Raw genomic sequence first — 49,970 nt, forward strand, 5'->3', positions numbered from 1 at the left:
GACAGCTATCTGGCCGGCCTGCACCTACGCGGGGCCGTCCTGTGGATCCAAAGCCTCCGGCCAGCCTAAAGATCCGAACTCCGTTCAGGCTCTAGGAGGCCGGATGGAGGTGTGTGCGCCTGGAGACGCGCTGCGGGCCGTCCTCCTGCAACGCGGACTCGACCATGTCCTCAACGTGCGTCCGACGCTTGCCGAAGCAGTGCGCGACCTACGGCCCGTGCTGCGTGCATTCTCTCCTGACGACGAGCCGACCGCCTGAGTCCCGGCCGTTGACCGCCAAGCTCGCGAAACGCTTGACGAGGAGCCTTCGGACGACCACGACCGGGGACCTTGGCTCAACCATCGTGCTTCAGCGCCGCCGCCAGGATGTACAACAGACACCATGGACACGCGTGACGTTTCCGCTCAGGTGACGGGCGATGATCTCGCGGCGGTCACCTCGGCCGTCCTCACCGGATCTCGGCTGCTGGTGGCCATCGCCGCCAGTTCCCTCGCCGCGGTGCAGGACCGGGTGACCTTGCCGCAGTTCCGCATGCTGGTCGTGCTGTCGGGGCACGGGCAGGCCAAGCTCGTCACGCTGGCCGAACTACTCGGCGTCAACAGTTCGACCGCGATGCGGATGGCCGACCGGCTCATGGTCGCGGGCCTCATCGTCAAGGAGGTCAACCCGCACAACCGCCGCGAGAGCCTGATGCGGCTCACCCCGGAGGGTCGTCGCATCGTCGACGAGGTTACCGCGCGCCGCCACAAGGAGATCGCCGCGATCGTCAGCCGCATGACGCCCGAGCAGTGCCAGGCGCTCATCTCGGCCATGACCGCCTTCAACGAGGCCGGCGGCGAGCCTCCCGCGCACCCGCAGTACCCCTTGGGCTGGCCTGACGCCTGACCTCACCTCTACGGCACCTGCTCTTCCCGCAGGCCAAGTGCGCCGGTATCGCTCCCGCGGCTCAGTCTCCTCAGTAAGGCAACGACGGCACGGCTGCCGGCCCTTTGCGGCAGTGAGAAGGCGAAGGGCGCCATTGGCCAGCACGAAGTTACCTATCTGGCCCAGCTCGCACCTCATCCGCCATACGTGCCAGTCGAGAGGCGGGGTTACCGGGCACAGGTGCCGAACACATCGTTGGCCGGTTGCACGACCAAAACCCAGAGCAGCAGCGCGCTGACGGTCAGGAGTCCAGACCTCAGCACAGGTCCGAATCGGTTCGTCCTGCGCTCGGCGATGGCCAACGGGACGGTGACGACGACGGTCGGCAGTTCCACCACGCCGCCCGCATACGACGGATGAGGATAGGCGGCCTCATCGAGCGTACGTACATGAGCGTGTCGTAACCCAGTTCGACCGGCATCGCCAGGAGACGCACGAGAGTCAACCCCGAAGTGAGCGCGACCAGCGCGATCGCGGCACTCCACAGCAAGCGCGTCAGCGCAGACACCGCCACGCCGTCATCCTGCGCCTATGCGCCAGCTCAGCGAGCGCGTCCTCGATGGACGCGCGCCCTTCCAGGGCGCTGTCGGCCAGTACGGGCGGCATGCCGTCACCCGTGACGATCATGCGTCCGCCGGACACCTTGGCATGGCGGTCGGCCGCCGGCAGGATGTCGCGACCGTACAAGTCGGCCACCACGAGACCTGCCAGATCCACGACGAGGAGCGTCGGGATCGCGGTGGCGAGGCGAGCACGTCATGCGACTGCTCCTTCTGATCGACATGACTCGACAGCGCCGACCAGACTTTCCGGCTCACCTCGTCCAGGTCACCAGTTCTCTTGTCTTGTGCAATGATCCGGTGTGTAAGGATGCTCGCTTGGATGTCCCCGCCGATCGCGACGACGGCACGGTAAGACTCAGGCACGCCGAGCTGCCGCAGGACTGCCATGTTGGTCGTGTCCGCGGTGGCGATGTGAGTGATCTCCCCGGCCAGCACCTCGGTGCCGCGCCGGGTCAGTTCGAGGGCCAGCGAGCTGCCGAACCGTCCCAGACCGATCACCACGACCGGATCGCGGTTCTTGTCAGCCAACGATGACCCTCTCTTCGGGCAGCTGGTAGTTGCGGACGCGGTCCTTCAGCGCGAGGGCGGAGCCGAGGGTGAGCGGGCCGGTCCTGCCGATGAACATGAGCAGCGTCAGCAGTACCTGCCCGGCCGGGGTGACGTCCGCGGTGATGCCGGTCGACAGGCCGGCGGTGCCGAAGGCCGAGACGACCTCGAACAACACCCGGTCCAGGCTGTGCGGCGTCAACGCCAGCAACACGTACGTCGACACCGCGACCAGCGCGATGCTGACGAGGCTGATCGAGACGGCCTGACGCTGGGCCGCTTCCGTGAGGCGGCGATGACCGACGTGGACCTCGCGCTCGCCGCGCATCTCCGCCCAGATGACGAAGGCCAGCAGGCCGAAGGTGGTGACCTTGATGCCGCCCGCGGTGCCGGCGCTGCCGCCGCCGATGAACATCAGCAGGTCGGTGGCCAGCCAGCTGGTGGGGTACATCGCGGCGAGGTCGAGACTGTTGAAGCCCGCGGTACGCGGCATGACCGCGGTGAAGAACCCGGCCAGCAGCTTGCCCGAGTCGTCGAGCGCGCCGAGCGTCCTCGGGTTGCGCCATTCGGTGGCCAGGAACACCAGCGTGCCGCCGGCCAGCAGGACCACGGTGACGCCGACGGTGATCCTGGTCAGCACCGACCAGCGTCCGGGCCTGCGCCAGCTGCGCAGCAGCTCGAACGCCACCGGGAAGCCGAGCCCGCCCACGATCACGGCGATCGCGATGGTCAGGCAGATCCACGGGTCGGTGACGTAGCGCATCAGGCTGTCGGGCCACAGAGCGAACCCGGCGTTGTTGAACGCCGAGATCGCGTGGAAGACGCCCAGGTAGAGGGCGCGGCCGAACGGCTCGCCGTAGCCGAGCAGGAACCGGCCGGTCAGGACCAGCGCCGCGACGGCCTCGCAGACCAGGCTGAAGACCACCACCTTGCGGACCACGTGCCGGACGTCGGTCATGTGCAGGGTCTTGGTCTCGGCCTGCGCGAACATCCTGGCGCGAAGGCCGAGGCGTCCGGTCACCAGGACGGTGAACAGCGTGGCCAGGGTCATGATGCCCAGCCCGCCGACCTGGATCAGTCCGGCGATCACCCACTCCCCGAAGGCCGACCAGTGGGTGGCGGTGTCCACGACCACCAGACCGGTCACACACACCGCGGACGTCGCGGTGAACAAGGCTGTCAGCCAGCCCGCCGACTCGCCCGACTCGGTGGCGATCGGCGAGGCGAGCAGGGCGGTGCCGATCAGGGCCACGGCGGCGAACCCGGTGACGATCACCTGGGCCGGGTGCTGGAAGCGGCCCAGGAGTCCGTACGACCGTCTCACGGGGTCTGGTCGCGTTTGCGCAGCCGTCCGAACCAGGCGGGGACGTCGTGCTCGTCGTCGAAGCCGCGGGCCACCACGATGTCGGTGGAGGAGTGGAGCAGGATCGAGGCCACGATGGTGACGGCGACGATCTGGAACACCTGCTGCGCGGCGGCGATCCCGGAGGCGAGCACGAGCAGCCCGTACACCACCGAGGCGAACCCCTTCGGGCCGAACCAGGCCACCGCCGCCTGCTCGCGCACCGTCAGCCCGGAACGCAGGAACGACAGCCAGATCGCCACCGGCCGCGCCACCACCAGCGCCAGGATCGCGAACAGCCATCCCTGCCAGCCCACCGAGCCCAGCAGCGACGGCGTGATGAGCGCCCCGAACACCAGCAGCGCCGCCAGCTTGAAGATCTCCGCGATGAGCTCGCCGAAGTGCTCGAACGATTCCCGCTGCCGCTGCCCGAAGGTCGCCACCGTGATCCCGGCCGAGAACGCGGCCAGGAACAGGTTGCCGTGCGTGGCCTTGCCCACGGCCAGCACCAGCAGCCCGATGGCCAGGGCGTTGAGCGGCTCGTAGGCGGTGGAGGCGGCGAACCAGCGGGTCTGCTCCAGCTTGATCGCCGCCCACGGGATCGCCACGCCGATGAGCACGCCCAGGCCGAGCTCCAGCCCCAGCGCGCCGAGGTGCAGGTCGGCCGAGCCCGACGCGATCGCCAGGAACAGGATGACGAACGGCAGCGCGAGCCCGTCGTTGACGCCGGACTCGACGTTGAGCAGCTGCCGCAGCCGTGGCGGCACCTTCTCGTTGCCGACCAGGGCGGCGGCGAACACGGGGTCGGTCGGGGCCAGGATCGCGCCGATCAGCAGCGACTCGACCCAGCCCAGCCCGAGCAGGTAGTGCGCGCCGGCGGCGGTGATGACGAGGGTGAGCGGCAGGCCCCAGCCGAGTGCCCGTCCCGGCAGCCGCCAGGCGCTGCGCAGCTCGGCCCAGCCCACCCGCATGCCGTCGGTGAACAGCACCGCGAACAGGGCCAGCTCGGCCAGCGTGGCCACCAGGTCGTCGCCGGGCCTGAGCGATACGACGCCGAGCACGCCGTCGCCGAGCACGAACCCGGCCACCAGGAACAGCGCCGCCGTGGACAGGACGGTGCGGTGGGCCAGGCTGGACAGCAGCACCGCCAGCAGCAGCAGGCCCGCGAACGCGGTCAGCAGGGCGCCCGTCACGCGGGCCGCGCAGAAGTGATCATGGAAAGGGGCTCCGGTCGTCGTCGTACACGTTGCCGACCAGACTTCCCGGCGCACCGGCGATTACCTTAACAGCGGCGTTGGCGACGCGCACATACGAGTTCTTGACGGCGGCATCGCGCAGCAGACCACCGGGACCAGACACGACACCGTCTTGTTCGATGGCTTCCCGATCCGGGGTCCTGACCGCAGGTGAGAGGAGGCGCCGGCGCCACGACGAAGCGTCTGGAAGACGCTGCCGCTGATCGACCGGCGGCTGCCTGTCCTGTGCGCGCCGGCTGTGATCGGGCAGGTCCTGATACCTTGTGTGCAGGTGCGCCGGGAAGTCTGGTCGGCAGGTCCTTGTCCCGTTGACACAAAGGATGTGCTGGTGCGCGCCCGAGACCTGCTTGCCGACTTCCCCGTGGTCGCGCTCGATTCCCCGGTGATCGACGCGGCCCGCCTGCTCGCCGACCAGGATCTGCCAGGCCTCATCGTCGTCGGAGACGGCGGCACACCGTTCACGATCCTCCCCGGTACCCAGGTGTTGCGCCTGGCGGTGCCCGGCTACTGCATGGAGGATCCCGCGCTGGCCCGGGTGGTGGACGAGGCCCATGCCGACGCGTTCCTGCGCGGACTGGACGGCCGCACCGTGCGCGAGGCGCTGCCGGAGCGGCCGCGCGAGCTGCCGGTCACCGATCCCGACGCCACCGTGCTGGAGCTCGCCTCCTTGATGGCACGCACCCGCAGCCCGCTGGTGGCGGTGGTGGACGACGGGCGGTTGCTGGGCGCGGTGACGCTGCAGGCGCTGCTGGACCGGGTGCTCCCCGCGTGAGCGTGCTCGCCTGGGTGAGCGTGGCGGCGTTCCTGGCCGCCTACGCGCTGATCGCCACCGAGAAGGTCCACCGGGTCGCTGCGGCGCTGGGCGGCGCCGGGATCATGCTCCTGATCCACGCCACCAATGCCAAGGCCGCGTTCTTCTCCGAGCACACCGGCATCGACTGGAACGTCATCTTCCTGCTGCTCGGCATGATGGTCATCGTCGGAGTGCTCAAGGAGACCGGCGTCTTCGAGTACCTGGCGATCTGGGCCGCCAAACGCGCCCGTGGCCGGCCGTTCCGGCTGATGGTGCTGCTGGTGCTGATCACCGCGGTGGCCTCGGCGCTGCTGGACAACGTCACCACGGTGCTGCTGATCGCGCCCGTGACGTTCCTGGTGTGCGAGCGGCTGGCGGTCAGCCCGGTGCCGTTCCTGATCGCCGAGGCGATGGCGTCCAACATCGGCGGGGCGGCCACGCTGGTCGGCGATCCGCCCAACATCATCATCGCCAGCCGCGGCGGCCTGACCTTCAACGACTTCCTCGTCCACATGGCGCCGATGATCATCGTCTTGATGGTGGTGTTCGTCGCCTTGTGCTGGCTGCTGTTCGGCCGGTCGTTCCGCTACGACCCCGAGCGCGCCGGACAGGTCATGGCGCTGGACGAGCGTGAGGCGATCGCCGACCGGCGGCTGCTGTGGCAGTCGCTGGCCGTGCTGGCCCTGGTGATGGCCGCGTTCGTGCTGCACCCGGTGCTGCACTACGAGCCGTCGGTGGTCGCGCTGCTCGGCGCCGGCGTGCTGGTGGCCGCCACCAAGGTACGCACCGAGCAGGCCATCGCCGAGGTGGAATGGCCGACGCTGGTGTTCTTCGCCGGACTGTTCGTCATGGTCGGCGCGCTGGTCGAGACCGGCGTCATCGGACAGCTGTCGCAGGCCGCGGTCGCGGCCACCGCCGGTCGGCCCGAGCTGACCACCATGGGGCTGCTGGGCGGTTCGGCGGTGGTGTCGGCCATCGTGGACAACATCCCCTACGTCGCCACGATGAGCCCGATCGTGGAACAACTGGTGCAGGCCGAAGGCGGCAACGGGCCCGGGCAGGTGCTGTGGTGGGCGCTGGCCTTCGGCGCCGACCTCGGCGGCAACGCCACCGCCGTCGGCGCCGCCGCCAACGTCGTGGTGCTGGGCATCGCCGCCCGCAACGGCACCCCGATCAGCTTCTGGCAGTTCACCAAGTACGGCCTGATCGTCACCGGCGTCACCGTCACCCTGGTGGCGCCCTATCTGTGGCTGCGCTACCTGATGTGACGGGGCCGCGGTCTCGTCCGTCTGCCTCGTCACCCAGGAGAAAGCCCCCATGTCCAACACCGACTTTGCCCGTCCCGAGGCCGAGGACTTCTCCATCAGAGTCCGCAACCAGGGCGCCGTCCTGCTGATCCAGCTGGGCGGCCCCCTGTCCGGCGCGTCCGTGGACATCGTGCGGATGTACGTCAACAGTGCTCTGGTCACGCATTCGCCTCCCGAGATCGTTCTGGATGTCGAGGCGCTCACGTACTGTGACCAGGCCGGTTACGGGATCATGCATGCGGCTGCCGATCGGGCTCGCACTCTCGGCGGTCGCCTGATCATCACGGGAGGCTCCCGCGTGCTCCCCGACGATCCTGACGACCTGGACAGGCTCCCCACCATCAGTCGGGCTCTTCACGAACTCGGCCACTCTCGTACGCACGAACACGGCGACACGTGAGGCGGCCAACAAGACGGCTGCCCGCGAGGCCCGGGCTCAGAGTCACCGTCGCCTGACCAAGAATCGTCATCGCCTGGCTGGCCTGCGGGGGTTCGGCCACGCTGCTCTGGCCGACGATGATTGTGGTAGGCGCGGGGCTGGCCCTGCTCGCATGGGTCATCCGCCATGCCCGTGACAGCAACGGTGACGGCCCCTTCTGGCCGAGGCGGCCGGCCGACTCCTCCATCGATCAACGGCTGCTCTGGACAGGACGGTCCTTCGAGAGCAGTATTTATTTTACGATACCGACTCGTAAATAAAAGGTGGGGCGATGGACACCGATGTCCTCGTGGTCGGAGCCGGTCCCGTGGGCCTGGCGCTGGCCTGTGCGCTGCTGCAACATGGCCTGACCGTACGAGTGGTCGACAAGGCCGCCCGGCCGGCCACCACCTCGCGGGCGAACTTCGTACACGCCCGCGGTTCCGAGGTCCTCGACCGCCTGGACGCCTTGGGCGACCTGCCACAGGAGTCGGTGCGGGCCATGACGATCACCACCTACGCCGGCAACCGCCCCATGATGAAGATCCGGTTCGGCGACCCCGGCCTGGGCACTGCCGCACCCCCGATGGTGATCTCCCAGGCCCGCGTCGAGGCGACGCTGCGCGAGCGGCTGGCAGAGCTGGGCGGCCGACCGGAGTGGGGATCGGCGCTGGTCGAAGTGGAACAGGACGCCGACGGAGTCACCGCGACGCTCGGCGACGGCCGTACCGTCCGCGCGAGCTGGCTGGTGGGCTGCGACGGCACCGGCAGCACCGTGCGCAAGCTGGCCGGCATCGGCTTCCCCGGTGTCAAGATCAGCGAACGCTTCCTGCTCGTCGACGGACGCCTCGACGGCGATCCACCGCTCGGCCGATCGGGCACCAGCGGCTGGGCGCACCCCGACGGCGTGCTGGGCGCCATGCCGATGCCGGGCGATCAGTGGCGGCTGCTCGCCTACGACGCCACCTTCCGCGACGACAAGCCCAGCCAGGAGGAGATCGCCGACCGCATGCGGCGCATCCTGCCCGCCCGCACCGGCCTGACCGGTCTGCGCCTGCACGATGTCACCTGGGCGTCGTTGTTCAGCGTGCACCGCAGGCTCGCCGACACCTACCGCGCCGGGCGCATCCTGCTGGCAGGGGACGCCGCGCATGTGCACGCCCCCTTCGGTGGGCAGGGCATGCTGACCGGGCTCGGCGACGCCGAGAACCTTGCCTGGAAGCTCGCCCTGGTCACCCGCGGTCTGGCCGCGGAGCGGCTGCTCGACACCTATCAGGCCGAACGCCGCCCGCTGGCGACCGCGGTGTTGCGCGGCAGCAGCGCGGCCACCAAGGTCAACATCGCCGGCAGTCCGTTCGGCCGGTTCTTGCGGGACCAGGTGCTGATGCGGGTGTTCAGCCGGCCGTGGATTCAGCGGTGGACCACGTACACGACCTCCCAGCTGTGGGTGAGCTATCGGCGTGGCCCACTGGGCGGCCGGGGCGGCAAGCCACGCCCCGGCGACCGCGTCGGCGACCTGACGTGCGAGCGCCTCGACGGCAGCCGTACCCGCTTGCACGCCGAGCTGCGCGGCACGTGGGCCGTGCTGGGCGATGACACCGAGGACCACTTCGAGGTGGCGCGGCGGCGGCTCGGCGACCGGGTCGTCCGGCTCCGCACCGCCGGGCCGACCCTGCTCGTCCGCCCGGACGGGCATCTGGCCTGCAAGGGCAGCCCCGCCGACCTCGCTCACTGGCTGGGCGGAGCGCTGGGATGACCGCCACCCGAGGGCGAGGCCGCCCGCGTGACCCCGAGACCGACGCCTCCATCTTGTCCGCCGCGCTGGAGCTGTTCGTCGAGCGCGGCGTCGAGGGCACCAGCATCGAACAGGTCGCCAAGCGCGCCGGGGTGGGGAAACTGACCGTCTACCGCCGCTGGAGCAGCAAGGAAGAGCTGCTCGCCCAGGCCATCGAGCAGTGGGTGAGCGCTGAGGTGACCCCTTCTGCGGCCGACGTCTACGCCCTGCCGCCGCAGGCCGTCGTCGAACGCGTTCTGCCCGCGGCGGCCGAGATGGCCGCCAGCCCCGGCTTCCGCGCGCTGGTCGCCCGCATCATGGGATCAGCGGTGAGCCATCCCGCGCTGATGGAGATCTACTGGAAGCACTACATCCTTCCCCGTCGTGAACTGGCCGCCGCGATGCTCCGCCGCGCCCAGCAGGACGGGATGGTAGCCGCCGACGCCGACCTGGACGTGCTCATCGACATGATGGCCGGCGCGGTGACCTACCGCGTGCTGCAGCCGGACCCGCCGGACGCCACCGAGATGCTGCGCTACCTCACGGCCGTCTACCGCCAGGCCGGCCTCTGCCCGCCCGCGGCAGACGGCTGAGCGGCACCTGCCCGGGGATCGCGCTCTGACTGGCTCACGGCGCCTGGCCGATCCCCAGATTGATGTCCTCAACGCGTTGCCAGCCGCCGGATGTTCAGGATGTCGGCTATGTGCGCTTATGGCCCGTCGATGGATCGCCCTCCCGGCAACGCAGCAGGAGCATCGCCGCATCGTCGTGCAACGGCCCGTCGACATGCGCGATGAGATCAAGGCGCAGCTTCTCCAACGCCTCCTCCGGATCGTCACCCACCAGCAGGAACATCCGTTCGGCCAGCGGATAGAACCGGCCTGACGGATCCCTGGCCTCGATGACACCGTCGGTGTAGAGCAGGATCTGATCCCCGGGTTGGAAGGAGATCTGATACGGCTGCGGCGCCTCCACCTGCAGCACCGACAGGCCCAACGGCGGGGCGTGCGTCTCCGGCTCGGCCGCCACGACGGTCCCGTCGGCGTGCAGCAGCAGCGGGCCGGGATGGCCGTAGTTGAGGAGCGTCAGCATGCCGCCGGCATCGGCCTCGATGAGGATCGCGGTCACGAACTCCTCCCCGGACAGCCGCCGGTTGAGTGCTCTCTCCAGCCGCGCGCTGACCGAGAGCAGATCGGCTTCATCGTGGGCGGCCTCGCGGAAGGCGCCGAGCACGGTCGCGGCGCTCTCCACCGCCTCCAGCCCCTTGCCCTGCACATCCCCGACGATCACGCGGACACCGGTGGGCCCTGTCACAACCTCGTACAGGTCACCGCCGATCCTGGCCTCGGCGTTGGCTGAGGTGTAGGAAACCGCGGCACGCAGGTGCCCGGCGCGGCGCGGCACCGGCCGCAACAACACCCGCTGCGCCACCTCCGCGACGGATCGCACCTCGGCCAGTTCCCGCTCGCGTCGCTGACGCCCGATCGCCGCCAGGGCGCTGGCCGCCGTCACCCCGGTGATGGACACGAGGCTCAGGGCGCTTTGCCGCGTTCCGATCAGCCCGTCGTACAAGCCGAGCAGCAGCGACAGCACCAGGGCCAGCAGGCCGATGGCCAGCGTCCGCCGGACACCGCCGGCCAGGCTCGCGAACGTCGGCCCCAGCGCGAGCAGGGACAGATACCCGTACTCCGGACCGGCCAGAAGATCTACGGCCGACACGACGCCCATCATGACGAACGGCCACGCCGCCATCAGAGGTTGCGCGAGCCGAGCCGTGCTTGCCCGCCACGCCCGAAGGCGCTTCCTCACGCGGTCCTCCAGGGGTCGACAGCATCACCTGCCGACCAGACTTCCCGGCGCACCGCGGCCACTGTAACAAGGCGCCGCACTCCCCGACAGTCCACCAGCTGGAGCTGCGCGGTGCGGGCGGCAGCAACGACGTGAGTTCATCAGTGGGGTGCAGCCATGGGCCGCCTCCCATCGCAGCGGTTAGCCTGCCGACTTGGAAGCGTGCCCCCTCCCTTTCACCTCTCGGCTGGGGCGACAGGAAGCGAGAATCAGCCGTCGCCAGCCAGATTGCTCCGAGCGATCGTCCATCAGGTGGGCCGGGTGAGCCTCCAGATCGTAGCGTCGGCCGGTCGGACTGCTGACCGGCCGGCGCAGATCCCAGATGGCAAGGCTGAGCAGGTGTTCCTGATCAGGACAAGGATTCGAGGATGGTGACCGCGCGGTCGAGGCCGTTCTCTGCTCGTATGCGCTTTCCGAGGTCCTGGGCGGCGGTCGCCATCCTCGGGTCGGTGGCGGCCAGGCGGATTGCGACGGCCAGGGCGTCGGCGGTGAGCCGGCGCTGGGGCTGGGGCGGCACGGCGACCCTCGCCGCGTGCGCGCGGGCGGCCCAGAACGGCTGGTCGGCGACGAACGGGCAGATCACCTGCGGCCGTCCGGCGAGCAGGGCGGCGGCGGTGGTGCCGCTGCCGCCGTGGTGCACGACCGCAGCCATCCGGGGCAGCAGCCAGTCGTGCGGGGCCTGGTCCAGCAGATGTACGTCGGCGGGCAGGTCGTCGGCCTGGATGCCGCCCCAGCCGGAGGCGAGTACGGCCCGTACCCCGGCCATGCGAACGGCTTCGGTGACGATGCGGCCGAGCCGCTGCGGGTCGGTGCCGGCCATGCTGCCGAACCCGACGTACACCGGTGGCGGCCCGCCGGCCAGGAACGCGGCCAGGTCCGGCGAGGGCGTCCAGTTCGGCGGGGCGGGCAGGAACCAGAAGCCGGTGGTGTGCACCCAGGCGGGGTAGTCCAGTTCGCGGGGCAGCAGGTGGCGGCTGAAGCCATGCAGGACGGTCGCCGGACGACCGTCGGGGCGCCGTAGGATGTCGTGCCGGCCGCGCCGCCGGGGCAGGTCGAGTCGTCCGCGCAGGTCGTCGGTGATGCCGGCGAAGGAGCGCAGCATCAGCTTTATAGGCAGGTAGGAGGCCCGGTTCAGGGCGTTGGGCAAGGGAAGCGGCAGCATCGGGTTGCGGAAGGCGGCGGTGGGCACCCACACCGGCTGCAGCGCCGCGAGGACGGCGGGCACGCCGAGCCGTTCGGCCACGTGCCCGCCCGGCATGCTGGGCGCGTGCACAACCAGGTCGGCGCCTTGCTCAGCCACCTCCGTCATGCTGGCGAAGACCTCGGCCATGAGCGGCTTGCTGCGGCGCATCACCTGCAGGGCGACCTTCTTGCCGCGCAGGCCGCGGTAGTTGGTCTCGACGGCCTGGCGGATGTCCGGGTCGTCGGTGAGTGTGTTCGGGCCGTCGTGCAGGGGCGCGTAGGCGATGCCGTGCGGCTCCGCCAGGCTCGCCATCGCCGAGGGGGCCGCCAGGACCGCCTGGTGGCCGGCCCGGTCGAGGGCGAGCGCGAGGGCGGCGTACGGCTGGACGTCGCCGCGCGTGCCGTGGGTGAGGATGAGGACCTTCATCGGCGCTCCTTGTCCGAAAGGTGGACTTCTTCGCTCGCCGACCAGGCTTCCCGGCACACCGTCGCCCCGCGGTGCGGGCCGAATGCCGACAACATAGCCTAATTTCAGAAATTTCTGAACTCTCGCAATTCTGAGTAGGCTCCTCCGTGGGAGGTGGCTGGTTTGAGCGAGCACGAGCGATGGCAGGCGGCCGAACGGCTGGCGCTGGCGCTGACCGAAGGCGGCCTGCAGCGCATGTCGGCGCGGGCCCTGGCGGTGTTCCTGTTCACCGGTGCGCAAACAGTCACCATGGGCGAGATCGGCGACCGGCTCGGCGCCAGTGCGGGCTCGGTGTCCGGCGCGGTCAAGTCCCTGCTGTCCACCGGCCTGATCGAACGCCTGCCCGCGCCCGGCAGTCGCCGCGAGCACTACCGGCTGCGCGAGGACGCCTGGCCCACGCTGTTCTCCACACAGAACACCGTCGTGCAAGTCATGCTGCGGGCCGCCGAGGACGGCATCGCCGCCACCGCATCCGGCGACCCCGCCCACGAACGGCTGAGGCAGATGCACGATTTCTACGAATTCCTGCTCGGCGAACTACCCGGCCTGCTGCATCGCTGGCGGGAGCGGAACCCGTCCGGCTGATCTCACGTCTTCCCCCCGCCGCACGAGCCCTGTCCGGAGCGGGCCGTCAGGCGTAACCTGAACCCAGGTGAGCCGGGAAGCCTGGTCGGCACGTCCAGTCCGCATCGAGACAGGGATGTGCCCATGCGCCCCCGAGACGCCGTCTCACCAGACACGACGCGCCGCACCACGGCGACCCCAGGCATCGAGATCACCCACCTGAGCAAGCGCTTTCGCGATGTGACGGCGGTCGACGACATCAGCCTGCGAGTAGAACAAGGGGAAATCTACGCGCTGCTGGGCCTCAACGGCGCCGGCAAGACGACCCTGATCCGCATGCTGCTGGCCATGATCGCGCCCACCGCCGGAACCGTGAGTGTCCTGGGTGCCGACGTGTCCGCCGGTGACCGCTCCGCGTGGGCGCGGGTGGGCTACCTGGTGGAGGCTGCCGCCGCCTACCCCGAGCTCACCGTACGCGAGAACCTGACCGTGGTACGCCGCCTCCGCCGCCTGCCCGGCAGCGCCGACGACATCATCGAACGCCTCGCGCTCACCCCCTACGCCGACCGCCGCGCCCGCACCCTCTCGCTCGGCAACCTCCAGCGCCTGGCCCTGGCCAGAGCCCTCATCCACGCCCCCGACCTGCTCATCCTCGACGAACCCGGCAACGCCCTCGACCCCGCCGGCGTCGCCGAGATCCGCGCCCTGCTCGCCGACCTGGCCCGCCGGCACGGCACCACCGTGCTGCTGTCCAGCCACCTGCTGGCCGAGGTCGCCCGCCTGGCCACCCGCATCGGCATCCTGCACCACGGCCGCCTGCTCGGCGAACACGACGCCGACCGACTGGACCGTCACCGCCGCCGCCACCTGCGCCTGGCCACCCGTGACGACCAAGCCGCCCGAGCACTGCTCCGCGCACACGGCTACCGTCCCGAACCCGCCACGCCGACCGGTCTGCTGCTCGCCGACCCGCGTGCCTTGGCCGAGCCGGAACAGGTCGCCGCCGTCCTGGTGCACGGCGGGGTGCCGCCCACCGAGCTCCACCTGGAGGAAGAGGACCTGGAGGCGTTCTTCCTGCGCACGGTGGCGCCAGAGGGAGGAAGCGAACATGCGTGAGGCACTGTGGGCGGAATTTCTGAAGGTACGGCGCAGCCGCCTGCCCTGGATCACCGCGCTGGCCTTCACCATCGCCGCGCTGGTGTGCGGGATGTTCATGTTCATCCTGGCCGACCCCGCCCGCGCCCGGGCGTTCGGCCTGCTCGGCGGCAAGGCCCAACTGTCGGGCGCCACCGCCGACTGGCCAGGCTACCTCGCCCTGCTCGCCCAAGCCGTAGCGGTCGGCGGCCTTGGCATTTACGGACTGATCACCATCTGGCTGTTCGGCCGCGAGTTCAGCGACCGCACCGCCACCGACCTGCTCGCCCTTCCCACCCCCCGAACCGCCGTCGTGGCCGCCAAGTTCACCGTCGCCGCCATCTGGGCGCTGCTGCTGGCCCTGCTGCTCGCCGGGCTGGGCCTGCTGATCGGCGCGGTGCTCGCCCTTCCCGGCTGGTCGACGCCGATCGTGGCCGCCGGGGTCGCACACCTCGTGGCTGCGGCGGGGCTGGCCGCGCTGACCACCACGCCGCTGGCCCTGGCCGCCAGCGCCGGACGCGGCTACCTCGCCGCCGTCGGCGTGCTGTTCGGCATCATCTTCGCCGCCCAGATCATCGCCGCGCTCGGCTACGGCGCCGTCTTCCCCTGGTCGGTGCCCGGCCTGTTCGCCGGCCTCGCCGGGACCGGCCAGGATCCGCCAGGTCTGCCGGGCCTACTGCTGGTGGTGCTCACCGGAGTGGCAGGCGCTACAGCGACCGCCGCCTGGTGGAACCGGGCCGACCACACTCGCTGACCGAGCCTGCCGCCCTCTGGACTCGACGGGCCTTCGGGAGCAGTCTCCAGCCTCGCCGAGCCAGATCGGTCCGGCGACGACCAAGATGTCGCTGGCCGGCATCCGCTGGTAGACGTCTGGCCACCGCGTCGCTCGGCCACCCGTGTGCGGCATGTCCGGCCCTACGTCGGTGGCCGGGCACGACCTGCTGGACCCGCACGTGCGTTCTTTGGCGCGGAACCTACTCGGTCCAGACGGCCTGGGCTCCGCTGTGGCCCGCCCGTACGATCGCGACAGTTCCTCCCACGCCGCCGATCAGGGCCAGGATCGCCAGGACGATCACCGCGGCGGCGTGCCACCGCGGTCGCGGGCCGGTGCTTTGGAAGATCGAGCGCGTGCGGTGGATGAATCGGGTGGCCAGGGAGAGGCCCAGCGCGGCGAGCCAGAGCACGATGACGAACGGCAGCACTTGCTCGCCCTGCTCCTCGTGGGCTTCGATGAGTTCGTTCTCCCCGACGGTGTGGGCCAGCGTCTCGCCGCTGGTGATCGACAGTGGCACGGCGACCAGTGCGATGGTGGCGACGAACAGCACCGCCGGCCACAGGCGGCGCGCCGCGGCGGGCCAGAAGGCCATCAAGATGGTGCCGAGCGCCGCGAGCGGCAGGCACACGACGGCGGCGTGCACGACCAGCGGGTGCAGGGGCAGGCCGAAGAACATGTCCGTCTCCTGTCTGGCGCGACGCCGGAGGCCGGATCGCGGGCTGGCAACGGCGCCGATGGCCGCGGGCGGTGCCGGCGGCCATGGCGTCTGGCATGGGTCGGAGGTGGGTCAGCTTTCCGTGGAGTTCTGCTTGGGTAGCTGGTCCAGGGCCTGCTGGAAGGCGCGGGCGTGGCCGGCTTCGTCCTCGGCGTTGTTGGCGAAGCGTTCGGCCGCCCGGGTGTCGCCCGCGGCCTCGGCGCGCTTGGCGAAGTCCGGGTACATGGTCCGGGACTCGTACTGTTCGCCGGTGATGGCCTTGGTCAGGTTGGCGTGCGTGCTGCCGACCAGCCCGGCCAGCTTGGCCTCTCCGGCGAAGTGCTCGTGGAGTTCGACGTCGGAGGTGCCGCGGAACAGCTCGGCCACGGCCGGGTTCTTGGCGTGCTCGGCGTACTGCCGGTATTTGGCGTAGGCGAGTGCCTCGCCGTGCATGGCCTCGTCCAGGTCGGTTTTGGTCTGCCGGGCGTGGACCTCGGGCTTCCCCTGCGGTACCTGGACCGTGTCGGCCTTCGGCGGTTTGGGCACGGTGCCCTGGCCGGATTCGACGGCGCTCAGTGCGGTGCCGAACGCTCGCGCGTGTTTGCGTTCGTCGCGGGCGGCCTCGGAGAAGCGGGCGGCGGCGCGGTCGTCGCCGTCGGCCTTGGCCTGGCGGGCGAAGCCGGGATACATCTGCCGCGACTCGTAGGTCTCCCCGGCCACCGCGGCCCGCAGGTTCTCGGCGTCGCCGCCGACCAGGCCGCTCAGTTCGGCGGCCTCCCTGAAGTGTTCGCCCAGTTCGACGTCGGCGGTGCGCTCGAACAGGCGGGCCACCGCGGGCAGGTTCTCCCTCTGGGCCTGGGCTGCGTACAGGCGGTAGGTGGCGTTGGCGTACGCCTCACCGCGCATCGACTGCTGGAGATCCTTCTGGGTCTGTGGGCTGGGTGGGTCCGGCGGCGTGGCGGAAGCGGCGAGCGCGCCCCCGACGGGCGTGCTCAGTGCGATGGTGAACGCGCCCGTGACGAGGGCGCGTGCGGACAAGGCGATCATGGAGACCTCCCCGCGTGGTGCGGATGCCTGCGGCCATCACCAGAGGACTTACCTGCTCACGGTGGTGGATAACGGTCCTTCCGGCAAAGCGGGGTGAAGCGTGCGGGCCGAACGCAAAAGTTGGTTCAAGCGCGGGACCATGCACGTCCAGGAGGGGGGTACGTCAGCATTTGGCCCTCGGGCAGGACGGTCATCCCTTGAGCCTTCCCATGGGCCAGGTCGCCGGCTGCGGGGCCGGTCGGTCGATCTCGCCTGATCTCCGTTCTGGCCTACTCGCGGCCCGCTAGGCCAGAGCCGAGACGGATGCCGGTGCCTGGCGCCGTGGTAGCGCTGAGGCGTGAGTGGCCGGCCCGTCCACGCCTTCGTCGCATCGGGGGGCACGAAATTCCTGCCTCTGATCACCGCTGTCTCACTCATGACCCGACGGCCACCACGGCGATGCCCGGTGCCCGGTCGGCCAGAGCGCTGTGACAGCTCTCAAACCGGGCACGGGCACCACCTGTGCTCATTGCACGCCGACGACCCGGTGCGTGCCATTCGCCGCGACACCGAGCGAGCACTTCTTGATCAGCCCGCGCCAGTCACTCTGCCTCGTCACCACCCCGCCCGGGAGGGGCCTCTCGGATGAATCTTCGCTGCCGGGCCTGGCAACTTGCCGGGGCGTCGCTTGGATGAGTCGTCTCTGGGAGACTGAAAAGGTGCTCCCAGGGGCATGTCCGGCTCCCTGAACCCCGATGGGCGTGACGATCACGAGTGTGGAACTGGAGCTGAGCTCTTCCGTCTTCGCCAACCTGAGCATGGTGCGTGACGTAGTGCGCATGGTCGGCTGGAACGGACGTGAGCACGCGGATGGTGGCCGACCGGGCGTGCGCCGGGGACCGAGGCGGGGGACCGCACTGCTGTGCGCCGCCGTTGACGGCCTGGTGCTGCCGCACCACCTCGACCCCAGCTGCGCCTGGCCGCCCTGGCCGAGTTGCTGAAGGCGATGGTGCAAGGCATGTATTCCGATGCGTGCCCTTATGTGTGGTGCCGGAGAGCTACAAGCTCTAGCGGTTCTCGGATGGAGGAACGACAGTGCGAACAGTGATCTGCGGGGCGGGCATCAGCGGCCTTGCCCTGGCGCACCAGCTCGCCGCCCCGGGGGGCGAGGTCGTGGTGGTCGAGCGGGCCTCCGGGCCTCGCCCCCAGGGATACATGATCGACTTCTTCGGTCCGGGGCTGGAGGCGGTCGAGGCCATGGGGCTGCTGCCCGCGTTCGAACGGGTGGCCTATCACTATGACGAGGGGCATCTCGTCGATCGTGACGGCCACCCCCGCGCCACGCTCCGGACCAAGAGCTTCTCGCGAGGCATGCTCATGAGCCTCCTCCGCCCGGACATCGAGGCGGTACTGCGGGAGAGCCTTCCGCCCGAGGTCGAGCTGCGCTATGGCGCGGCCCTGACCGGCGTGGCCAACCGCGCCGGCGGCGTGACGGTGACCCTCCAGGACGGCACTGTTCTGGACGCCGATCTGCTCGTGGGCGCCGACGGGATCCATTCGACCGTCCGCCGGCTGGTCTTCGGGCCGGAGAAGCGCTACCTACGCTACCTGGGCCTGCACACGGCGGCGTTCACCTTCGACGCGCCGGACGTGCATGCTGCCACAAGGCACGCGTTCTGCCTCACCGACTCGGTCGACCGGCAGATGGCCTTCTACGCTCTGCGTGACGGCCGTGTTGCCGCGTTCGCGGTTCACCGTAGCACCGACCCCACGCTCCCGGACGATCCGCGGGAGGCGATCCAGCGGGCCTACACCGGCCTCGGCTGGGTGACGCCACGTGCGCTGGAGCAGTGCCCGCCGGCTGGGGAGATTTACTACGACCAGGTCGCGCAGATCGAGCTTCCCGAGTGGAGCGTCGGCCGCGTCGTCCTGCTGGGAGATGCCGCCTACGCCGTGTCGCTGATCGCCGGGCAGGGCGCGTCGCTCGGCATCGCCGGTGCCTTCCTGCTCGGCGAGAGGGTGGCGCACGTACCGACCATCGAGCGGGCCACCGCCGACTTCGAGCGCCTGTGGCGGCCCGTGGTCGAGGACAAGCAACGCAACGCCCGGTCGATGGCCCGCTGGTTCCTGCCCTCCTCGCCGATGGATCTGCGCGTCCGGCGCATCATGCTCGGCTTCACCCGAGTGCCCTTCGTCTCCGGCTACGTGACGTCCATCCTCGCCGGCAAGGACATCAAGCTCGCCGATGTCATGCGCCAGGCGTCCGGCACCCCGACCAAACCGGTGGTCGCGTAGCGCCGCCGGGCGGTTCATGACCTTTCCCGTCTTCCGGTTCTTGCTTGGCGTCCGAACTCTGCCTGCCGGGTGACGGTCCCAGGAATCCGCCTGCATTGTGTCGCTGCTGACACCTGTGTCCTTGCGCGTGCCGGGACTGCGAGATCCTGTCCCTGACATCAGGAAGGACGGGGCACGTGAGAGAAGAGCCTGTCGAGCGGACCCGGCTCGGTCCGCGTGGCCGGATGCTGGCCATGACGGCAGCGGCAGCGGTGGTGCTGGGTGTGCTGGCGGTCGCCGCACTGGATCGGCCTCCGGACTCCGGTTCCGGCGTCGGCCCGGTAGCCGCCACTGAGTCGGCGCCGACCATCACCGAGCCGCCGGGCGCGGGCGCGACGCACACCGTCGAGCCGTCGGAGGAGACCGCGCAACCGACGCCGACCTGGGAGGGGCCGACGGTCCCGCCGATCGATGACTCCCTGGCCCGCGGGGTGGCGTCGGCGCCCGTCACGATCGTCGAGTTCGGCGACTTCAAGTGCGTGAACTGCGGAAGGTTCGCCCGCGAGATCGAGCCCGAGCTGCGCCGCCGCTACATCGACACGGGTGTGGTACGGCTGTTCTGGCGCGACTTCCCCGCCCAGGGCCGCCAGTCCATGCGGGCCGCGATCGCCGGACGCGCGGCGGCTCGGCAAGGCAAGTTCTGGGCCTTCCACGACGCGGTCTACGCTGACCAGTCCGGTGGCCTCGGCGAGGAGAAGCTGCGCTCGCTGGCAGCCAGGATCGGCCTCGACATGGCCGCCTTCGACGCCGACCGCCGTGATCCGGCCCTGCGCGAGGCGGTGGAGCAGGATTTCGCCTTCGGCGCCCAGCTCGGCATGCCCGGCACCCCGGGGTTCCTGATCAACGGCACGTTCTTCTTCGGAGCCCAGCCGCTGTCGGAGTTCGTCAAGCAGATCGAGAAGGCCCGCCATGAGTGAGGTCGGGTATGCCGCCGCCTTCCTGGGCGGGCTGTTCGCCCTCCTCAGCCCGTGCAGTGCGTTGCTGCTGCCCGCCTTCTTCGCCTATGCCTTCCCCGGGCATGCCGCTCTGGTCGGCCGCACGCTTCTGTTCTACCTGGGCTTGTGCGCGGTGCTGGTCCCGCTGGGGATGGGCTCCGCGCTGGTCACCGGGTTCTTCTACGGCCACCAAGACGTGTTGATCACGGCAGCGGGAGCGATGCTGATCCTGCTCGGTGTGCTGCAGCTGACGGGGAAGGGCTGGGCGATCGGTCCGCTGGAACGGCTGCGTGGCCATGTCAGCGGGGACTCGCCCGGTGCCGTGCTGGCGCTGGGCGCCGTCTCGGGGTTGGCTGGATTCTGCGCCGGGCCGGTGCTCGGCGCGGTGCTCACCATCGCCGCCGCGTCCGGCAGCACGCTGCGCGGCGCCGTGCTGCTGGCTCTGTACGCGGCGGGCATGGCCGCCCCCTTGCTGGCGCTGGCCCTCGTGTGGCAGCGCTTCGACCTCGGCCGCCGGCGCTGGCTGCGCGGCCGCCCCCTGCGGATCGGCCGGTTGCGGCTGCACACCACCACCTTCGCCTCCGGGCTCACCTTCATCGGCCTCGGCGTGCTCTTCCTGGCCTTCGACGGCACCCGCACCCTGACGGTGCCGATCCCCGAGGCGTGGGAGGTCGGCCTGCAGCAGGCGGCGGCAGCCGTATCGGTGCCGGATCTGCTGGTGGTAGCGGGCGTAGGAGTCGCTCTGGCCGTACTCATTGTTCGGCGGCTGCGAAAAGTAGGGAAATGATCACGCGGACCCTGCCTGGCCGCAAGTCGGTAAGCTCGGCGTCCTCGTCGGGTGTCGCCTGCCGAGGGGCCGCGCGAGACCTGGACGCTTCATACGGCTGGCGGACGTCAGCTTCGTGGAAACCGCCGCCTGAAATAGGGGGAGCCCGAGCGCATCCAACGTCGTAGCGTGCCGGATGCGCTCGGGACCCGTCCTCCGCATCGCCGGCTGATGCCCATGAGAGTCAGCAAGCCCAATTTATTGCATAGTGCAACCGTTGTCTGTCGCCCACGCTGTCGGCGCAGAGCAGACCGAGCCCGGCGTATCCAGGGGGGCAGCTGCCGCTCAGGATGGGGGCTCAGGACGGCGAGACCATCGCTGTTCGGGACGCCCTTGACCGTCGTCGCCGTGCAGTCCGGCGCGTAGTAGCTCGGCCAGGTGCATCCCGCACCGCCCGCCCGCCCGCCTGGCTCTGGTCGAGCTGGATACGGCAGCTGAAGCCGTCGGCCAGGATCACGTCGGCCTCGGCGGTTGCACGGACGGCAGGTAGCAGCACTCGCTCGGCGCATGCCTCCTACACCTCGTAGTGGCCCTGCTCGAAGCCGAAGTTGCCGGCCAGCCCGCAACAGCCCGACTCCAGCACGTCGGCGTTCACCCCGGCGGCGGTCAGCACCGCCAGATCCGGCTTGAACCCCATGATCGCGTGCTGGTGGCAGTGGGTCTGGACACGGGCGGTGCGTCTCACCTGAGGCGGCCGCCAGCCAGGGATGTGCTCGTGCAGGAGCTCGGCCAGGGTGACGGTCTGGCGGCGCAGCCGGTCGACGTCCTCGTCGTGCGGGAACAGCTCCGGGGCGTCGCCGCGGAAGACAGCGGTGCAGCTCGGCTCCAGGCCGACCACGTAGGCGTTCTGCTGGTCAGCCAAATGCGTTGGATGTTCGGCGGATGCTACGAAGACCCCCATCACCAGGGATGGCGCAGGAGACCACAAGCTCACTTGCGACCGTGCGGACCGTGTCAGTGGCGCGGTCCTTGTCGAGGCCAAGTATGCGCACCAGGAGCGAGGTGGCCCCAAGGGCAGCGGTGCTCGTTCCGAGGGCCTTCACCGCGCGCCAGCGGAGTTCTGCCAGGTCAGTGAACCCCTGCCGTCGAGGTCTTCTGGACGTCGTCAACGCGGCATTCCGTTCGGCCGCCCAGTGTCACGCACGTCTACCTCCTTGAAGATCACCGTTCCATACGGCTGCCCTACCCAGCGCATCCGCTGGGTGGCACGCCTGGGATCAGGCGGCGAGGCCGAGGGCTTGGGCCACGGCCGAGGTGGCCGAACTGGTTTCCGTCGCGGAATAGCCGCCGCGCAGGGAGGCGTCCTGGTCTTTCAGGCCGTTGCCGCTCAGCGTGATCACGATCCGCTGGCCCGGCGCGAGGTTGCCCCGGGCGTGCTGGTCGAGGAGGCCGGCGAGCCCGGCGGCCGAGGCGGGCTCGGCGAAGACGCCGTCGCGCCGCGCGACCAGCTCGTACGCCTCGAAGATCTGCGCGTCGGTCACCGCGGCGATCAGCCCGCCGGACCGGTCGCGGGCGTCGAGCGCGCCGTCCCAGGTGGCCGGGCTGCCGATGCGGATCGCGCTCGCCGCGGTTTCCGGATCGGCGACCGGCGTGCCGTGGACGAGCGGCGCGGCCCCCGCCGCCTGGAAGCCCCACATGCGCGGCGACCGGCCAGACTGCCCCTCCTGCTCGTAGGCCCGATAGCCGCCCCAGGTGGCGGTGATGTTGCCGCCGTTGCCGACCGGCAGACAGTGGATGTCCGGCGCGTCGCCGAGCGCGTCCACGATCTCGTAGGCGACCGTGCGCTGCCCCGCGAGCCGCAGCTCGTTGCCGACCGAGTTGACCAGCGCGATCGGGTGGTGGTCGGCGAGCTCGCGGGCGACGCGCAGGCAGTCGTCGAACGTGCCGTCGATCTCGACGATCCGCGCGCCGTAACGGACCGCCTGCCCCAGCTTGGCGAGCGCGACCCGCCCCTTCGGCACGAGCACGGCGGCCGTCAGCCCGGCGCGCGCGGCGTAGGCGGCGGCCGAGGCGCTGGTGTTGCCGGTGGAGGCGCACACGGCGAGCTCGGCCCCGGCCTCGGCGGCCCTGCTGATCGCCACGGTCATCCCGCGGTCCTTGAACGACCCCGTGGGGTTGGCGCCCTCGACCTTCAGCCAGACCTCGCAGCCGGTCACCGCGGACAGGTGCGCCGAGCGCAGCAGCGGGGTGTTGCCCTCGTTGAGCGAGACGGCGGGTGTGTCGGGGGTCACCGGGAGCCAGCGCCGGTAGCCGCTGTCGATCAGTCCGTTCCAGGTACTCATACCGGCGACCGTAACATTCGTTTCATGCCCTCCGCCACGTGTAACATTTGTCAGCATGGATGAGGATCCGGTGACGAACCGGCTCAGCGCGGTCTACTCCGAGCTGCCACCGGGCGAGCGGGCCGTCGTGCGGGCGCTGCTCGACGACCACCCCTTCGCCGCGCTCGGCTCGCTGCGCGCGCTCGCCGAGCGTGCCGGGGTCAGCCCGCCGACCGCCTCCCGCCTGTTCGACCGGCTCGGGTACGCGGGATTCGCCGGGTTCCAGGCGGCCGTGCGCGACGGCGTCCGCGACCGGTCGCGCCTACGCGAGTTCGTCGCCCGTCCGCCCGGCACCCAGCGAGCCGCCGAAGACCTGCGTGCCGGGCTCGACAGCACCCTCGCCGCCGTCACCGAGCCCCTGCTCGACGCCGTCGGCGACCTGCTGGCCGGAGCCGCGTCGGTCTGGGCGCTCGGCGGGCCGCTCAGCGAGCTGGCCGCCGAATACCTGATCAGGCAGCTCGCCGGCCTGCGTCCGGGGGCGCATCGGGTGCCCGACTCGGCGTCCGCGCGTGCCCGTACGCTGCTTGACCTGGGCGGTTCTGCAGCCGTGGTCGCGTACGACTTCCGGCGCTACTCTCCCGCCACGGCCCGCTTCACCGAGGCCGCGTGCGCCCGCGGGGCGCGGCTGGCGCTGATCACCGACGCCTGGGAGTCGCCGCTCGCGGCGCGGGCAGAGGTGCTGATCAGGCTGCCGCGCGAGGCCGCCGGGCCGATCGCGCCGCTCGCGCACCAGATCGCCGTCACCGAGCTGCTGCTGGTCGCCGTGGCGGCCCGTCTCGACCCGGCCGGACGCCTGGCCGACCTCGACGCGCTCACCGAGATGTTGTGAACCGCTTGTAGAAGAAGCTGCAGTCCAGCAGTGTGCCGTCGGGCGCGCCCGCGTAGGCCGGGCACGGTGCCGATATGGCGGCGGCGTGGATCACTGCACTGCCGATGTGGATCGCTGACGTAGGTCCGGGTGACGCGGCGTTTCTCCTGATCAGCGTGGGCACCATGCTGACACCTTCACTCGGGGCGTTCGTGACCTCGCGGATCTTCCGTCCCGCGTGCGGCATGGCGCGCTCCACCGGGCTCGTCCCGCCGTCGTGGCGGCAGATGTGGGGCTACAGCCCCCTGGGCCTGGCCTATCCGATCGTCGCGGCGTCTCTCGCGCTCCCGCTGCGCCTCATCACCGGGATCAATGACCTCGACCTGACCCGGATGTCCGGGGTCCGCTCCCTGGTGGCGCCGTGGATCGAACTCGCCTCGGCCGACCCGGCACAGATCATGCTGAGCGGCGTCCTGGCGATGGCGGTCAGCTTCCTGATCGGGCTGATCCCCTGCTTCGGGGAGGAGTGGGGCTGGCGGGGCTACCTGCTGCCCAGGCTCCTGCCCCTGGGCATGTGGCCGACGCTGCTGATCAGCGGCGCGCTGTGGGCTCTGTGGCACGCGCCGCTGGTGCTGCGGGGCTTCAACTACGACGACGGCGGCATCGCGGGAATGGGGGCTATGACGGTGTCGTGCATGCTGGCCGGCATCGTCCTGGGTTGGCTCGACCTCAGTTCGGGTTCGGTCTGGCCGGCGGTCGTCGCGCACAGCTCCAACAACACCTTCGCCGTGCTGATCACCTCGGGGCTGGGCGTGAACGCCGCGACCCAGGTGGATCCGCTCCTCAGCCAGATTCCCGTCTGGGTGACGACCGCGCTCATCGTGGCGGTGCTGGTCATCCGCCGGGCCGGCTCGTTCGCGCGGGGACGGCGTCGTTGACCTGGTCCACGATCGGTCTGGTGACCGCCGTGGCACTCGGCGTCGCCGTGGTGGCGACCGCTGTTCCGGCCGTGCGCGGCGCCCGCTCCAGCACCGTCAGTGCGCTGGCCGACGCGGCACGCCCCACCTCGCCGCACCAGTTGGCTGATCACCGTCTCGGCGCGACTGCCCGTCCCGCTGCTGCTCGCTCTGCGGCTCACCGCCCGCCGGCCGCGACGGGTGGTGCTGAGCGTGGTCACCATCGCGGTCACGGTCAGCGGCATCTACGTCCTGCTGGTGCTCAACGCCTTCCTCGCCGACCAGACAGGCCCCGGCGCACACACCGAAGCTCAGGTGGCGGTCCTGCGGCACGTGCTCCTGATCTGGACGGTCATCCTGCTCACCCTGGCGGCGGTCAACGCCATCGTCATCACCTGGGCGACGGTGCTCGACAACCGGCATGCGTCGGCGCTGGCGCGCGCTCTCGGCGCGACCCCGCGGGAAGTGACCGTCGCCCTGGCGACCGCGCAGGTGCTGCCCGCGCTCCTCGGCGCCGTCCTGGGGGTCTTCCCGGGAGGGTTCCTGCGGTTCGCCGCCATCAACACGATCACCGGCGGCGACAGCGACAAGGCCACGCTTCCCGCACCCTGGCGGCTGATCGCCCTGGTGCTGGCAACCGTGCTCGTGGTGGCGGCGCTCACCTCCGTTCCCGCCCACCTTGGCGGCCTCCACGCCACCACAGCGCCAGCCTCGGTGCCGCACCCGCTCCGCATCGAGGTCGAACTCCTTCGAACGGCCGAGGGGCAGCCGCGGACACGAGCGCGGCCTGCGTGATCCGCAGGCACAAGAGCCGCACCGTGTCGCCTTGCGAGTACTGCCACTGCCATCCCCCGCTCTGACCAGGTCCGGGACGGTCTGCCAGTCCTCGACGGTGGCGCCCGGGACCAAAAGAACGCCCTGGTCGCGGCGAGACGACATGAGCGGGAACGGTGAGAGCAGGTGGATTTGCCAGGCTACCGACCAGCCTCTTGGTCAGGCCAAGGCGGGGCTCGCAGCCTCCTGGGACGGTCCATTCCGGTGCGGGGGACGAGCACGGCGGGTCGCGCCGGGCAATCGCGGGTCAGCGCTGCATGTCGATGACGAGCTTCCCGCGGACTCCGCCGGCTTCGAGTCGTCGGTGAGCCTCTGCGACGTCGCCGATCGGGTAAACCGTGTCGATCATCGGGCGGATGCTGCCCGCCTCGGCGGAGGCGGTGAGCTCGGCGATCCGCGCGGGGGAAGGGTTGTTGCTGAAAAGCTTCATGCGCCGGGGCGAGAGGGCGGCGCGCAGTCCCGTGGTGACCATGGAGGCCAGGATGCGGTCCTGGTCGAAGGCGAGCGCGACCATGCGGCCACCCCGGGCGAGCCGGGCCTGGTAGGCGCCGAGGTCGGTGCCTACGACGTCGAGGATCACATCGTAATGACCGAGGTCCTGCGGCCGGGTCGTGCGGTAGTCCACGGCCGCGTCGGCGCCGAGTTCGGTGACCCAGCCGAGATTGCGGGCGCCGGCGAGCGCGGTGACGTGGGCGCCGAGCGCCTTGCCCAGCTGCACGGCGATGCTGCCGACGCCGCCTGTGGCGCCGCGCACCAGGAGCCGTTCACCGCTGGTGAGGCCGGCCTTGTCGGTCAGGGCGGTGAGGGCGGTGGTGCCGGACGAGGGCAGGGCGGCGGCGTCGAGCAGGCTCAGGTTCTTGGGGGCTCGGGCGAGCCGCTGTTCGGGGACGGTCACGTAGTCGGCGATGGCGCCGAAGGCGAAGTGCGGCATCAGCCCCCACACCTCCTGCCCCGCGCTCCAGGCGTGTACACCGGGGCCCAGGGCCGCGACGCGGCCGGTGAAGTCGCCTCCCAGGCCGCGGGGGAAGCGGGCGCGGGCGATGCCGCGCAGCCTGCCTGCGCGGAAGGCGAGTTCGCCGGCGTCCACGCTCGCGGCGCGGACCTCGACGAGCACTTCTCCTGGCCCGGGCCGAGGTGTGGGCACGTCGGCGACGCGCAGCACCTCGGGCGGGCCGAAACGGGTGTAGTGGACGGCACGCATGATCTCTCCCAGTCGTTCCGAGCATAAGTGGGCTGGCGGCCCACTTACGGTTCGGCTACTCTAACCGGAGCGCCAGCCCACTTGTCAAAACCTGGAGGAGGCCATGCCCCACGCCACCCGGCGGCAGCCCCTGCGTGCGGACGCCCAGCGCAACTACGACCGCATCGTCAGCGCGGCCCGGGACGTCTTCGCACGTGACGGCGCCGGCGCCGCCCTGAACGAGATCGCCCGTCAGGCCGGGACGGGATCGGCGACGCTGCACCGCCTCTTCCCCTCCCGTCGCGCCCTGCTCGAAGCCGTCTTCCACGACCGCGTCGAGGAGTTGTGCGCCATGGCGGCGCAACGGGCCGAGGAGAGCGAGCCGGGCCCCGCGCTCCTGGCCTGGCTGGGCGACCTCAACGCCTACGCGAGCGCCAGTCGCGGCCTGGCCGCCTCGCTGCTGCACGGCAGCCGGGATGCCGACCTGCTGGAGCAGAACGAGGGCTGCCAGGCGATGATCACAGAAGCGGCGCGCGAACTCCTGGGACGAGCACAACAGGCAGGCGCCGTACGCCCGGGGATCCGCGCCGAGGACCTGCTCGCGCTCGTCAACGCCATCTCACTGGCCACCGAGCATCACGAGGACGACGATCAGGCGGACCGGCTGCTGGACATCGCGATCAAGGGCATCCGTGGCCGGCCGGCATGACGGATCAGGTGGATCCGCATCTGGCCGGGGCGCAGGGGGTCAGCGGCGCATGGCACTGTGACGTCCATGAAGGTGAGCGTGCGTGAAGCCGTCCTCGACGCCGGACGGGCCCTTGACCTACCCGAGCCCGTGACCGAGGCGTTCATCCGCCTCCTGCGCCCCTGTGTCTACCTCTGCCCTCATGAGGAACTGCCGGAAGAGCTGAGGAAGAACGCCCGTCCGGCCGCTCGGGCCCTCGGGCTTCCCCATCTGCCCGAGGACCTGGCACTGCCCTCATACGTGCCGCACGTGGTGACCATCGACTGCGCCGCCCTACCCACCGGCGTCCTCGACATCGACTTTCCCGCCGACGGCCACCTGATCATCCTCGCCGAGATCACCGACCTCGACGAAGGCGTCATCATCCACCTGCCGCCAGGCACCGAGACCGTCGAACGCCACTCGCAGGCGAAGGCTCACGAGCCGTTCCCGCTCTACGCGGTTCCTGGCACCACCTGGTCTGCCGGTCTTCGCTGGTCCGACGTTGCGGAAGCGGCCGACTACGCCGAGGGGGACGCCGAGCGGGCCCGCCTGGTGGCCAAGTTCATCGATGACATCGGGGAGATTCCTGACGTCCGATGGAGATTCGACATCCAGCTCGGCGGCTACTCCCGCGCCTGGCACAACCCGGTGGAAGCGCGCGGGAAGGTGCTGTTCGCCTCCATCCCGGAGAGCGAGGTCTTCGGGGACGGCTGCATCACCCTCATCTCGGGGACCCGGGAGCAGATCGCGGAGTTCCGCTACGACGAGCTCGATTTCGACGTCGAGTGCTGACTTCCAGGTCGTGGGTTCGACCAGGGTGATCAGACATGCGGTCAGCGGCGGACGACGCGATGACCAGGCCGTCGACGACCGACGGCAGTGCCCGGCCTGCGTGATCCGCGAGGAGCCGGTCGGAGCGGGAAGCGCTGTCGGACGACAGCATGCCCGCCACGTCTCCTTCTCGGTCAGGCGTGGCCCGGGTTCCGTTCACGAACGCTTCCCGCCCGTAGCTGACGCCGGCGTACCCCCCTGGCTCCGAGCGGCCTCACCGGGGGGGCAGGGGGTCCGTCCAGCTCAGTCCGGTACAGGTGGTCTGCCTGTTCACCTGCATGAGCCGAGATGGAGCGCGGCTTACCCTCATCGCCCAGGCTCTTGGTCGAGTGGCGGGTACGCAGCGTGACGACAGTCCGGGCAGACCTACGGGGGACACCGCTCATGAGCACCATCACCTTCGACCACGCCGCCGCCCTGGCCTACAAGGACGACGCACAGGTCAAAGCCACCGCCACCAGCTGGGCTTCGACCGCGTCAAAACCTTTCGCGCCCCGCACGCCACACCGTTCCCGCTGACCGACACCCAGGCCTACGTCGCCGCCAGCGACCAGATGATCGTCGTCGTCTTCCGCGACACCCGGCCTGCCGGCCACCTTGAAGGACTGGCACACCGGCCAGTCGCTGTGGTTCACCGGCCACAGCCTCGGCGGAGCCCTGGCCATGCTCGGCGCCGCCCGCACCCACTTCGTAGACCCCGAACTGATCGCCGACGGCATCTACCCCACGGCCAGCCTCGCACCTGCTGCCCGCGCCTGACCGACGCCTACGACCAGGCCTTCGGCGGCCGCACCTTCCGCGTTCAACAGAGCGACCTTCTCCCGCCTCACTGGGTTCGGCCGGGGGACGTTCGCCGGTAACGCTGAATTTGGGGGGCAACCTTCTGCAAAAGCACGACGTTCCGCCGAGCGGCCTTCTCCGACGAGGTCATAGCCGAGATCCGGGTAAACCGGCCATTCCGGGGCGGCCCTCAAAGCGCAGGTCGGCGGGGTTTTACAATCCGGCCACGAATGAGGAAGATCGCCGCCTGACAAGCCATCCGGGACGCGACCGGCGGCCGCGCTCACCCTGGCCACCATCCACTACACGCCGGCCAGCGCGGCGGCCAGGCGCTCGCGCTCGGCGCTGGTCAGGACGCTCTCGGCCGAGTTGGTGGGCGAGCACCTCCAGGTACGTGGCGAAGCGGGCGCTGACGTCGACCGGGTCGACCGGCGGGTCGACGTCAGCGTCCGGGGGAGCGGGCAGGCTGGTCACAGCCTGGATGGCGGTCGGCGCGGTTCAGCACTCGGTAGGCGGGTAACGCTGCGGTCCGTGCGCCGCACCTCGCCCAACTCCTTGCGGGTGACCTGCTCGTCCTTGGGCAACGTTCTCACGGACGGGCAGGCGGAACGATCAGACGCCGAGCTCGGCCGAGGCCAGCTCTGTGCCCTCCAGTCGGGCCCGGATCTTGGCGAACGCCGTCTCCCGTGAGGTGGAGGTGTCGTCGGCGAACGGCGCGAACCCGCAGTCGTCACAGGTGCCCAGCCGGTCGGCGGGCAGGTGGCGGGCGGCGGTCAGGACGCGGTCGCGGACCTCCTCGGCGGTCTCGACACGCGGGTCCACCGGGTCGATCACGCCGACGAAGATCCGCGCGTCGGCGGGCAGGTGTTCGGCGGCGACCGTCAGGACCTTGTCCGGGTCGGCTTCGCTGGCCAGTTGGAGGTAGAAGTTGCCCGCCTTGAGCCGGAACAGCTTGGGCAGCAGGGCCGCATAGTCGACGTCGAGGCTGTGGGTGGAGTCCTGGTCGCCGCCGGGGCAGGTGTGCACCCCGATGCGCGCGCGTTCTGCGTCGGTGAAGCGCTCCAGCACGCTGTTGTTGAACGCGACGAAGTCGTCCAGCACCCCGCCACTGGGGTCGAGCTTGAGCGAGAGCCGGCCTTCGGTGAAGTCGAGTTGCACCACGTGCGCCCCGGCCTCCAGGCAGCCGCGGATGTCGGCCTCGGCCTGGTCGGCCAGGTCGGCAAGGAACGCCTCGCGCGGGTAGCCGTCGATGCCCTCGGCCGGGTAGAGCAGGCTCAGCGCCGACGGCGCGATGACGGCCTGCTTGACCGGCACGCTCGCGTGGCGCTGGGCGGCGCGCAGGTAGCGTTCGGCGTGGACCTGGTAGCGGAACGGTCCGGCCGTCAGCAGGGGCAACTGCCGCTGGTGCCCGTCGGCGAAGGGGATCACCACGCCGGCCGGGACGAGCCCGTCGAGCCCGGCGATCGGGTAGGTGGCGAAGCTGGGCTTGGCCTGCTCACCGTCGGTGACCACCGGCGAACCCAGCTCCTGGAGACGGTGGATGGTGGCGCGGACGGCCTGTTCCTGCGCCTCGGCCAGCGCGGACGCTCCCTCGGCCGGTTGGGAGGCTGCGATGGCCAGCAGAGCAGGCGGGCGGGGGATGCTGCCGATAGGCTCGGTGGGGAGTGACATGACGACAGCGTAGATAACGATGCGTATCTGATCAATCGCTTCCCGTGCGCGCGGTCGCCCGCTTCGCGGACCACGGGGTGGAGGAACCGACGGACAGCCGTTGCGCTGAGGATGTCGGCGGCCAGGCGCAGCAGCTCAGGCTCGGGGCACTCCTCGGCGCGATTGGCGCGGGTCACCTCGTTCTGCACGGCCCGGGTGACCTCTTGGCGGTGGTCGTGCACCAACGCCCGGTCCGCGCGGGTCATGGTGCCGTCGCCGGCTCTGCGTCCTGCCGGTTTCCCCGGCAGGACGGCCAAGGGGCGGCAACCAGGACCGGGCCAGTCTTGCGCGGAATGAAGGGCTGAGGAGAGCACGCCCGGCAAGGACGAGCTCGTAAGCGCGTCTGCTCTTTGTTGTAGATCAGCATGCGGTCGGTGCACTCGGCCCGTACGGTACGGACCCATCGCTCGGCGTAGCACGCCCGCGCCGGCGAAGACCGCGTCGAAGACACCGGTGAACTTGGTATCTCGGTCGCGGACGAGAAAGCGCAACGAGGCGACCCGTGTCCCGAGGTCCATCAACAGGTTGCGGGCCTGCTGGGCCGTCTCAGATGCGGGGACTGCACAACGGCCACGCTCACGGGCCGCCGGGTCGGCCGAGGACGCGGGCGCGCACTGGATCATCAAGCGCCTGGCGGCCGTCCCCGACGATCCCGTGCCCCGCGAGACGGTGCCGCCCTGTGCGACGCTCCGGGGACCCGCGTCCCCGACGGGCACCTGGTCGTCCTGGGCGACAATCCGCGGCGCTCGCACGACTCCCGCCGCGCCGGATATCTGACGGCCGACCGCCTGCTCGGCGTGGTGCTGCGCAAGGTCTAACCGTCCTCCGGCCGCCGGCGGGACGTCGCGGTGCGCTGACCGCCCGAGACCTAACCCTTGGCTTGCCTTCTGCCAGAAGTTGGCAAGGACGGCGTGCGGAGCCGGGGAATCGCCCGGCGTGGACGTTCTACTACCCCTTGAAAGGTGCGTTCCGCTGGCGGGGGAGTTCGTATGGAAGGCGGCGAGAGGCGAGGATTGTTGTCCCCGATCCTGCTTCTCCTGATCTGGAACCGGCCCAGCCACGGCTACGACCTGATCGACCGGCTGGGGGAGCTGGGCGTGGCAGGGGTGGAGCCCGGCCATGTCTATCGGCTGCTGCGCGCCCTCGAACGCGACCAGTGCCTGATCTCCTCCTGGACCGCCTCGCGTACGGGACCTCCGCGCAGGAAGTACGAGATCACCGCTTCGGGCCTGAGCGACCTGAAGGCCGCGATGATCCGGCTGCGGGATCTGGGGGACGTCCTGCGCGCCTGCGCGGCTCTGTGGGACGAGGGACACCGGCCGCCGTCCCATGACGCGGGGCCGTCCCACTCCCGCGTCGCCTCGTGGCAAGGAGAGGTGGGATGACGCCTGTGTCGCCGCCCTTCGAGCGGCGGGTCGCCCCAGGACGGGCGCTCGCCGGGGAGGCCGCCTCGATCGCCCTGGCGTGCCGGGCCATGGCCCGGCGGTTCGCGCGGGGCGGCCGGCTGCTGGTCTTCGGCGACGGCGGCGCCTCGGCGGACGCCCAGCACGTGGCCGTGGAGTTCGTCCATCCGGTCATCGTCGGCAAGAGGGCCCTGCCCGCCCTCTCCCTCAGTCATGACGCTGCCCGGCTGACCGCCGTCGCCGCGACCAGCGGGTTCGAGGAGGTCTACGCCGAGCAGGTGCGCCTGCTGGCCGCCGAGCACGACATGGCGCTCGGGTTCTCCTGGGACGGCGGCTGCGCGGACGTGCTGCGCGGCCTGGAGGCGGCACACGGGCTCGGCCTGCTGACCGTCGCGCTCGTGGGCGGAGAAGGCGGGGACGGCGGCGCCGTCGGCCGCAGCCCGGCCGTGGACCACGTGCTCGCAGCCCGCTCCGGCGACCCGTGCGTGGTGCGGGAGATCCACATGACGGTCTACCACCTGCTCTGGGAGCTGGTGCACGTCTTCCTCGACCAGCCGGAGGAGGCCCGATGACCGAGGAGCCGGGGGAGCGGGTGTGCCTGACCTGTTCCGACCTCGCCCTCCCCATGCGCGTCGTCGAGCTGCTCGGAGACGGCCTGGCCATCGCGCAGGGGGCCGCCGGCGGCCCGCAGGAGATCAGCGTGGCACTGGTCGAGGCCGGGCCGGGCGACGTCGTCCTGGTGCACGCCGGTGAGGCCATCGCGGTGGGAGGGGAGTGCGGATGAGCACGGCGGAAGGCACCGGCGTCGAGGCCCTCTACCCGTCCCTGTACGTCCGGCCCACCGATCCGGACGCCCTGCTGGCGGAGGTGCGCCGCTCCTGCGCGGCCAAGGCGCACGAGATCGTCGCGCTGCGGGAGACGGTCGCCGGGCTGCACGGGGAGGAGCTGGCGCGCTGCGCGGCGCGGACGGCGGCGGCCTTCGAGTCCGGCGGGAGGCTGTTCGCCGTCGGCAACGGCGGCAGCGCCACGGACGCGCAGGCGCTGGCCCAGCTCTTCGCCCACCCGCCGCGCGGACGGGCGCTCGCGGCGACCTGCCTGGCCGCCGACGCCGCCGTCGTCACCGCGCTGTCCAACGACGTCGGCTACGACCTGGCCTTCGCCCGCCAGGTCGCCGCCTTCGCCCGGCCCGGTGACATCGTGGTGGGCCTGTCGACGAGCGGCGGCTCGGCGAACGTGCTGCACGCCTTCGCCGAGGCGCGCCGCCGCGGCGCCCTGACCGTCGGCCTGGCCGGCGGCGACGGCGGGCGGATGGCGGCCGACGGCCTGGCCGATCACCTGTTCGTCGTGCCGTCCCCGTCGGTGCACCGGATCCAGGAGGCGCAGGTGACCCTCTACCACGTCCTGTGGGAGCTGGTGCAGCGGGCGCTGACCGGTGACGGCTGAGGGGCCCGGCCGGATCCGGATCAGGGTCGAGGGGCTGGTCCAGGGCGTCGGCTTCCGGCCGTTCGTCAGTGGCCTGGCCGGACTGCACGCGCTGGCCGGGTTCGTCGGCAACGATCCGCGCGGCGTGTTCATCGAGGCCCAGGGCGAGCCGTCGGCGCTGCGGGCCTTCGTCGCCGAGCTGGAGCGGCGGGCGCCGCCGTCCGCGCTGGTCGAGAGCGTCACCGTGGCGGACGCCGAGCCCGTCGCGGAGTCGGGCTTCCGGATCGTGGCCAGCCGCGGCGAGGGCGCCCGCCAGGTGTGCGTGCCGCCGGACGCGGCGCCGTGCGACGCCTGCGCGGCGGAGATCGCCGACCCGGGCGCGCGCCGGCACGGCTACGCCTTCACCAACTGCACGGACTGCGGGCCCCGCTTCACCATCGTCACCGACCTGCCCTACGACCGGCCCAACACCACGATGGCCCCGTTCGCGATGTGCGACCGCTGTTCGCGGGAGTACCGCGACCCCGGCGACCGGCGCTTCCACGCGCAGCCGGTGTGCTGCCCCGCGTGCGGGCCGTCGCTGCGGCTGCTGGACGCGGACGGCCGGCCGCAACCGGGCGACCCGGTCGGGGTGGCGGCGCTCTGGCTGGCGCGGGGCAGGATCCTGGCGGTCAAGGGCGTGGGCGGGTACCACCTCGCGGCCGTGGCCGGGGACGAGCGGGCGGTCGGCGCGTTGCGGGCCCGCAAGCGCAGGGAGGGCAAGCCGTTCGCGGTGCTGGCCGCCGACCTGGCCGCGGCGCGCGAGCTGGTGCTGCTAACCTCGGCCGCCGAGCGCGTCCTGAGCGGACCGCGGCGGCCCGTCGTCCTGCTGCCGCGCCGGGGCGGGGCTCCGGTCGCCGAGGCGGTCGCGCCGGGCAACCGTGAGCTGGGGGTGATGCTGCCCGCGACGCCGCTGCACCATCTCCTGGCCGTACGGCTCGGCCGGCCCGCGGTCCTGACCAGCGGAAACCGGTCGGACGAGCCGATCGCGCACCGGGACGACGACGCCCTGGACCGGCTGTCCGGCATCGCCGACGGCTTCCTCGTCCACGACCGGCGCATCCACGTCCGGGCCGACGACTCGGTGGTGCGCCTGTTCCGCGGCCGGGAGCTGCCCGTCCGTCGCTCGCGCGGGTACGTGCCCGCTCCCGTGACGCTGCGACGGCCGCCGTCCCGGCACGTGCTGGCCTGCGGCGGCGAGCTGAAGAACACCTTCTGCCTGGTCAAGGGCCGCCACGCGGTCCTGTCGCAGCACATCGGCGACCTGGAGGGCTACGAGACGCTGCGCTCGTACGCGGAGGGGATCGGCCAGTTGAGCCGGCTGTTCGGCGTCCGGCCCCGGCTCGTCGCCCACGACCTGCACCCGGAGTACCTGTCCACCAAGTACGCCTCCGGCCTCGACGACGTCGAGCTCGTCGGCGTGCAGCACCATCACGCCCACATCGCCTCCTGCCTGGCCGACAACGGCGAGGAGGGCCCGGTGATCGGCGTCGCCCTGGACGGCCTGGGCCTGGGCTCCGACGGCACCCTGTGGGGCGGCGAGCTGCTGGTCGCCGACCTGCGGGGGTTCGAGCGGGCGGGGCACCTGGAGGCGCTGCCCATGCCCGGCGGGGCGGCGGCCGTACGGCAGCCGTGGCGCATGGGCGTGTCCTACCTCGACGCGATCTACGGCGACGCGCCGCCGGACCTGCCCTTCGTCCGGCGGCACCGGGACCGGTGGGCGGCCGTGGCGGCGCTGGCCCGCACCGGGACGAACGCGCCGCTCACGTCGAGCGCGGGCCGGCTGTTCGACGCGGTGGCCGCGATCGCCGGGCTGCGCGACCGGGTGCTCTTCGAGGGGCAGGCAGCGATCGAACTGGAGCAGTTCGCCGAGCCTGGCGAGCGGGCCGCCTACCCGGCGGCGCTGTCCGGCGGGCCGGAGCTGGTCGTGTCCGGGACCGACCTGGTCCGCGGCGCGGTCGAGGACCTGCTGGCGGGCGTGCGGACGCCGCTGGTGGCCGCGCGCTTCCACAACGGCCTGGCCCGTGTCCTGCTGCGGGCGGTGCTGGCGCTGAGCGAACGGACGGGGCTGCGCGAGGTGGCGCTGTCCGGCGGCGTCTTCCAGAACGTCGTCCTGCTGGAGCGGATGGAGGCAGGGCTGCGGGAGGCGGGCCTGCGGGTGCTCCTGCACTCGCGGGTGCCGCCCAACGACGGCGGCCTCAGCCTGGGCCAGGCCGCCGTCGCCGCCGCCCTCGACCACGCCGGATGAACCGCGCCGGATGAACCGCGCCGGATGAACCGCGCCGGATGAACCGCCGGTCGGCCGCGGCTCAGCAGATGCGCGGCAGCGGGTCCCCGACGAGCATGTCGACGATCCGGGTGCCGCCGAAGGCCGTGTCGAGCAGCACGAGCCCCGCGGGCTCGGCACGCACCCGGCCGACCACGGCCGCCTCCGCGCCGAGAGGATGGCCGCGCAGCGCCTCCAGCGCCCTTCCGGCCTGCTCGCCGTCGACCACGGCGACGAACCGGCCCTCGCAGGCGACGTACAGGGGGTCGATGCCGAGCAGTTCGCAGGCGCCGTTCACCACCGGGCGGACCGGCACCGCCGACTCCTCCACCACGATGCCGAGCCGCGAGGAGCGGGCCAGCTCGTTGAGCACCGTCGCCACCCCGCCGCGCGTGGCGTCCCGCAGCACCCGCACCCCGGGGACGGCGTCGAGCAGCGTGGCGACGACGCCGTTGAGCGGCGCGGTGTCGGAGGCGAGGTCGGCCTCTATGTCCAGCTCTCCACGGGAGATCATGATGGTGACGCCGTGCTCGCCGATCGGCCCCGAGACGATGACGGCGTCGCCCGGCCTGATCGCCGACGGCGTCAGCTCGGTCTCCCGCTCCAGCACGCCCACGCCGGCGGTGGTGACGTAGCACCCGTCCGCCTTGCCGCGTTCCACGACCTTGGTGTCCCCGGTGACCACCTGGACGCCGGCCCGGTCGGCGGCGGCGGCCATCGAGGTGGCGATCCGCCGCAGGTCGGCGACCGGGAAGCCCTCCTCCAGGATGAAGCCGGCCGACAGGTACAGCGGCCGGGCCCCGCACACGGCCAGGTCGTTGACCGTGCCGTTGACGGCGAGGTCGCCGATGTCGCCGCCGGGGAAGAACAGCGGGAAGACCACGAAGGAGTCGGTGCTGAAGGCCAGCCGCCCGCCCGCCACCCCCAGCACGGCGCCGTCGCCCAGCGGCTCCAGGATCGGGTTGCGGAACGCGTCCACGAACACGGCCTCGACCAGCGTGTGCGAGGCGCTCCCGCCCGCGCCGTGGGCCAGCGTGATGCGCTCCTCCCGCACCCGGGCCCGGCGTCCCCGGGCGCGTTCGATGCGCAGCAGCACCTCTTCCTCGCGGGTCGCCGGGCCGGCGGGCCCGCCCGCCTCGCGGACGGCCCGCTCGGCCCATCCGGCGGTGCGCTCGGTCGTCATGCCGTGGTCGCCTCCTTGGCCCGCGTGCGGGTGAACCGGCCGAAGTTGTAGTACGCGGCGCAGGCGCCCTCGGAGGACACCATGCAGGTGCCGATCGGCGTCTCCGGCGTGCACGCGGTTCCGAACACCTTGCACTCCCACGGCTTGAGCACGCCCTTGAGCACCTCGCCGCACTGGCACGCCTTCGGGTCGGCCACCCGTACGCCCGGCACCTGGAAGATCCGTTCGGCGTCGTGGGCCGCGTAGGCGTCGCGCAGGCGCAGCGCGGAGTGGGAGATGAAGCCGAGGCCGCGCCACTCGAAGTACGGGCGCAGCTCCATCACCTTCCCGATCGCCTCCAGCGCCCGGCCGTTGCCCTCCCACGGCACCACCCGTGTGTACTGGTTCTCCACCTCGGCCCGCCCCTCGGCGAGTTGCCGCAGCAGCATGTGGATCGACTGCAGCACGTCCAGCGGCTCGAACCCGCAGCAGACGAGCGGCTTGCCGTGCTCCTCGGCGATGAACGCGTACGGCCGGCAGCCGATCACGGTGGAGACGTGGCCCGGCCCGATGAAGCCGTCGAGCCGCAGGTCCGGCGAGTCCAGGATCGCCTTGATCGCCGGAATGATCATGACGTGGTTGCAGAAGACGGAGAAGTTGCCGAGCCCTTCGGCCGCGGCCCGCAGCACGGTCATCGCCGTGGACGGCGCGGTGGTCTCGAAGCCGATCGCCATGAAGACGACCCGGCGGGCGGGGTTCTGGCGGGCGATCCGCAGCGCGTCGAGCGGGGAGTACACCATGCGGATGTCCGCGCCGGCGGCCTTGGCGTCCAGGAAGGAGCCCTCGCCGCCGGGCACCCGCATCATGTCGCCGAACGAGGTCATGATCACGTCCGGTTCGCGGGCGATGGCGATCGCGTCGTCGATGCGTCCCATGGGGATCACGCAGACGGGACAGCCGGGCCCGTGGACGAGGTTCACGTTCGGCGGCAGGTGGTCCTCGACGCCGTGCTTGTAGATCGTGTGGGTGTGCCCGCCGCACACCTCCATGAAGGTGTAGCGACGGCCGGGCTCGCACAGCTCCGCGATCCGCGCGGCCAGGGCCCGTGCCGTCCGGGCGTCGCGGTACTCGTCGACGAAGCGCATGCCGGCGCCTTTCACGTGATGTCGGATTCCGCGAGCGCCTGGAGCTCGTCGGTGTAGGCGGGGCCGAGGCCGTTCAGCAGCGCCAGCGTCGCCGCGGCCTCGCTCTCGTCGATCCTGGACATCGCGAAGCCCACGTGGACCAGGACCCAGTCACCGGGCCGGACCGGACCGTCCAGCAGGCCGACGCTGATCGCGCGGCGTACGCCGGCGACCTCGACGGTGGCCAGGTCGGCCCGGTCCGGCAGCAGCTCGACGATCTCTCCGGGGATGCCAAGACACATCGTTCCGGGATCACATCTGCTTGATCTTGAGGTAGCGCCTCAGCGCCGGGAGTTCCTTCCAGAACATCCCCAGGAGCACCGCCCCGGCCAGCCCGGCCAGCAGCGTCGTACGTGGTCGCCGCATGTCTGTTTCCTCTTTCTCAGCCTGGCGGGAGGTTGGGCATGACGGGCAGGATCGGGTCGTGCTTCTTGGGGCTGATCCCCGTCGAGCGCCGGGCGTCGGCCGTGCCGTCCCGGTGGTGTCCCGCCTGCTGCTCGTACGCGCCGGGCCGGTTGCCCTGCTCGACGCCCTTGACGTGCGCCGTCGCGTCGGGTGCGACGTCGGGCTTGCCCACCTTGATGTGTGCCATGGTGCGGGTCCTACCCCCGGCGATGCCCTGCGTCGTCGAGCTGGGCGAAATACTGCGCGATCTTTGCCCATACCTGATCGCCGCCTGACATACCGGTCCATTCCCCTCGTACCAGGGCCATCAGCCGGTAGCAGTCGTCGATCGGGACCAGCCAGCACTCACCGGCCCCCCGTACGCCGTTGACGAGCAGCGCCTCGACCAGCGGCCGCATGGTGCCCAGCTCCTCGGCGCGGGCGCTGATCGCCTGCCAGGCCGCGGCGTCCAGCTCGCTGCTGGTGCCGCCCAGCGGGCTCGGGTAGTGCGCGGTGGCCGAGCCGTCGGGTGCGGTGACGAAGAACGCCAGGCTCACGGGGATGCCGAGGTCGGCCGGCCGCACCCCGGTCAGCCGCAGCCGCCGTTCGGGCACCCGCAGGAAGTGGCCGTCGCCGTCCGGCTCGAACAGCAGCGCGCACGCCCGGCACGCGCACAGCACCTCCGCCGAACGCGTGTCCACGACGTGCCCGTGCTCGCCCCGGACCGGCGCCTCGCACAGCTCGCAGCGCGCGCCCGCGTCCCGGCGGCGCGCGGTCCGTCTGAGCAGGCGGCCGTGCGCGGTCGTGCTCACGCGGCGCCGCCGGGCCGGACCAGCAGCGCGTCGGCGGGGACGAAGGCGACCGGCGCGGCGCGGCTCACCTCGACCGTCTCCACCTCCGGCGCGACGGCGCGCACCGCCTGCTCGACGGCCAGCCGTACGGGCTCCGACCCGGACGAGCAGCCGCCCGTCAGCCGCACCCGCGCGACGTCGTCCGTCACGTCGGCGAGCCGCGCCTCCACCCCCTGGGCGCGCAGGGCCCCGGCCAGGCCGTCGAGCGCGCGCTCGACCCGCCGCCGGAGCGGCTCGGGATGGATGTCGTGCAGGACCAGCAGGTGGCCGAGCAGCTCGTCGTCGGCCAGGGCGGCGGCGACGGCGGACCCGGCCGGAGCCCGGTCCATGACCCGGGCCAGGGCCTCGCCGTAGACCTCGGCGAGGATGGCGACGGCGTCGAGCGCCGTCTCCGCCGTCGGGCCGGGCGTGCCCTCCAGCCGCCCCAGGGTCTCCTCCAGCCGCTCCAGCAGGCGGGCCACCGCCTGGTCGTCCAGGCGGTCCGGCTCAGCCATGGCTCGCGCCGAACATCGGCGAGTGCAGCTTCTTCACCGTGCGTCCCTTGCCGACGTACATGTGCACGCCGCAGGGCAGGCAGGGGTCGAAACTGCGCACCGCGCGCATGATGTCGACGCCCTTGAAGTCGTCCGGGCCGTTCTCCTCGAAGATCGGCATGTCCTGGACGGCGTCCTCGTACGGGCCGGGCGTGCCGAAGCTGTCGCGCGGGCTGCCGTTCCAGGGCGTGGGCGGGTACGGGTGGTAGTTGGCGATCTTCCCGTCCCTGATGACCATGTGGTGGGAGAGCACGCCGCGCACCGCCTCGTGGAACCCGACGCCGATGGCCTCCTCCGGCACGGCGAAGTCGGTGAACACCTTGGTGTCCCCGGCGCGCATGCGCTCCATGGCCTGCTCGACGAAGTACACCGCCATGGCCGCGGCGTAGGCCACGAAGTACACCCGGGCCCGGTTGCGTTCCAGGGCGTTGGACCAGGGCGGGATGCGCCACTCCAGGGTCGTCTCCGGCAGGTCGCGGCCCTTCGGCAGCGAGATCTGCACCGACGAGCCCGTCGCCTTCACGTACGGGGTGTCCACGATGCCCGACAGGGCGGTGACGTACAGGCGGGCGAAGGCGCCGCCGCCGGTGTCGAGCGCGAGGTGGTCGCCGGTGCGCGGGTCGAGCCACCGGGGGCTCATGACCCAGCTGTAGTTGCCCTCGAAGTCGCGTTTCTGCGGCGCGGGCAGGGTCGTCTGGTTCCACGGGTGCCGCATGTCGATCGGGTTGCCGAGCGGGTCGTGGGTGACGAACGGCTCCTCGGCGGTCCAGTCGTCGTAGTACGAGCTGCCGAGCAGGATGCGGATGCCGAGGTTGATGTCGACGAGGTTGTTGGTGACCAGCTCGCCGTCCACCACGATGCCCGGGGTGACGAACATGGCCTTGCCCCAGTCGTTCATCGTCTCGTAGCGGTAGTCGACCACGGCCGGGTCCTGGAAGGCCCCCCAGCAGCCGAGCAGGATCCGGCGGCGGCCGACCTCCTCGTAACCGGGCAGTGCCTCGTAGAAGAAGTCGAACACGTCGTTGTTCAGCGCGACGGCCTTCTTGACGAAGTCCACCACGCCGAGCAGGCGCGAGAGGTAGTCGGTGAACAACGTCGGCTCCGGCATCGTGCCGACCCCGCCCGGATAGACCGTCGACGGGTGGACGTGCCGGCCCTCCATCAGGCAGAACATCTCCCGCGTGACGCGGCTGATCCGCAGCGCCTCCTTGTAGATGTCGCCCTCGAACGGGTTGAACGCCTCCATGATGTCGGCGATCGTGCGCTTGCCGTGGATCGCCGCCCCGGGCGCCTCGGTGGTCCTGGCCCGCGCCAGCAGCGTCGGGTTGGTCTCCTTGACCATCGCCTCGCAGAAGTCCACGAAGACCAGGTTGTCCTGGAAGATCGTGTGGTCGAACATGTACTCGGCCGCTTCGCCGAGGTTGACGATCCACTCGGCCATCGGCGGCGTCTTGATGCCGTACGCCATGTTCTGGGCGTACATCGAGCAGGTGGTGTGGTTGTCGCCGCAGATGCCGCAGATCCGGCTGGTGATGAAGCCCGCGTCCCTGGGATCCTTGCCCTTCATGAACACCGAGTAGCCGCGGAACAGCGAGGAGGTGCTGTGGCACTCGGCGACCCGCCGGTTGGCGAAGTCGATCTTCGTGTAGACGCCCAGGTTGCCGATGATGCGTGTGATGGGATCCCACGACATCTCGACGAGCTCTCCCGGTGGTCGCCGGTCGGGCGCTTCCTGCTCGGAGATGGCCATGTGCTGATGTGTCCTCTCTGGCGTCGCGGGCCCCTTACGGGCGCCACCGCGGATCGAAGCCGCTGGTCAGCGCTTCACGGTTGTGCCGCCACCGCGGCTCGGCGTTCGCGGTGTTGTTGGTGATGCCGCGCATGCGGCGGATGAACGCCCCGTAGGGCTTGATCAGCATCGAGGACAGGCTGCTGCCCGGCGGCATGTCCATGAACGGCATGAACTTGTCGGGGAAGCCGGGCATCGTGCAGCCGATGCAGATCCCGCCGACGTTCGGGCAGCCGCCCACCCCGTTCATCCAGCCGCGTTTGGGCACGTTGCAGTTGACGACCGGGCCCCAGCAGCCGACCTTCACCTGGCACTTGGGCGAGTTGTAGTCCTTGGCGAAGTCGGCCTGCTCGTAATAGGCGGCACGGTCGCAGCCCTCGTGCACGGTCCTGCCGAACAGCCACTGAGGACGCAGCAGCGCGTCCAGCGGCGGCGGCGGCGCCGAACCGGCCGCGTGCTGCAGGACCCAGGTGAGGGTCTCCATGAAGTTCTCCGGCTGCACCGGACAGCCCGGCACGTTGACGATGGGCAGCCCGCCGGCCGACCGGAAGTCCCAGCCCAGGTAGTCGGCCAGGCCCATGCAGCCGGTCGGGTTGCCCGCCATGGCGTGGATGCCGCCGTAGGTGGCGCAGGTCCCGATCGCGACGACCGCCCAGGCGTTGGGGGCGAGCAGGTCGATCCAGGTGTTGAGGGTCATCGGCTCGCCCGTGTCCGGGTCGTTGCCGAACGACGTCCAGTAGCCCTCTCCGTTGATCCTCTCGTTGGGGACGGACCCCTCCAGGACGAAGATGAACGGCTCCAGCTCGCCGCGCGCCGCGGCCCGGAACGGGGCCAGGAAGTCCTCCCCGCCCAACGTCGGGGACAGGACCTTGTTGTGCAGGTGCACCTTCGGCAGCCCCGGCACGAGGCCGGTGACGACGTCCTCGATGGCGGGCTGGGACGCGGCCGTCACGGAGACGGTGTCGCCGTCGCAGCTCATGCCCTCGGAGATCCACAGGATGTGCATCTCGTCGAATCCGCTCTTCTGATCGGCCATGTCGCCTCTCCTTCACGTCAGCGGCCTGGTCCCGGCCGGTGCCGGCGGGTCTGTCAGGCGGTTCCGGGAACCGGTTCGAACGTGATCGACTCCACCACGACGCTCTCGTCCGTGCTGCTCTCCACGTCCATCCCGCCGCAGCTCCGGCAGGCGAGCAGGTCCGTGGCGGTGCGGGCCTCCTGCTCGGCGCCGCATCCCGCGCAGCGCATCACGTACGGCACGGTGACGAGTTCGACGGTCGCGTCCTGCACGACCGTGCCCGCGGCGGCCAGGCGGAAGCCCGTGTCGATGACCCGCGGATCCACCGGGTGCCCGCCGACGCGGACGCGCACCGCGTTCACCCGGCGTCCACCGGCCCGTCCCAGCGCGGCCTCCACGATCGCGTCGCACAGCCCCAGTTCATGCATCGGTGGTCTCCCTCTCGATCTTTCCCGCCGCCTCCTGCCAGGCCAGCTCCGCGACGAGGCGGACGGCCCCCTCCACGGCGGCGGCCACCGGTTCGGACAGCTCCATCACCTCGTCCAGGACCGCGGGCCGGCAGCCCACGATCACGACCCGCTCGACGCCGCCGCCGAGGTGGTTCAGCAGCCGGAGCACGGCGTCCGGATGCAGCCCGTGCCCGTCGATCGCCACGTCGCCCCCGGCCGGCCGGTCGTCGGCCTCGATGACGGCCAGCGTTCCCGGCGGGCCGTCGAGCGGGACGGCGTCGACCAGGATCAGGGTGTCGTATCGGCCGTCCAGCAGCTCGTAGGCGAGGTGGACGCCGCGGATGCCGTAGTCGGCGACGTCGGCCGTCGCGGGCAGCTCCGCCGGGTCCAGGCGCCTGACCACCTCGACGCCGAAGCCGTCATCGCCCAGGAACACGTTCCCGATGCCGGCCACGAGCACGTTACGGGAACCACCGGTGCTCATCCCGCCTCCAGGGGCTCGACCTCGTCGAGGGTGAAGTAGCGGTAGCGCCCGTACCAGCGGTTCAGGTCGGCGCCCGGGTCGTCCTCGACGGTGACGGCCAGGTGCCAGGTGTCGTCCACGTCCTGGAGGACGTCCTCGACCAGGCCGGTCCTGCCGTCGAGGAACATGTCCTGGGGGTCGGTGCCCGACCGTCGCGGCCGGAGCCTGACCCGGCTTCCCCTCGAGACCTCCACCCCGGCGACCGTCACGCCGTCCACCGCCGCCGCGGCCCGGCGAGAGCGGACCGCGCCGTGCAGCCGTGACAGCGCGGCGGGCGGCATGGAGTCGACGCGGTCGATGATCTCCGCGGCCCGCGCGTCGGTGGCGCGGGCCTCCCGCTTCTCGGCGTCGGTGAGCGTGAGGGTGCGCAGCGACAGGATCTCGTCGATCTCCGTGGCGTCGTGCAGGTCGCCGGGGCTCTCGGGGGCCACGCGCGGGTGGTCGTACAGGATGATCGGGGAGGAGAGCGCGACGTCCCGCGCGCCGGGCGTACCGGCCAGCACGGGGAAGGTGCCCGTGTTGACACAGTCGCGGACCGCCGCCGCGGCCCATTCCGGCGGGTCGAGCAGGGAGACGAACGAGCCGCCGCGCGTGGCGAGCAGAGTGTGGCAGCTCAGGAGCGAGGCGCGCAGCGCGTCCTCGCGGGCGGCGTCGGCGGGAGTGGCCGGGTCGTCGTTCTCGACGCGGCAGCGCAGGCGCAGCAGCGGGGACGCCGTCGCGCACCGCGTGGCCGAGACGGCTACCGACGCCCGGATCGCCGACCGGCTGACGACGATCCGGCCGCCGTCCAGCGGCCGGATCTCCTCGCCCGCCGGCACATCGACGGTGATCCGCCGCTCGCCCGCGAGCAGTTCGGCCGTGCCGGCACGCAGGTCGAACTCGCGCGGCACGGCCTCGTCGAAGCTCAGTTCCAGCGTGGGCCCGTCGCCAAGGGAGTCGACCGGCTGCCAGGCGCCGTCGGCGTCCCGGCGCTGCACCTGACGCCGCTGCTGGTGCAGGAAGCGGATCCGCAGCTCGACCGTGACCTCGCCGTCCGCTTCGAGCAGGCATTCCGTCTGCTGGCACCACGATTCGGCGGAGCCCGCCACGCCCGCGCCGGTGAGCCCCCGGGCCCGTGCCCAGGCGGGCGGCAGCAGCACGCCGAACTGCCACCGGACCCGGTTCTTGCCGGAGGAGCGGCGGTAGGGGTACAGCAGGTACCCCTCGTACAGGATCGCGTCGGCGATCGCACGGACGCTGTCGAAGGTGTCATCCGGGCCCACGGTGTCCGGTATAGCAAGAGATGCACACGTACGGTAAGTAAGCTTGTACAGTGTGTGCCAAAGTCACCTAGCGCAACCGGCGCCGGAGTGGCCACCCCCATAAGGGGCCGGCTCCCTGCTTGCGCCGGTCCTGACCCTGGCCGTTCCGGCCCAGGGCGTGGTGACCGCCGCAGGCGCCGCCGTCCTGCTCGCCACCGCGCTCCTCCTGGCCTCCCCCGCAGTACGGCAAGCAGCGCCCACCCCACCGGCCTACTGCTGACCCTTAGAACGGCCCATGCGTGCTGGTTCGGGGCCCGGCCATGAGATGGAAGGGCGGCTTAGATCTTGCAACAGCAGTGGGCAGGGAGGGAAGCTGGGGACCCGCTGGGGACCACACGCCATGCTCGCGCCCGCGCGACCCACAGGCGACGAATGGCAGCTTGCGGTAGACGGCTTCGGTGACCGCCGTCTCGCTGTGGCCGATCAGGCCCTCGCGCAGAGTCCTCGATCAGATAGGAACTTGTCGATGTCCGCGCTGGCGCGTTGATGGTCTGGTTGCCGCCTGCCTGGTACACCCGGCCCTGCTCGGAGGCCTCAGCCCGCATCTGCACGTTCCGTGCGGCATCACCGGTCGAGATGATGCCGGACTTGTCGCTGCCTGGCGCGACCGCCCGCTCGCCAGAAGCCGACACCCCAGGCCGTGTACATGGGCCAGCCTCTGCCGTGATGTGTTCGGCGCGCAGCTGCGCCCGCGACGCCACCACGGCGATTAGCAGGGCGGCCGCCCCCACCACTCGACTCCGTCTCCGCCGCCCGCACTGCCCAGTAAGCGAGTTTGTGCCGGGCAACCAGGGTGGCGGGGGGATCGGTGCCTAGGAGGCTGTTCGCGGATCGGGAGCAGGGCGGCAAGTTGATCGCGGGCGGCGGCCGCATATCTGACAAGGGCCTGGGGCAGCTCGGCTCGCTGTGGCGCGCCATCCGCCACCAAGCCCTCGCCCAGGCCCGGACGGCGGCCACCGCCGAGCACGAGCGCCTGCGGGCCCAGCGCGTCGACGCCACCGGGTTGGCTGGGCTCTCGGCGTCGAGCATTCCTCGAAGCTGCCGTTCTGGCTCACCCGCTTGACGCGAGTGAGGGCGTCGTCGTGGCCGCAACACGAACCGGATGTGGTCGTCGGTCCTGGGTGGATCGGCCAACGCCGAGGTGTCATGGGGACTTGTCGGCTTTCGCGTCCCACGTCGTCCGTAAAGTGAACGTGGAGTCCGATATAGCGGTGCCGCGTCTTGGCCCGGATATTCGTGCGTGACACTTTCCCGATCTGTTCCCAGGTGACGGTGCGGCGGAATGCGTCAGTGGTCGTGATCCCACCGGAGCCGACGCTCAGCGACCAGCCGGACCACTTGCGGTGCGCGCGAGCATCCTCCACGGCGTACCGCATGTGACGCTGAGCTGCGTGTTCCTGCTCAGGCCGGAACAGGGTGACGAGCCTGGCCCTGGCGCGATGAACTGGCTCCGGCCATCAGTCCCACGAGCAGCGTTTTGTCTGGGTGGCGAATCGGGCTTCCAGACAATCAGCCATCCGTCAAGACTGGCCCGTGCCTGCCGCTACCTGCTCGGCAGGCTGACCTTCACGACCTGGGCCAGCTCGGGAAACCAACGAGGAGATCTCATGCTGAAAAGGCTTATCCCCGCAGCCGTCGTTGCCATCTCTCTGGCAGGGCTGACGTTCACATCACCTGCGAGCGCGGAAAGCAGCGCTGCCGGACCGAAGGTCTGGGGCCCTTACTACTTCAAGTCAGCAGGCAACGGTCAATGCCTGACCAGCGGGAATAACGTTCTCTATTATGACACTTGCGGGGCGTTCGAAATCCAGCGCTTCTATGTTCTGCAATACCCCAGCAGTTTTGTGGCACTCAAGAGCAAAGGCACCGGCAAGTGCGTGGATGTTGACGGTAGTTCGAGAATATACGTCAATACGTGCAATGACAGTAATTATCAAGGCTTCATTGAAAGAGAGGAGAATCAAGGCTACTATTCGTATCGACCCGTCAACAGCTCAAGCTTCTGTCTCGCACCGGGATCCGCCGGCCGACTTAGCCTTAAGGCTTGCACCCCCAGCGCCCAGTGGAAGCAATGGAAGACGACTCCCCCCAAGTAGTTGAACCAACCCGCCGGGCCGTGTCGGCCGAGCACCACCGCCCGCGACACCGACTCATCGGCGGCCACTGCCTCAGGGTCTGGTTAACCGGTGGGCGATGCGAGGGGTGGGCCGGTAGCGTCACGGCCCGTGATCGAGAAAATCGCGGACGTGCGTGGTCTGCGGTTGGCCTGATTCGACTCTGATCCTGGTGCCGGTGACCCAGCTGGGACGAGCGCGGGAGTCGCGCTGGCTCTGCACGGGAACTTCGGTCGAGCGCGTGCCTTCGGGGCGGGGCAGTGGCCGAATCATGGCGTTCGGGCGTCCTGGGGTGCTGACCTGGTCGGCTGTGATTCGGGAGGCCCGGCAGTGCTGTACTTCTGTCCGGTTGACCCACCGAACTGCGGCTCATGAACCTTCTCAGCGCTGACGGCAGTCCCCAGGGTCCTCAACCCCGGGTACCGGCACCTGCCACGTCCCTGACTGGTCACGGCCTGAACCGCCGTCAGAGGCGCATACCGTAGAACTGGGTGCCGAGGTCTTCGGTGAGCAGGTGGAGTCCCAGGTGGCGGTAGAAGCCTTGCGCGTTGGTGTTGCGGGCGGCGACGCCGAGGTGGACGCCATGCAGCATCCCGGGCTGGTGACGCGTTCGTCAACGACACCCCAGAACGGGGTGGTCCTCCGCCTCGCCGGCCACAGCCGGGGCGACATCTGGATCCGCTACCGGCACCCGCCCGCGCCCTGACCGCACCGGTGAGGGTGGCCGCTCAACGCGGGCTCAACAGAGGCTCAACACCGGACGGCCTACGTTCTCCTCATCCGAAAGCGGACGAAGGAAGAGGGGACATGAACATCACCGCCAAGCTCGGCACCGCCCTCGTCGCTGGTGCGATCGGCCTGGGGAGCCTGGCTGCCGCGCCCGCGCAGGCCACCACGGCCCAGGCCGGCCCCAGCTGCGTCAGCGTCACGCACTGGACGACCAAGACGACCCACAAGGTGCGAGTCATCAACAACTGCAAATACTCCGTCACCTACCAGGTCAAGCGGCGCGGGCCGGACTCCGACTGCCTGACCGTGGCCCCGCACCAGGGCTACACCTCGTGGTGGGGGCGCTGGGGCCGCCAGTACCAGGGCATCCGCTGGTGGTGCGCCTGACGCTGACGGGACGGGGCGCCTGCGATCCGGCGCCCCCGACGGCAACAGGGACGTCAGGGCGGGCGTGGCGCAGGGATGGCGCGAGCCCGGCTGGAGGCGAACCCGTCCGGCTCCTGCCCAGCGTACGGCGTGGTCTCTTGACCGTGGTCGTTGGCGGTGCCAGCGAGGAACGAACACCTTGGGACGAATCACCACATGACCAAGGCTGCTGACGCTACGCCGCGACCATGCCATTGATGAACGCCGGCGACAAGGCCCGGCAGCTCTGCGGCCGCACTGGCCTGCACACCTGACGGGACGTCCAGGCGGGCTCGCGCCCGCCATCCTGGTAGTTCCCCCACGAACGCCGTGTGGTGCCCGGTCTGTGCAGGGCCGAGCTCACCGCTAGCCGCCCTGCCCGGTCGGAGGGTCGGATCAGCGCTCATAGCGGAAGCAGATGCTGGTACCCGGCGCCACGGGCGGCCGCGGCTTCGCTGCACCTGACCAGGTGCCCGGAGAGCGTGACTATGCCGTCGTGGATCTCGATGGTGATCCCGTGGCGGTCGTCCTCTCTGGCTTGCGGCTGGATCTCCTCAACGACGCGGCGCCTGATCTCGTCGTCGCGTAGGTACATCCTCAGCAGGTCCCGCCGGCTCACGATGCCCTCAAGCCTGCCGTCGGCGTCGAGGACGACCAGCCGCTTGACGCCGCTCTCGTCCATGATTCGAGCAGCCCTGACCGTGGAAGCTGACGCGGGGACCGTCACGGCGGGAGCGGTCATGAGGTCGGCAGCGGTGTGCCCGGAGGTCTTCCGCTCGCCCTCTGCGCCCTCGCCGGTAACGCGCCGGCGCAGCCGCGCGCGCAGCGGCGGGTGGTATGTCTCGCCGCAGTACTGCTCCCGAAACTCCTCCTTGCGCATGAGGTCGCCTTCGGAGACCACGCCGATGACGCGATCGTCCTCGTCCAGGACGGGCACGGCGCTGATCCCGTTCGTCACGAGGATTTCGGCGACGTCCTTGAACGGGGTGCCGGCCTTGACCGTCGTCACCCGCTCGGTCATGACCTCTCTCACGGTGAACCGCATCATTTTCCTCCCGTCAACTCTCCCATCCATGTCACCGCCTGCTGCGGTGGAGGCGTAGGGGCGGAAGCCTCTTGGTCCGTGGACTTTATGAGGGAGAACAGGGTGTTCGTCGTCCGGGCCGGATGCGAAAATGATCGTCATGGAGAGCGAGCGTCATCCGTTGATGCCGCAGATGCGGCTTGATGAGCTGCTGGCCGAGCTGCAGGTGCGGCTGAGCGCGGTGCTGGCCACCCGGGATCGGGTGCACGCGCTGCTGGAGGCCGTGGTGTCGGTCGGCAGTGACCTCGATCTGGAGACGGTGCTGCGGCGGATCGTGGAGACGGCGACCAAGCTGGTGGACGCCAGCTACGGGGCGCTCGGCGTGGTCGGCGAGGAGCAGACACTCCTGCAGTTCATCCCGGTGGGGCTGAGCGAGGAGGAGATCGCCCGCATCGAGCACTGGCCGCACGGGCTGGGCCTGCTCGGCCTGCTGATCAAGGACGCCCGCCCGCTGCGGCT

53 protein-coding genes and 1 pseudogene are annotated in these 49,970 nt (G+C 70.8%); 29 read left to right on the plus strand and 25 right to left on the minus strand.

The genetic code is table 11. The features are described 5' to 3' along the window. Window positions 1-382: 382 nt before the first annotated feature. On the plus strand, window positions 383-886 hold the full coding sequence (locus AB0J46_RS49265; protein WP_364343530.1) for a MarR family transcriptional regulator: 504 nt from the start codon (window positions 383-385) through the stop codon (window positions 884-886). 534 nt (window positions 887-1,420) lie between these two features. On the opposite strand, the gene AB0J46_RS49270 is transcribed toward AB0J46_RS49265, so the two are convergent. The 4 genes from AB0J46_RS49270 to AB0J46_RS49285 are packed head-to-tail and all read right to left on the minus strand — an operon-like array spanning window position 1,421 to window position 4,569. Then, the gene (locus AB0J46_RS49270) at window positions 1,421-1,552 is read right to left on the minus strand and encodes a hypothetical protein (protein WP_364343533.1); all 132 of its coding nucleotides are present in this window, start codon (window positions 1,550-1,552) and stop codon (window positions 1,421-1,423) included. Further along, complete coding sequence (locus AB0J46_RS49275; protein WP_364343536.1) at window positions 1,549-2,016, minus strand: NAD-binding protein; 468 nt, start codon at window positions 2,014-2,016, stop codon at window positions 1,549-1,551. The genes AB0J46_RS49270 and AB0J46_RS49275 overlap by 4 nt, the downstream gene beginning before the upstream one ends. Continuing rightward, a complete protein-coding gene (locus AB0J46_RS49280) occupies window positions 2,009-3,358 on the minus strand; it encodes a potassium transporter TrkG (RefSeq protein WP_364343539.1) in 1,350 nt (449 codons plus the stop codon). The genes AB0J46_RS49275 and AB0J46_RS49280 overlap by 8 nt, the downstream gene beginning before the upstream one ends. Further along, window positions 3,355-4,569 carry a cation:proton antiporter gene (locus AB0J46_RS49285; RefSeq protein WP_364343542.1) on the minus strand — a complete coding sequence of 405 codons (1,215 nt, stop codon included), beginning with the start codon at window positions 4,567-4,569 and terminating at the stop codon, window positions 3,355-3,357. The genes AB0J46_RS49280 and AB0J46_RS49285 overlap by 4 nt, the downstream gene beginning before the upstream one ends. Window positions 4,570-4,960: 391 nt before the next feature. Here AB0J46_RS49285 and AB0J46_RS49290 point away from each other — a divergent pair, with 391 nt between their 5' ends. From AB0J46_RS49290 to AB0J46_RS49310, 5 genes are all read left to right on the plus strand, one after another. Further along, complete coding sequence (locus AB0J46_RS49290; protein WP_364343545.1) at window positions 4,961-5,404, plus strand: CBS domain-containing protein; 444 nt, start codon at window positions 4,961-4,963, stop codon at window positions 5,402-5,404. Continuing rightward, entirely contained in the window at window positions 5,401-6,693 is a 1,293-nt protein-coding gene (locus tag AB0J46_RS49295) for an ArsB/NhaD family transporter (protein WP_364343548.1), read from the plus strand. The genes AB0J46_RS49290 and AB0J46_RS49295 overlap by 4 nt, the downstream gene beginning before the upstream one ends. Window positions 6,694-6,742: 49 nt before the next feature. Continuing rightward, entirely contained in the window at window positions 6,743-7,132 is a 390-nt protein-coding gene (locus AB0J46_RS49300; protein WP_364343551.1) for an STAS domain-containing protein, read from the plus strand. A 310-nt stretch (window positions 7,133-7,442) separates the two neighbouring features. Continuing rightward, a complete protein-coding gene (locus AB0J46_RS49305; RefSeq protein WP_364343554.1) occupies window positions 7,443-8,906 on the plus strand; it encodes an FAD-dependent oxidoreductase in 1,464 nt (487 codons plus the stop codon). Further along, window positions 8,903-9,517: a TetR/AcrR family transcriptional regulator gene (locus tag AB0J46_RS49310; RefSeq protein ID WP_364343557.1), complete on the plus strand. Its 615-nt coding sequence runs from the start codon at window positions 8,903-8,905 to the stop codon at window positions 9,515-9,517. Before AB0J46_RS49305 ends, AB0J46_RS49310 begins: the two co-directional genes overlap by 4 nt. A gap of 106 nt (window positions 9,518-9,623) precedes the next feature. On the opposite strand, the gene AB0J46_RS49315 is transcribed toward AB0J46_RS49310, so the two are convergent. Together AB0J46_RS49315 and AB0J46_RS49320 are read right to left on the minus strand one after the other, a co-directional pair. Next, complete coding sequence (locus AB0J46_RS49315; protein ID WP_364343560.1) at window positions 9,624-10,733, minus strand: PP2C family protein-serine/threonine phosphatase; 1,110 nt, start codon at window positions 10,731-10,733, stop codon at window positions 9,624-9,626. A gap of 388 nt (window positions 10,734-11,121) precedes the next feature. Next, the gene (locus AB0J46_RS49320) at window positions 11,122-12,381 is read right to left on the minus strand and encodes a glycosyltransferase (RefSeq protein WP_364343563.1); all 1,260 of its coding nucleotides are present in this window, start codon (window positions 12,379-12,381) and stop codon (window positions 11,122-11,124) included. A 162-nt stretch (window positions 12,382-12,543) separates the two neighbouring features. Between AB0J46_RS49320 and AB0J46_RS49325 the strand changes: the two genes are divergently transcribed. The 3 genes from AB0J46_RS49325 (at window position 12,544) to AB0J46_RS49335 (ending at window position 14,872) form a co-directional block, all read left to right on the plus strand. Beyond that, window positions 12,544-13,005, plus strand: a complete 462-nt coding sequence (locus AB0J46_RS49325) for a helix-turn-helix domain-containing protein (RefSeq protein WP_364343566.1) — start codon at window positions 12,544-12,546, stop codon at window positions 13,003-13,005. 123 nt (window positions 13,006-13,128) lie between these two features. After that, window positions 13,129-14,100 (plus strand): ABC transporter ATP-binding protein, encoded by a 972-nt coding sequence (locus AB0J46_RS49330; protein WP_364343569.1) that lies wholly within the window; start codon window positions 13,129-13,131, stop codon window positions 14,098-14,100. Next, window positions 14,093-14,872, plus strand: coding sequence for an ABC transporter permease (locus tag AB0J46_RS49335; protein WP_364343572.1), 780 nt, complete (start codon window positions 14,093-14,095; stop codon window positions 14,870-14,872). Before AB0J46_RS49330 ends, AB0J46_RS49335 begins: the two co-directional genes overlap by 8 nt. A gap of 220 nt (window positions 14,873-15,092) precedes the next feature. Here the strand turns inward: AB0J46_RS49335 and AB0J46_RS49340 are convergent, their stop codons facing one another. Together AB0J46_RS49340 and AB0J46_RS49345 are read right to left on the minus strand one after the other, a co-directional pair. Continuing rightward, on the minus strand, window positions 15,093-15,569 hold the full coding sequence (locus AB0J46_RS49340; protein ID WP_364343575.1) for a hypothetical protein: 477 nt from the start codon (window positions 15,567-15,569) through the stop codon (window positions 15,093-15,095). 111 nt (window positions 15,570-15,680) lie between these two features. Next, on the minus strand, window positions 15,681-16,634 hold the full coding sequence (locus AB0J46_RS49345) for a ferritin family protein (RefSeq protein ID WP_364343578.1): 954 nt from the start codon (window positions 16,632-16,634) through the stop codon (window positions 15,681-15,683). Window positions 16,635-17,708: 1,074 nt separating this feature from the next. Here AB0J46_RS49345 and AB0J46_RS49350 point away from each other — a divergent pair. The 3 genes from AB0J46_RS49350 to AB0J46_RS49360 all read left to right on the plus strand — a co-directional run bounded on the left by AB0J46_RS49350 (window position 17,709) and on the right by AB0J46_RS49360 (window position 20,669). Continuing rightward, window positions 17,709-18,908, plus strand: coding sequence for an FAD-dependent monooxygenase (locus AB0J46_RS49350; protein ID WP_364343581.1), 1,200 nt, complete (start codon window positions 17,709-17,711; stop codon window positions 18,906-18,908). Between the two features lie 176 nt (window positions 18,909-19,084). Further along, complete coding sequence (locus tag AB0J46_RS49355; RefSeq protein WP_364343583.1) at window positions 19,085-19,864, plus strand: thioredoxin domain-containing protein; 780 nt, start codon at window positions 19,085-19,087, stop codon at window positions 19,862-19,864. Further along, window positions 19,857-20,669 carry a cytochrome c biogenesis protein CcdA gene (locus tag AB0J46_RS49360; RefSeq protein WP_364343586.1) on the plus strand — a complete coding sequence of 271 codons (813 nt, stop codon included), beginning with the start codon at window positions 19,857-19,859 and terminating at the stop codon, window positions 20,667-20,669. Before AB0J46_RS49355 ends, AB0J46_RS49360 begins: the two co-directional genes overlap by 8 nt. 553 nt (window positions 20,670-21,222) lie before the next feature. Here the strand turns inward: AB0J46_RS49360 and AB0J46_RS49365 are convergent. Together AB0J46_RS49365 and thrC are read right to left on the minus strand one after the other, a co-directional pair. Then, window positions 21,223-21,570 carry a hypothetical protein gene (locus AB0J46_RS49365; RefSeq protein ID WP_364343589.1) on the minus strand — a complete coding sequence of 116 codons (348 nt, stop codon included), beginning with the start codon at window positions 21,568-21,570 and terminating at the stop codon, window positions 21,223-21,225. A gap of 355 nt (window positions 21,571-21,925) precedes the next feature. Then, window positions 21,926-22,990 carry a threonine synthase gene (gene thrC, locus AB0J46_RS49370; RefSeq protein ID WP_364343592.1) on the minus strand — a complete coding sequence of 355 codons (1,065 nt, stop codon included), beginning with the start codon at window positions 22,988-22,990 and terminating at the stop codon, window positions 21,926-21,928. 55 nt (window positions 22,991-23,045) lie between these two features. Here thrC and AB0J46_RS49375 point away from each other — a divergent pair, with 55 nt between their 5' ends. The 3 genes from AB0J46_RS49375 (at window position 23,046) to AB0J46_RS49385 (ending at window position 25,588) form a co-directional block, all read left to right on the plus strand. After that, the gene (locus tag AB0J46_RS49375) at window positions 23,046-23,858 is read left to right on the plus strand and encodes a MurR/RpiR family transcriptional regulator (RefSeq protein WP_364343595.1); all 813 of its coding nucleotides are present in this window, start codon (window positions 23,046-23,048) and stop codon (window positions 23,856-23,858) included. A gap of 164 nt (window positions 23,859-24,022) precedes the next feature. Then, complete coding sequence (locus tag AB0J46_RS49380) at window positions 24,023-24,775, plus strand: CPBP family intramembrane glutamic endopeptidase (RefSeq protein WP_364343598.1); 753 nt, start codon at window positions 24,023-24,025, stop codon at window positions 24,773-24,775. Window positions 24,776-24,874: 99 nt separating this feature from the next. Beyond that, complete coding sequence (locus AB0J46_RS49385; protein ID WP_364343601.1) at window positions 24,875-25,588, plus strand: FtsX-like permease family protein; 714 nt, start codon at window positions 24,875-24,877, stop codon at window positions 25,586-25,588. 286 nt (window positions 25,589-25,874) lie between these two features. Here AB0J46_RS49385 and AB0J46_RS49390 read toward each other — a convergent pair whose 3' ends face one another. After that, window positions 25,875-26,828 (minus strand): NAD(P)-dependent alcohol dehydrogenase, encoded by a 954-nt coding sequence (locus AB0J46_RS49390; RefSeq protein ID WP_364343604.1) that lies wholly within the window; start codon window positions 26,826-26,828, stop codon window positions 25,875-25,877. A 103-nt stretch (window positions 26,829-26,931) separates the two neighbouring features. Here AB0J46_RS49390 and AB0J46_RS49395 point away from each other — a divergent pair, with 103 nt between their 5' ends. The 4 genes from AB0J46_RS49395 (at window position 26,932) to AB0J46_RS49410 (ending at window position 29,127) form a co-directional block, all read left to right on the plus strand. Then, window positions 26,932-27,516, plus strand: coding sequence for a TetR/AcrR family transcriptional regulator (locus tag AB0J46_RS49395; protein WP_364343607.1), 585 nt, complete (start codon window positions 26,932-26,934; stop codon window positions 27,514-27,516). A 78-nt stretch (window positions 27,517-27,594) separates the two neighbouring features. Continuing rightward, complete coding sequence (locus AB0J46_RS49400; protein ID WP_364343610.1) at window positions 27,595-28,329, plus strand: hypothetical protein; 735 nt, start codon at window positions 27,595-27,597, stop codon at window positions 28,327-28,329. Window positions 28,330-28,752: 423 nt separating this feature from the next. Continuing rightward, window positions 28,753-28,887 carry a hypothetical protein gene (locus AB0J46_RS49405; RefSeq protein ID WP_364343613.1) on the plus strand — a complete coding sequence of 45 codons (135 nt, stop codon included), beginning with the start codon at window positions 28,753-28,755 and terminating at the stop codon, window positions 28,885-28,887. 78 nt (window positions 28,888-28,965) lie between these two features. Beyond that, window positions 28,966-29,127 (plus strand): hypothetical protein, encoded by a 162-nt coding sequence (locus tag AB0J46_RS49410; protein ID WP_364343616.1) that lies wholly within the window; start codon window positions 28,966-28,968, stop codon window positions 29,125-29,127. Between the two features lie 633 nt (window positions 29,128-29,760). On the opposite strand, the gene AB0J46_RS49415 is transcribed toward AB0J46_RS49410, so the two are convergent. Further along, entirely contained in the window at window positions 29,761-30,819 is a 1,059-nt protein-coding gene (locus tag AB0J46_RS49415; protein WP_364343619.1) for a cobalamin-independent methionine synthase II family protein, read from the minus strand. A 716-nt stretch (window positions 30,820-31,535) separates the two neighbouring features. Here AB0J46_RS49415 and AB0J46_RS49420 point away from each other — a divergent pair. The 6 genes from AB0J46_RS49420 to hypF all read left to right on the plus strand — a co-directional run bounded on the left by AB0J46_RS49420 (window position 31,536) and on the right by hypF (window position 35,970). Beyond that, window positions 31,536-31,676: a S26 family signal peptidase gene (locus AB0J46_RS49420; protein WP_364343670.1), complete on the plus strand. Its 141-nt coding sequence runs from the start codon at window positions 31,536-31,538 to the stop codon at window positions 31,674-31,676. A 171-nt stretch (window positions 31,677-31,847) separates the two neighbouring features. Further along, a complete protein-coding gene (locus AB0J46_RS49425; RefSeq protein WP_364343622.1) occupies window positions 31,848-32,243 on the plus strand; it encodes a helix-turn-helix transcriptional regulator in 396 nt (131 codons plus the stop codon). Beyond that, window positions 32,240-32,833: an SIS domain-containing protein gene (locus AB0J46_RS49430; protein WP_364343625.1), complete on the plus strand. Its 594-nt coding sequence runs from the start codon at window positions 32,240-32,242 to the stop codon at window positions 32,831-32,833. The genes AB0J46_RS49425 and AB0J46_RS49430 overlap by 4 nt, the downstream gene beginning before the upstream one ends. After that, entirely contained in the window at window positions 32,830-33,045 is a 216-nt protein-coding gene (locus tag AB0J46_RS49435) for a HypC/HybG/HupF family hydrogenase formation chaperone (protein ID WP_358295829.1), read from the plus strand. The genes AB0J46_RS49430 and AB0J46_RS49435 overlap by 4 nt, the downstream gene beginning before the upstream one ends. Further along, window positions 33,042-33,704, plus strand: a complete 663-nt coding sequence (locus tag AB0J46_RS49440) for an SIS domain-containing protein (protein ID WP_364343628.1) — start codon at window positions 33,042-33,044, stop codon at window positions 33,702-33,704. Before AB0J46_RS49435 ends, AB0J46_RS49440 begins: the two co-directional genes overlap by 4 nt. Further along, a complete protein-coding gene (gene hypF, locus AB0J46_RS49445) occupies window positions 33,694-35,970 on the plus strand; it encodes a carbamoyltransferase HypF (protein WP_364343631.1) in 2,277 nt (758 codons plus the stop codon). The genes AB0J46_RS49440 and hypF overlap by 11 nt, the downstream gene beginning before the upstream one ends. Before the next feature lie 61 nt (window positions 35,971-36,031). On the opposite strand, the gene hypE is transcribed toward hypF, so the two are convergent. From hypE to AB0J46_RS49500, 11 genes are all read right to left on the minus strand, one after another. Continuing rightward, on the minus strand, window positions 36,032-37,171 hold the full coding sequence (hypE, locus tag AB0J46_RS49450) for a hydrogenase expression/formation protein HypE (protein ID WP_364343634.1): 1,140 nt from the start codon (window positions 37,169-37,171) through the stop codon (window positions 36,032-36,034). Then, the gene (gene hypD / locus AB0J46_RS49455) at window positions 37,168-38,295 is read right to left on the minus strand and encodes a hydrogenase formation protein HypD (RefSeq protein WP_364343637.1); all 1,128 of its coding nucleotides are present in this window, start codon (window positions 38,293-38,295) and stop codon (window positions 37,168-37,170) included. The genes hypE and hypD overlap by 4 nt, the downstream gene beginning before the upstream one ends. Before the next feature lie 11 nt (window positions 38,296-38,306). Further along, the gene (locus AB0J46_RS49460; protein WP_357707649.1) at window positions 38,307-38,576 is read right to left on the minus strand and encodes a HypC/HybG/HupF family hydrogenase formation chaperone; all 270 of its coding nucleotides are present in this window, start codon (window positions 38,574-38,576) and stop codon (window positions 38,307-38,309) included. Between the two features lie 140 nt (window positions 38,577-38,716). Further along, window positions 38,717-38,926, minus strand: coding sequence for a hypothetical protein (locus tag AB0J46_RS49465; RefSeq protein ID WP_357707651.1), 210 nt, complete (start codon window positions 38,924-38,926; stop codon window positions 38,717-38,719). 10 nt (window positions 38,927-38,936) lie between these two features. Beyond that, entirely contained in the window at window positions 38,937-39,530 is a 594-nt protein-coding gene (locus AB0J46_RS49470; RefSeq protein ID WP_364343640.1) for a DUF5947 family protein, read from the minus strand. Then, entirely contained in the window at window positions 39,527-40,063 is a 537-nt protein-coding gene (locus AB0J46_RS49475; protein WP_357988347.1) for a NifU family protein, read from the minus strand. The genes AB0J46_RS49470 and AB0J46_RS49475 overlap by 4 nt, the downstream gene beginning before the upstream one ends. Continuing rightward, entirely contained in the window at window positions 40,056-41,852 is a 1,797-nt protein-coding gene (locus tag AB0J46_RS49480; RefSeq protein WP_358295850.1) for a nickel-dependent hydrogenase large subunit, read from the minus strand. Before AB0J46_RS49480 ends, AB0J46_RS49475 begins: the two co-directional genes overlap by 8 nt. 34 nt (window positions 41,853-41,886) lie before the next feature. Beyond that, on the minus strand, window positions 41,887-42,927 hold the full coding sequence (locus AB0J46_RS49485; RefSeq protein ID WP_364343644.1) for a hydrogenase expression protein HypE: 1,041 nt from the start codon (window positions 42,925-42,927) through the stop codon (window positions 41,887-41,889). Window positions 42,928-42,980: 53 nt separating this feature from the next. After that, a complete protein-coding gene (locus tag AB0J46_RS49490) occupies window positions 42,981-43,334 on the minus strand; it encodes a hydrogenase maturation nickel metallochaperone HypA (RefSeq protein ID WP_364343647.1) in 354 nt (117 codons plus the stop codon). Next, entirely contained in the window at window positions 43,327-43,839 is a 513-nt protein-coding gene (locus tag AB0J46_RS49495) for a hydrogenase maturation protease (RefSeq protein WP_364343649.1), read from the minus strand. The genes AB0J46_RS49490 and AB0J46_RS49495 overlap by 8 nt, the downstream gene beginning before the upstream one ends. After that, the gene (locus AB0J46_RS49500) at window positions 43,836-45,140 is read right to left on the minus strand and encodes a hypothetical protein (protein ID WP_364343652.1); all 1,305 of its coding nucleotides are present in this window, start codon (window positions 45,138-45,140) and stop codon (window positions 43,836-43,838) included. Before AB0J46_RS49500 ends, AB0J46_RS49495 begins: the two co-directional genes overlap by 4 nt. A gap of 847 nt (window positions 45,141-45,987) precedes the next feature. On the opposite strand from AB0J46_RS49500, the gene AB0J46_RS49505 reads away from it, so the two are divergent. Then, a complete protein-coding gene (locus tag AB0J46_RS49505; protein ID WP_364343655.1) occupies window positions 45,988-46,242 on the plus strand; it encodes a hypothetical protein in 255 nt (84 codons plus the stop codon). A 328-nt stretch (window positions 46,243-46,570) separates the two neighbouring features. Beyond that, window positions 46,571-47,275 carry a hypothetical protein gene (locus AB0J46_RS49510; protein ID WP_364343658.1) on the plus strand — a complete coding sequence of 235 codons (705 nt, stop codon included), beginning with the start codon at window positions 46,571-46,573 and terminating at the stop codon, window positions 47,273-47,275. Between the two features lie 484 nt (window positions 47,276-47,759). Here AB0J46_RS49510 and AB0J46_RS49515 read toward each other — a convergent pair whose 3' ends face one another. Continuing rightward, window positions 47,760-47,885 (minus strand): hypothetical protein, encoded by a 126-nt coding sequence (locus AB0J46_RS49515; protein ID WP_364343661.1) that lies wholly within the window; start codon window positions 47,883-47,885, stop codon window positions 47,760-47,762. A gap of 215 nt (window positions 47,886-48,100) precedes the next feature. Here AB0J46_RS49515 and AB0J46_RS49520 point away from each other — a divergent pair, with 215 nt between their 5' ends. Beyond that, complete coding sequence (locus AB0J46_RS49520; RefSeq protein WP_364343664.1) at window positions 48,101-48,409, plus strand: hypothetical protein; 309 nt, start codon at window positions 48,101-48,103, stop codon at window positions 48,407-48,409. A gap of 421 nt (window positions 48,410-48,830) precedes the next feature. On the opposite strand, the gene AB0J46_RS49525 is transcribed toward AB0J46_RS49520, so the two are convergent. After that, window positions 48,831-49,613 carry a CBS domain-containing protein gene (locus AB0J46_RS49525; RefSeq protein WP_364343667.1) on the minus strand — a complete coding sequence of 261 codons (783 nt, stop codon included), beginning with the start codon at window positions 49,611-49,613 and terminating at the stop codon, window positions 48,831-48,833. Here AB0J46_RS49525 and AB0J46_RS49530 point away from each other — a divergent pair. Then, window positions 49,612-49,970 (plus strand): annotated as a pseudogene (locus AB0J46_RS49530) (histidine kinase); the annotation flags it as partial. The gene AB0J46_RS49525 and the pseudogene AB0J46_RS49530 overlap by 2 nt on opposite strands.

Source organism: Nonomuraea sp. NPDC049758 (assembly GCF_040674635.1).
Classification (GTDB): domain Bacteria; phylum Actinomycetota; class Actinomycetes; order Streptosporangiales; family Streptosporangiaceae; genus Nonomuraea.

Excerpts from the sequence above, each read along its gene's own strand:
- AB0J46_RS49265 (WP_364343530.1), top strand. The coding sequence starts at position 383 with ATGGACACGCGTGACGTTTCCGCTCAGGTGACGGGCGATGATCTCGCG.
- AB0J46_RS49270 (WP_364343533.1), bottom strand. The coding sequence starts at position 1,552 with ATGATCGTCACGGGTGACGGCATGCCGCCCGTACTGGCCGACAGCGCC.
- AB0J46_RS49300 (WP_364343551.1), top strand. The coding sequence starts at position 6,743 with ATGTCCAACACCGACTTTGCCCGTCCCGAGGCCGAGGACTTCTCCATC.
- AB0J46_RS49305 (WP_364343554.1), top strand. The coding sequence starts at position 7,443 with ATGGACACCGATGTCCTCGTGGTCGGAGCCGGTCCCGTGGGCCTGGCG.
- AB0J46_RS49310 (WP_364343557.1), top strand. The coding sequence starts at position 8,903 with ATGACCGCCACCCGAGGGCGAGGCCGCCCGCGTGACCCCGAGACCGAC.
- AB0J46_RS49320 (WP_364343563.1), bottom strand. The coding sequence starts at position 12,381 with ATGAAGGTCCTCATCCTCACCCACGGCACGCGCGGCGACGTCCAGCCG.
- AB0J46_RS49330 (WP_364343569.1), top strand. The coding sequence starts at position 13,129 with ATGCGCCCCCGAGACGCCGTCTCACCAGACACGACGCGCCGCACCACG.
- AB0J46_RS49335 (WP_364343572.1), top strand. The coding sequence starts at position 14,093 with ATGCGTGAGGCACTGTGGGCGGAATTTCTGAAGGTACGGCGCAGCCGC.
- AB0J46_RS49340 (WP_364343575.1), bottom strand. The coding sequence starts at position 15,569 with ATGTTCTTCGGCCTGCCCCTGCACCCGCTGGTCGTGCACGCCGCCGTC.
- AB0J46_RS49345 (WP_364343578.1), bottom strand. The coding sequence starts at position 16,634 with ATGATCGCCTTGTCCGCACGCGCCCTCGTCACGGGCGCGTTCACCATC.
- AB0J46_RS49360 (WP_364343586.1), top strand. The coding sequence starts at position 19,857 with ATGAGTGAGGTCGGGTATGCCGCCGCCTTCCTGGGCGGGCTGTTCGCC.
- thrC (WP_364343592.1), bottom strand. The coding sequence starts at position 22,990 with ATGAGTACCTGGAACGGACTGATCGACAGCGGCTACCGGCGCTGGCTC.
- AB0J46_RS49375 (WP_364343595.1), top strand. The coding sequence starts at position 23,046 with ATGGATGAGGATCCGGTGACGAACCGGCTCAGCGCGGTCTACTCCGAG.
- AB0J46_RS49380 (WP_364343598.1), top strand. The coding sequence starts at position 24,023 with ATGCTGACACCTTCACTCGGGGCGTTCGTGACCTCGCGGATCTTCCGT.
- AB0J46_RS49390 (WP_364343604.1), bottom strand. The coding sequence starts at position 26,828 with ATGCGTGCCGTCCACTACACCCGTTTCGGCCCGCCCGAGGTGCTGCGC.
- AB0J46_RS49395 (WP_364343607.1), top strand. The coding sequence starts at position 26,932 with ATGCCCCACGCCACCCGGCGGCAGCCCCTGCGTGCGGACGCCCAGCGC.
- AB0J46_RS49405 (WP_364343613.1), top strand. The coding sequence starts at position 28,753 with ATGAGCACCATCACCTTCGACCACGCCGCCGCCCTGGCCTACAAGGAC.
- AB0J46_RS49415 (WP_364343619.1), bottom strand. The coding sequence starts at position 30,819 with ATGTCACTCCCCACCGAGCCTATCGGCAGCATCCCCCGCCCGCCTGCT.
- AB0J46_RS49425 (WP_364343622.1), top strand. The coding sequence starts at position 31,848 with ATGGAAGGCGGCGAGAGGCGAGGATTGTTGTCCCCGATCCTGCTTCTC.
- AB0J46_RS49430 (WP_364343625.1), top strand. The coding sequence starts at position 32,240 with ATGACGCCTGTGTCGCCGCCCTTCGAGCGGCGGGTCGCCCCAGGACGG.
- AB0J46_RS49435 (WP_358295829.1), top strand. The coding sequence starts at position 32,830 with ATGACCGAGGAGCCGGGGGAGCGGGTGTGCCTGACCTGTTCCGACCTC.
- AB0J46_RS49440 (WP_364343628.1), top strand. The coding sequence starts at position 33,042 with ATGAGCACGGCGGAAGGCACCGGCGTCGAGGCCCTCTACCCGTCCCTG.
- hypE (WP_364343634.1), bottom strand. The coding sequence starts at position 37,171 with ATGACGACCGAGCGCACCGCCGGATGGGCCGAGCGGGCCGTCCGCGAG.
- hypD (WP_364343637.1), bottom strand. The coding sequence starts at position 38,295 with ATGCGCTTCGTCGACGAGTACCGCGACGCCCGGACGGCACGGGCCCTG.
- AB0J46_RS49460 (WP_357707649.1), bottom strand. The coding sequence starts at position 38,576 with ATGTGTCTTGGCATCCCCGGAGAGATCGTCGAGCTGCTGCCGGACCGG.
- AB0J46_RS49465 (WP_357707651.1), bottom strand. The coding sequence starts at position 38,926 with ATGGCACACATCAAGGTGGGCAAGCCCGACGTCGCACCCGACGCGACG.
- AB0J46_RS49475 (WP_357988347.1), bottom strand. The coding sequence starts at position 40,063 with ATGGCTGAGCCGGACCGCCTGGACGACCAGGCGGTGGCCCGCCTGCTG.
- AB0J46_RS49480 (WP_358295850.1), bottom strand. The coding sequence starts at position 41,852 with ATGGCCATCTCCGAGCAGGAAGCGCCCGACCGGCGACCACCGGGAGAG.
- AB0J46_RS49485 (WP_364343644.1), bottom strand. The coding sequence starts at position 42,927 with ATGGCCGATCAGAAGAGCGGATTCGACGAGATGCACATCCTGTGGATC.
- AB0J46_RS49490 (WP_364343647.1), bottom strand. The coding sequence starts at position 43,334 with ATGCATGAACTGGGGCTGTGCGACGCGATCGTGGAGGCCGCGCTGGGA.
- AB0J46_RS49495 (WP_364343649.1), bottom strand. The coding sequence starts at position 43,839 with ATGAGCACCGGTGGTTCCCGTAACGTGCTCGTGGCCGGCATCGGGAAC.
- AB0J46_RS49515 (WP_364343661.1), bottom strand. The coding sequence starts at position 47,885 with ATGCTGCATGGCGTCCACCTCGGCGTCGCCGCCCGCAACACCAACGCG.
- AB0J46_RS49520 (WP_364343664.1), top strand. The coding sequence starts at position 48,101 with ATGAACATCACCGCCAAGCTCGGCACCGCCCTCGTCGCTGGTGCGATC.
- AB0J46_RS49525 (WP_364343667.1), bottom strand. The coding sequence starts at position 49,613 with ATGACGATCATTTTCGCATCCGGCCCGGACGACGAACACCCTGTTCTC.